We start from the raw sequence: 44775 nt of genomic DNA, 5'->3' as shown, positions 1-44775 counted from the left end.
TCAATTTTGCTAATTACGTTTTGTCCTTAACAGGTGTAATTTGATCTTCCCTTTGTATTTCCTCGATAACCTTTGAATCTTTTCTTCTTAGTCTGAGGAAAGACATTGGGCTTTTAGTAGGCCTTTCGTCGCCAAGCAATACACCCCATTGTTTAAACATTTCTGCACGGTCAAATATGATTTTTAAGACAGCTATCATCGGCAGAGCAAGGAACATTCCTGAAACACCCACCAGACTCCCACCGATAAACACACCGAGGATGGCTGCAAATGCATTGATCCTAACTTTAGAACCGACTATCCTGGGCATCAATATGTTATTGTCGAGAAACTGAACAAACGCTATAACTCCAAGAACAATAAAAATTGGGCTTACTTCCTGGGACGAAGTTAGAGTAAGAAGGACCCCGATTAGGTTTCCAACCAGTGCCCCCACATAAGGAATAAGGTTCAGTACAGCGAAAATCGCACCAATCAAAAGAGCATGCTCGATTCCAAAGAGCATCAATATCCCGCCTAATAGTATCGTAATATAAGATATCTGGATAAACAATCCAATAAGATAACTTTTAATAATTACCTCCGTTTCTTTCATCACCTCCTCAACTTTCTTATGCTGACTTGTTTCAAACCAAATAAAAATAAAACGCAGCAAGAGGTTCTTGTAAAAAAGAAAAAGATAAATATAGATTGGTACTAAACCCATAAATATAAAAACTGAACCTAGTGAACCTGCGGCCCCGCTGACCATAGCACCGGCGTTTGTGAGCATTTTAGAGCTTTGTACTTGTAAAAATTTAACTTGTTCCTGTGTGCTGATGTCAGTTTTTTGATTAATCCAGTCGCTGAGGCTTTTCAAATGAATAGAAACATTCCTTTGAATTGATGGAAAATCGGCCACCAGCCTGCTCACCTGCGAGGAGAAAAACCACACAATAAGGCCAATGAAAATGGCAACCATCAAAATGGGAAGGAGGATGGCCAGAACTTCCGGGAATTTTAACCTGCGTAAATAACGATATATAGGAAGAAGCATTATACTGAGAAAAAATGCCATTAGTACGGGCATTATTATTCCTTTTCCTAACACGAGCAGCGCGCCCAATAGACAAAGACCGAGCAGTTCAATTGATCTTCTTACGGTTAGAGGTAAATCTTTCATAAATTATTTCGCTAATCTTTGAACATGTCAGTTACAATTAAGTTTGAGCAAATATATTGCTTAGGCTCGGGACGTTATTCTCTTGTTTAAAACTTTTTCGTCGATATAAACATAGTATGAAGCGACAAATGAAATCACGCAATATTTGGGTTTGGAAATTGTAAATCTTGTGCTACATTTGCTTCGCTTTAGGTTTCCGATTTCACAATCGGAATTAAAAGGGAACCGGGTTAGAATCCCGGACAGTCCCGCTGCTGTGTTCTCCCCAACGGTTATCCAATCTAATGGTCACTGTCCGCAAGGCGGATGGGAAGGCCGGATAAACCGGGAGTAAGTCAGAAGACCTGCCATTGCATAACAATTCATAGCTTTCGGGGATTGAAGCTTGAGTGGCATTGGTGTACAACAGGGCCATTTCTGTATTTCTTCATAATCTGTTTGCTGTGGGATAAACAAACTCACAACAAAATGAAAAGAACAAACCTATTTATCATGGCAGGCCTTGGGCTTGTACCATCACTATTGCTTTATAGCCATTCATTTGCTCAGGACAGGAGTCCTGAAACTATCGGCGAAATAGTTGTAACCGCGAGTCGTTCTCCCAAAAAAATCTCAGAAATCGGTAAAGTTGTAAGGGTAATTACTTCGGAAACCCTGAGTAAGAGCCAGGGACGTACACTCTCTGAAATCCTTAACAACGTTGCCGGAATTACCATAGGTGGAAACGGAAACAATCCGGGGGACGTCAAGGCGGTTTATATGCGCGGCGCCTCTGCTGCCAACACGCTAATTCTAATTGACGGAATCCCTGTAAACGATGCTTCAGAAATTACCGGCGAATACAATATTTCTGCTATTCCAGTAGATCAGGTTGAACGGGTTGAGATTTTAAAGGGAGGGAATTCTACCTTATATGGCTCTGATGCAGTTGCAGGGGTAATTAATATCATCACAAAAAAAGGACTTGGTAAAATCGCCGCAACCTTGCTGGCCACGGGTGGGAGTTATGATACTTTTAAGCAAGTATTAGGCTTGACCGGTGATATTGGCGCAACTTCAGTATCCATCAACGCCTCAAACCTGGATTCAAAAGCATTTTCGACGGCAGCTCCGGGAAAGGGTGAAACAAATTTCGATCGGGATGGCTTCCATCAAAAATCGATTTCTTTAAATATTGAACAGGATCTGAGTAGTAAATTTAGTTTGAGAGGAAACTTTCAGGGCAATAATAATCAGGCGGATCTGGATAATGGCGCCTTTGCAGATGCTAAAAATTACACTTATAGTAAGACCGCATTTTTGGCAGGATTTGGAGGTCAATATATAATGGATAAAAGCACATTGGGCTTTAATATAAGTCAGAACAATGTGGACAACAGTTACAATAACAAAGGATCCAGGACCAATAATGGCGGAAAAATCACTCATCTGGAAACTAACTTGAATTATGCTTTCAACCGATTTATTGATATGGCTAGCGGTGTTAGCTACCGTTTCTCTAAAACTGACCAATATAATTCATTTAGTCCGCCATTATTTGCTGATAACAACATTAAAAGCTTGTTTACATCTCTATTTATCCGATCGAATACGGGATTACAGGCAGAATTAGGAGGCCGGGTGAATGATCACAGCCAGTATGGAAGCAATTTTACCTACACAATAAATCCATCCTATTTAATTTCGGACAGATACAAGCTTTTTATTAATCTTTCATCGGCTTACAGGGTACCGTCGTTATATCAATTATTCTCCCAATATGGTAATCTTAGTCTGGAGCCTGAAACTTCAGTAACATATGAAGCAGGTTTCGACTTCACTTTTACTGATAAACTTAATCTTGCATTGTCCTATTTCAAACGCGATGTTGATAACGTTATCGACTTTGGACAAGTTCGGCCTGGCATATTCGGTTATATCAATCAAAACAATCAAAAAGATAATGGATTTGAAGTTGAGCTAGGGTTCAAACCCACTTCCCGGGTTAATCTCAATGCTTTCTATGCCCATGTAAATGGTGAAGTTACAACACCCACCAATCAAATCTTTAATCTGTTCAGGCGCCCTAAAGATTCTTTTGGTTTAAATGCCGGTGTTGATGTAAGCCAGAAATTTAGCTTTAATTTGATCTATAAATTTACCGGAGACCGGAAAGACCGCTATTTTGATAGTACTACATTCAAAACGGTGACTGCAGATATGGAATCCTACAACATGGTGGATCTCTATGCGCAATATAAGGCATCTTCAAGGCTTAGCTTTTTCACAGATGTTAAGAATATGCTGGATGAGAAATATATTGACATTAGCGGTTATAATACGAAGGGGCTTAATTTCAATGCTGGATTTAGGTTGGATTTCAGGTAGAATTAACTTGAAGTTTATCTTCGCATAAAACACATCCATATGAAGAAAAGGGCAGTGGTCCTAACCGGCGCCGGCATTTCAGCAGAAAGCGGATTAAATACCTTTCGGGATGCAGGTGGACTTTGGGAAGGACATAGTGTTTATGACGTTGCAACCCCGGAAGCCTGGGAACGCAATCCTGAACTTGTGCAGCAATTTTATAATGAGCGTCGTAAATCTGTCCTTGTGGCGGTGCCGAACGCGGGCCACCAAGCTCTTGTTAAGCTCGAGGAAAAGTACGATGTTACAATAATCACCCAGAATATTGATGACCTGCATGAGCGTGCGGGCTCGTCTGACATTTTACATCTGCATGGTATAATCACCCGGTCGCAGTCAACCAGAAGGCCGGAACTTACTTATGAAATTCCGGGATGGGAGTTACAAATGGGAGAGAGGTGCGAACTTGGAACTCAATTGAGGCCCCATGTGGTGTGGTTTGGAGAAGCTGTGCCAATGATAGAAAAGGCGGCAGAAATCTGTCAGGAAGCTGATATTTTTATTATTATCGGTACTTCCTTACAGGTTTATCCTGCCGCAGGACTAATTGATGTGGTTCCGAAAACCGCTTTAAAATTTATAATTGATCTAAATGAATCATTGGCTTCGCGCGATGTAGAGAGAATAACTGAACCCGCCTCAATTGGAGTGCCCAGGCTTGTCGACCGACTATTAAACTCTGGTGCATAAAAAAGCCCGTCTCCAAATTACTGGGACGGGCTTTTTTAATTTTTGAAGTTATGCTTTCGCAAGTAACGGAAACCGCTTTGCTAAAAGATAAAATCCTCCAAATAGTACTGCGGAGTAAACAAGATTTCCAAATAGCATATTCCTGAAGAAAGGTAACGCTGCAGTGTAGGAAGCCATTATCCCTTCGAAGCTACGCGGGTATAATGTTACCGGGTAAAAGAATGAGAAATTCGTAATGAAGTAAAATACCGAAGCGCTTATGAAAGAAGCAAGGATCACGTTCATCGTATTTACTTTATTTCTGATTAAGAAACCACAGGCAACCATAGCTATAAAACCAGTGTAAACGAGCAAACTAAATCCATTCTTGAGAAATAAAAGGTCTGCAAGTGCCATCGCTGCCAGGGGCATGATAAATGCCAAACGCTTGTCATTGAATTGAGCACCTGCAAAAATTGCCAGGGCACCAACTGCTGTAAAATTCCAAGTGTGATCAAACACTAATGGGAGGGCACGGCTAAAGGCTGCAAGAACAACCATTAGAGTTAAAACGATAAAGCGTGTAGATTCCATTTTCATGCTCAAAAATAATAAAAATATTAACTGTTTCGAAGCCAAATCGATTATATAATTTTGATGTAAATTGCATTAATTTGGCAATATCAGGGTACAAAATAATATTTTGTTTTCAATTATATTAATTTGTATGTCAGTAACTTAATATAATTTATATAATTTAAAAGTTCAGTAAATGTTGTTTTTTATAAGATAAACGGTCTTTGAAACAGAATTATATTTTGTTTACTTGATTTATCTACTATTAATCAGCTACTTACAGCTTTAGAACTTAGCGCAAATTATCAAATATTTAATTTGAGATTCCTCCCCGGCGTAGTCATGATATCTCTATTTGAGAACATATCCTTGCGAGCTAAGCGGGGAATGCTCCAGCTTAATAATAGACTATTTCGTCGTAAACTCTCGCAAGTACGCTTTACTGAATTGTATCATTTTACCCTTTAACCCTCGTGCCTTTTAAATGCCCCGTTAAAATCTGCTCTCATCAGTTCAAAACGCTTAGACACACTGTCCATAAATTCAGTATCCAGAATCTGAAATATACCATTGACGCCATCAGAAATATCAAGCTCCGACAGCTTATAAATCTGCTCGAAAATACCTTTCTCTAATTTGATGATATACTTCTGATTCATCGAAAAGATTGTGATTTTACAGTCGGGATGAGGTAGTTCAGCTATTACTCGCATGGCGGGGTTGTTATTGGTTGTTGGTTGCCTGCCTCCCGGCAGGCTGGTTAGTTGTGGGTTCTTGATTCTTGATTGAAAGAGGGTTTTTGCCATTTAATGAGCCAGAGCTTGAAAGGATCCGGAAGCGGGCAAACATTTCTTCACTGTACCAGTCTTCCTGGCGTGTTTTTCGGATAACTTCACCGTGTTCTTTGGAACTATAGGCAAAAGCTTTCATACTCTCTACGTTTTCCCAAATAGAAAAGGTTGCCTGGCGAAAGAAAGGTGCCTCTCCAATTCCCACAGATGTGATATACCCGGGTGAGGAATCCATAATACTGGCAACAGGTTGAACATTGCTCCAAAAGCCTTTAAGCTTGCTTAGACGAATAGTTGCACGTGTAAGCACACCAATTGGTCCGCTAAAAGTATTGTCCGGTGCGGGCTTGCCGAAGGGCTCCTTTTTATCCCATTTGCCATGGCTGGCTATAGGTACTGCAAAAATCGTCCATTTCTCGTAAGCCAATGAATTCCACCATGCCTGGATAAATGTGCTATTTTCAAAAGCTTCCTTACTATCCCATACGGCAAGTAATGCCCATTGCTGCCAATCGGGGTTAAGGTCAAATGTTCCATTTCTTCCGCAACCCATTAATTTCCAAAAGGAACATTTCTTGTCGAAGCAGAGCGGAATTCTGTGAATTGCCATCGCAAGCAAAGCAAAAGGGATCAAAAATGGCTTATACCTTACAATTGTTAAAGTGACGATCATTTTGATCTATAAAGTTTTCGTTAATTGCACCCAAAGTTAAATTATCATAATCCATTCTTTAGGTATTTGGAGAAAAAACAGAAGAATTTGACCCTGTGATTGCTCGGGATTGCACTCTCATCACTAATTTTGCAGCATGGCGGAAGATTTAAATATAGTAAAAGGCACTAAAGAAGATCAATATCAATCTCTTATTCCTCAGATCACAGCTTTGCTGGAAGGTGAAAATGACCTTATCGCAAATCTTGCAAATATCAGCGCGGCCTTAAAGGAGCAATTCAACTTTTTTTGGATTGGATTTTATCTGGTTAAAAATGAGGAATTGGTATTAGGCCCGTTTCAGGGACCTGTTGCATGTACACGCATCAGGAAAGGAAAAGGAGTATGCGGGGTTTCATGGGAGCAAGGTAAAACCATTATTGTTCCGGATGTAGATGCTTTTCCCGGACATATAGCCTGCAATTCAGCGTCAAAATCAGAAATCGTTATTCCTTTGTTAAGTGCTGGTGAAGTGCTGGGAGTGCTTGACGTTGATAGCGCTCACCTAAATGAATTCGATGAAACTGATAATAAGTATTTGTCTCAGATTGTTAGCCTTATAAGATTTAACTTTGAAAAGTAAGCTACCTGTTGACTTCTACCAACAGCCGGATGTTGTGTCTGTTGCGCGACAGCTACTTGGAAAGCATCTTTACTCAAACATAGGGGGACAACTTACCGGAGGTATAATTGTAGAAACAGAAGCATATCGTGGCCCTGACGATCGGGGTTCTCATGCCTATAATAACAAGCGTACGCCCCGAAACGAAATGATGTACAAAGCCGGCGGGGTGGCATATATGTATATTTGCTATGGCATTCATGATATGTTGAATATCGTTACAGGCATTCAAGGAATGTCGCATGCAGCTTTAATTCGTTCAATAGAACCAATTGAGGGTGTGGAAATTATGTGTGAAAGAAGAGGGGTTTTTGACAATCAAAAAAGACTGTGCCAGGGACCAGGAGCTCTTGCAAAAGCATTGGGACTTTCTAAACTACATAATGGTGCTGATTTACAGAATGACGATATCTGGCTAACTGATGAGGGAATAAGGTATACCGATGAACAGGTTATGGCCTCTGCCCGAATAGGGATGAACTTTGAAGGACCTTATAAAACAATACCCTGGCGTTTCTACGTTAAGGGGAATGTTTTTGTGAGCCGGCCGCATTTATGAATTCTGCCTGAATATATATGAGGTGTTAAGCTAATACTAAAAAGCCTGTATCCTACTCATCATGGGCTCATCGTACGCTCGACCAAGTGATAAGGCAGTATCGGCTTTCGTCTTAAATCAGGCGAGACTATCCGGGGGATGTTTTGTATATTACACAAATTTTACAGTATCATGTTTCACATTAATTAATCTTTTTATTAAAGATATGAAAACAAAATTATTAGCAATTCTGAACACAATTTCGCTCGCCTTGCTAATACTGATTTCTTCTCTTACACAGCAAAATTGGTTTTCAGATCTTAATGTTGGTGAGGTTTCCTCTAAATATGAAACAGTCTTTGCTCCCGCTCCTATAACCTTTGCGATTTGGGGACTTATTTATGCTTCTCTCGCTGCATTCTGCGTTTTTCACATTATCAAGGCTTTTAATAATGATCGAAATGAACAAGCTAATACCGACATCGTAGCAATTGGATGGCTTTTTATAATAAATAACTTAGCAACTGCGGCATGGCTCGTAGCCTGGGTTAACGAATTAATTGGATTGTCGGTAATACTGATCTTAATTCAGTTATTTACCCTGGTACTCATAAGTGTTAGGGCGCACATTGCTAACCCGGATCGGGACTTGACTATTAAAATATTCACACAATTCCCTTTAAGTATATATTTCGCCTGGATATGTGTTGCAACGATTGCTAATATTAGTGCTTTTCTAGTCTCTATCAATTGGGATGGGTTCGGAATATCCGGGAGTTACTGGACCATCATAATGATTGGAGTAACTACTATGCTTTCTCTTTTCATTATTTTAGTACGTCGCAATTTTTTCTTTGGGCTTGTTATCCTCTGGGCACTTTATGGGATCGCTTTAAAACGCGGGCAGGTCGACGAGATCGCTTTTCAGGAAATTACTAATGCGGTATGGGCGGCTTTTATAATAATACTGGTCACGCTGCTGATGCGGTTATTACGAACAAATAAACTCACCACGCAACTTTCAAGACCTTAATCGGGACTTTTTTCTTTAAATTTGAGTTCAACGGAAGAGTCGTTACCTTTTTTCTTTTGAGCAGCTTCATAAATGTCCCGTGCTTTTGGGTATACGCTCTGAGGATCACTATTATACATTCCAAGATCTGTGTCGGACCCGTTTTATATACTAAAAAATAACTAATTTATGTAATAAATTACTGATTTTTAATTAAATTTATTGTAAATTTGCGTTATGGAAAAGCAATTCTTTACACGTTACCGTTTTGTCGACACCCGTACGGGCGATCTTATTAGATACATGAATATTAATGATCGTTTGGAAGACCATGTTGACAGATTAAAAAAGATGCAGTCTCAGATTTATAATGAAATTAAGATCCCTGTAGCATCGATTCTTTACGAACTTGCCGAACCAGCTTCTTAGATAGAGACTGGAATCTCAAAAAGAGTAATCCTGAAGACACTAAAAGTCCCGCAGTTAGTCCATACCATACGCCATTTGCACCCATATTCAACGATATTCCCAAATAGTATCCAATGGGTAAGCCAATGATCCAATAGGCGATAAATGTAATAACTGTGGGGATATTCACATCTCCAATACCCCTTAAAACTCCAAGACCCACTACCTGAGTTCCATCAAATAGTTGGAAAAATCCTGCTATAATAAGTAATTGTGCTGCAATGCTTATTACAGATTGATCTGTTGTATAAATCCACGGTAAGTATTGGTTTAACCCAATGAATAGTATTGCTGTAACAGCCATAAAACCAAGCACTATATGATAGCTTGAAATGGCCGAAAGCCTGAGGTTCATGAAATCTTCTTTACCAAAATTATTACCGGTTTTAATTGTTGCCGCAGATGAGATGCCACTAGCCATCATGTAAGTCATAGAAGCGAGGTTAATAGCAACCTGATGTGCAGCCTGTTCTACTGCACCTATTGTTCCAATAAAAAGTGCAGCTGCGCTGAACGCGCTTACTTCAAAAGTATACTGCATTGCAACCGGCGCACCGATCTTCAGAATCGCTTGAGAACGTATCCAGTCTAGCGCTGTAAGGGTAAAGGATTTAATGTATACTTTGAAATACTTTGATCGCAGCACATATATGGCCATTACAATAGCCATTATAGACCTGTCAGCTAAAGTACTCCATCCCACACCACTAACGCCCATCGGATTGATTCCGAAAAGACCTTTGACGAATATTATACCAAGGCAAATATTAAAAAGATTCCCCCATAGCGAGATCATCATTGCTTGTTTCGTGAAACCTAAACCTTCAGCAAACTGTTTGAAAGTCATGAATATCATTAGGGGAATGATGGAAAGCCCGAGCAGTGCTAAATATGGTTTCGCTTCTCTGACTACCTCAGGCGATTGATCCATGCTGTCAATTAATGCCAGAGACCCGTAATAGACCAAAATATAAAGCAATACGCCTACGATTGCATTAATCAGTAAACTATTTGCAAGTAATTTACCGCATTCGTTAAAATTCTTTCGACCACTTTCCTGAGCTATTAGAGGAGTAAGGCCATAAGAAACACCCATTCCAATGACCACCACTACCATAAAGATGCTATTAACCAATGCAACAGCAGCAAGCGGAATTGTTCCGGCGAAATGGCCCACAATTATACTGTCTGCGGTATGTACCAGAGTATGTCCCAGTTGTGAAATGACTACCGGAACGGCCAGCTTGAGGTTTGTCTGGTAATGAAGTTTATATTTATAAAAAATGCGCTTTACCATGGAAACTAATAAGGAAGGAATTTTTCAGATTTTATCAGGAAGCGGTATAATATTCTTCCTTTTCTGTAGTGTGCATCCTTATCACGCCTGAGAGTACAAGATTGACGAGGATTCGGTGAGTTCGCCGGCGTGAAAGATTCAGCATATGGCTGTATTCTCTGGAGGTAATACGTTCATGTTCATCGAGATATTCCAAGAGGGCCTTTTCTTTAGATGAATATTCCAGAAACACCCCATGTTCGTTGTTCTCCCTTTTTAATACGTCAACAACAATCTTACTGGCAAGAACACTTTTATCGTTCACCCTGATATATACCCACCATTTCTTATCTTCTCCGAGAGCATAATGGGGTTTCATTTCGCTTCGTTTAATGTCGACAATCAGAACAACCTTATCATCAATGTAAACTTCTTCAAATTGGGGATCGAGCGCTGGCTTGCAGAAAAAATGAGCTGCTTTAGTAAGCATATACTTCTCTTCTTCCTCAGATTTTACTCCGCTGATGCTTCCGTCGTCAGAAATTCCTACAAGAAGTCTTCCGCCTTTATTATTTGCAAATGAAACCATGGTTTTAGCGATCTTCTCACAGCTGGTTATTTTTCTTTTGAAATCCTGACTAACACCTTCACCTTCCAATATGAACTTCCTGATTTTCATTTCTGTTATATTTTTGATTCGGCAATGAACCCGTTCTAACAACCTGCCCATCACTAATTCTATACCCGTATATCAATATTCATGTAATAGTCCCACAACCTTGACGCTCAGCCCACTCTCGATTCTCCCTTCTCAATTTTCACCGTTGACCTTTCAACTGCTAATATGCAACCGGCCCTTCCTCACCTTTAAATAAGTTCCGCAGATATACTTCATTTTGCACGGAAGCACAAACTTCGCCTTTCGAATTTAGGATTTCCAAAGGGAATGCCTTTACAAATTTACCAACAGTGTTCAAAGCATTTTCAGCTTCCATTATATTCTCTTCAGTTAATGAGATCTTGAAATACAGATTGGTACGACCCGGCTTTAAATACTGAATATTCGAACTCTTTAACCAGACACGTACTTTAAAACCTTTTCGTGTAAGTATTTGATCGAAAAGTAAGGCGTAAAATGGGTCCGAAGCGCTGAATATAGTTCCTCCAAAAATAGAGTTGTTGTAGTTGGTGTTTAGAAAGCTTTTAGAGATCTTTACGTGCACCCCCGAGAATCCTTTGTCGAACTGCTTTACCCAAATCCTTTGAAAGAATAAAGGGGGATAAAACCTCATGGCCCACTTTAGTGTATTTTCTGAAACTACCATAAATGCAATATCAGTAAAAGGCTGAGATTTCAAAAATTTTCAGATGTATAATGTGATTAGTTTGACAAGGTAGACAGCTTCTAATTGTTAATACATAAAGGCTATTTTGGTTTCTCATTTTTGTTTGTAGATTGACCGCTCAAATAAAATATATGGATCAAACCGCAGCTAATTCAAAAAACGTTAGGCTAATAATTATCGTCGCCGCACTAGGCTATTTTGTTGACATCTATGACCTTATTCTTTTCTCTGTCATCAGAGTAAAAAGCTTGAAAAGCCTTGGTGTACCCGATAGCGACCTCCTTGACGTAGGTACTATGCTAATCAACAGCCAGATGTTCGGAATGCTACTCGGAGGGTTGCTTTGGGGGATTCTCGGTGATAAGCGTGGACGAATAAGCGTACTCTTTGGATCAATTCTTTTATATTCTCTTGCTAATATGGCAAATGGGTTTGTTACCTCAGTTCCGGCTTACGCCGTTATCCGTTTTATTGCAGGTATAGGACTCGCAGGTGAACTGGGTGCTGGCATAACGTTAGTTACCGAGACCATGAGCAAAGAAAACAGGGGTTATGGTACGATGATAGTAGCCGGTGTTGGATTATTAGGTGCGGTAGCTGCGGCCTTGGTGGGCGAGCATTTTGCCTGGGAAACTTCCTACATCATCGGTGGTGTAATGGGTTTGCTGCTGCTGGGCCTTCGCGTCGGGCTTGCGGAATCAGGGATGTTTAAAAATGTAAAAAACGATGGAGTGAGTCGTGGGAACATATTTATGCTTTTCAATGACGGACCAAGATTCAAAAAGTATCTGAGCTGTATACTTATCGGCATTCCGCTTTGGTTTGTCGTAGGAGTGCTCGTTACTTTCTCACCCGAATTCGGAAAAGAGTTGAATGCAACTGAGCCTATTTCGGCTGGCACAGGTATTATGTGGTGTTATATTGGTATTGCACTCGGTGATATTGTTGCCGGTTTTATGGCTCAAATGCTTCGCTCGCGAAAAAAGGTGATGCTTACATTCCTCATCCTTACCGCCGTAAGTGTTGTAGTATATCTGAATGCTGAAGGCATGACCGCTCAGCAATTCATATGGCTTGCTTTATTTCTCGGATTTTCTTCGGGTTACTGGGCTACCTTTGTAACTATTGCCTCTGAGCAATTTGGCACAAATTTGCGGGCAACAGTAACCACCACAGTTCCAAATTTTGTAAGGGGCTCGTTGGTACTCGCAACACTCTCTTTTACAGCCTTAAAAGGCAGTATGGGGATTATAAACAGCGCTATGATTGTAGGATTCGTTTCTATCGCTATTGCTCTCATTGCTTTGTACCAGTTGAAGGAAACATTCGGTAAGGATTTGGATTATGTGGAAATAAGCTAGAATAGGTTTTAATGAGAGATTGTTTTGAATAGGATTCATAGGATGATAGGATTCATAAGATGCTAATCGGAAAGAACAGATAATAATAAGATAAATAGGCGCTATGCTGTCCCCCGCTGGCGTAGGGGGTGGATCACATTTAACCTTTCAACCAATCAAAGTATAATTCTCTTGAAAATAATCCCCATTTTTGGGAAATGATCACAAAGGAACAAATCGCTGACGCATACAAGCAGATTCAGGATGAAATATGTGCGGGACTGGAACTGGCAGATGGTAAAGGAAAGTTCGAAGAAGAGTTATGGACAAGAGAAGGCGGCGGCGGTGGCAGAACGCGGATCATCCAAAATGGTAATTACCTTGAGAAAGCGGGTGTGAATTTTTCTGCTGTCGAAGGTAAACTTCCGGAAATTATAAAGAAAGCGTTCGGCGTAAGCGAAGATGATTTTTTTGCTACCGGCGTATCCATTGTAATACATCCAAATAATCCATGGATACCTATTATTCATATGAATATCAGGTATTTTGAAATGATCTCGGAGTCAGCAAAGGAATTAAGGTGGTTTGGCGGAGGAATAGATCTCACGCCGCATTATGTGATTGATGAGGATACTCGTTTTTTCCATAGAAGCCTGAAAGCTACTTGCGATAAGTTTAAGGTGGATTTCTATAACAACTTTAAGAAGTGGGCAGACGATTACTTCTTTATCAAACACAGAAATGAAACCAGAGGAGTGGGCGGTATTTTCTATGATCGCCTAAACCCTGATTCTACAGCGCTAACCTGGGACGAGATATTTGAATTTTCGAAAGCTGTTGGCAGAACTTTCTTGCCAGTTTATACTGAACTTATTGAAAGAAACAAAGATAAAAGCTATTCCAAAGATCACCAGGATTGGCAATTTCAGCGCAGAAGCAGATATGTCGAGTTCAACCTGGTTTATGATGCTGGAACCAAATTCGGTTTAGAAACCAATGGGAGAATAGAATCCGTTCTGATGAGCTTACCCCCGCAAGCTAACTGGGCTTACGATTTCCAGCCTCAACCGGACTCAGAAGAAGAAAAAACCCTAAATTTATTGAAAAAAGGCATAAACTGGATCTAACACTCATGAAAACATTAATAACGAAATCGTTAGCTGGATTTTATCTGATTCTAATAGTTGGCTGTTCATCCTCCGACGTTGAAGGGAAATGGCAGTATGATGGTGGAGTATATAATGGCAAAGCCCGTAATGCAGCTACAGAATTTTCAATGCAAAGAACTTACAAATCAGATACCTATGAAGCTTTTCTGCTTGAGGGCCAGGCCCAGCCAGAGCTTTATAATTCCGGAACTTATGAAATAAATGGTGACAGCATTTTAATCACCAGTAAATTCAGCAGCCAGCCTTCTCAAAATGATAATGTTACCATTACCTATAAATTTAAAACCGAAGGCAATAAAATGACCACCAGCGGGGTTTTGCCAAATGGGATGGTTGTGGAGGAATATTGGAAGAAAGTTGATTGAGCACTACCCTTTGCATGGTTAAACCCCAGGGTAACAACTAAACACTTATTACGTACAACGTAAGACGTACCACTCTACAACATCTTATTGTAAAATTCTTAAAGCAAATGTCTTGTTTAAATATTTAATTATAAATTTAAACAATGAATTTGTTTTCCATCTCACAGCTCTCGCAGTATTCAGGGATCAAGCCCCACACCATTCGGATTTGGGAGCAGAGATATAATGCATTAAAGCCTGAAAGATCAGAAGGAAATACCAGATATTATAATAATGATCAATTGCGTCGCCTTTTGAACATTGTGAGCCTGATGAATACTGATTATAAAGTTTCCGAACTATGTTCTATGCCTGACGATAAACTTTCTGGGCTTGTATTTGAAAGGAAATATGCTATCACCAGCGAAGCATCCGAGTATTTTATATCCCAGTTGATTTCAGCAGGAATGGCATATAATCAGGAACAATTTGAAGAGCATTTTGAACAGTGTATTACTAAGTATGGCCTTTTACAAACTTATAAAATTATTATACATCCCATGCTGGTGCGGGTTGGCCTAATGTGGTCAGCGAATTCTATTCCAACTGTTCAAGAGCATTTTATTAGCAATATTATTCGTCAGAAACTTCTAAGGTCTATTGATTTGCTCCCTCCAGCACTTCCTCATTCGCCTAAGTGGGTGCTCTTTCTTCCGGAGGATGAATTTCATGAGATAGGTTTGCTTTTCGCTGCCTATATTATTCGTGAATCAGGCAATAAAGTTGTATATCTTGGAAGCAGTGTATCTCTTGAAGCAGTTATTAACGCCGTTAAGGACATAAAACCTCAATACCTGCTGTTATTTCTTGTACATTATAACCTGGTCGAAGACGTTCAACAGAATCTAAATGAGTTAGACGTGGGGTTAGGTGAAGAGAGAATATTTGTTGCTGGAAATTACAAATTATTGAATCAGATAGAGTTTTCTGAGAAGGTTCAATGGCTCCGGGATATTGATTCTTTAGAAAAACAATTACAAATCCATCTGGAAATTGATTATGTCTAAAATAGCCATTATTGGATCTGGATTCTCTGGTTTAAGTGCTGCATGTTATCTTGCTGCAAATGGGCAAGAAGTTCATGTGTATGAGAAAAATGCGGAAGTTGGTGGAAGGGCGCGACAATTTAAAACTCCAGAGGGTTATGTTTTTGACATGGGCCCAAGTTGGTACTGGATGCCAGATGTATTCGAGCGTTTCTTCGGAGATTTCGGCCACAAGGTTTCTGATTTTTATGACCTAAGTTTACTAACGCCTTCTTTTGATGTTGTTTTTCCCGAAAATGAATCATTGAGCGTACCGGAGAAGTATTCAGAACTTTTAGCATTATTTGAATCCATCGAACCGGGCAGTTCAGCACAGCTCGATAAATTTATGAAGGAAGCGAAATTCAAATACGATACAGGAATGGGTAAGCTGGTTTATAAACCAGGGCTATCTATTATGGAGTTTGCCGATTTTGACCTTGTGAAGGGGGCGATGCGACTACAGGTCTTTAGCTCTTTTAGTAGCCATGTACGAAAATACTTCTCCCATCCAAAGCTTATTGCTCTCATGGAATTTCCAGTACTTTTCCTGGGAGCAATGCCGCAAGACACCCCGGCACTATATAGTTTAATGAACTATGCAGGCCTAAAGTTGGGAACCTGGTATCCAAAAGGAGGCTTTGGCAAAGTAACAGAAGGTATTAAGACACTTGCCGAAAGTTACGGGGCTAAGTTCCACTTTGAGAGCCCTGTCACAAAGATTAACATAGAAAAAGATCGGGTAAGAAGTTTAAGTGTAAATAATGAGGAATTAAAATTTGACGCTGTTATTGCATCTGCAGATTATCATCATATTGAAGATAAATTGCTTCCAGAATCCTATCGCAATTATTCTAACGATTATTGGGAGAAGAAAACCTTTGCACCATCATGTCTGATTTTTTATATCGGTCTAAGTAAAAGGGTGGAAAAGCTTAATCATCATACTCTGTTTTTTGAGGAAGATCTCCTTGAGCATTCTAAGGAAATTTATAAGAATCCCAAATGGCCTTCAAACCCTCTCTTTTACGTATGCTGCCCTTCAAAATCGGACAAATCGGTTGCACCTGCCGGTCATGAAAACCTTTTTTTCTTGATGCCTATTGCACCTGGATTGGAAGACAGTGAAGAACTGAGAGAAAAATACTTTAAGATAATGGTTCGCAGACTGGAGAAAAAAATAGGTGCAGAAATTTTGGATCTTATAGACTTTAAGCGTTCATATTGCGTAAGTGACTTTATTAAGGATTATAATTCATATAAAGGAAATGCATATGGCCTTGCAAATACACTCATGCAAACAGCTATTCTAAAGCCGGGTATAAAAAACAAGAAGATCAGCAATCTGTATTATGCAGGCCAACTGACTGTTCCTGGTCCGGGTGTGCCACCCGCTTTAATTTCAGGAAAGATCGTGGCAAAAATGCTACTTGAAAACTTAAAAAAGAAAGTTTATGAAGAATCTATTTGACAATCTCTCTGTTGAGATCAGCAAAATGACAACGCGGACATATAGCACAAGTTTCTCCATGGGCATATACTTTATTGACGCACGCCTTCGGAATGAGATCTATTCAATCTATGGTTTTGTACGCCTTGCTGATGAAATTGTAGATAGCTTTGATGGTTTTGAACAAAGACATTTACTTTCGAAACTCAAAAATGATACCTATGAAGCTATTCAGAGTAAAATATCAATAAATCCTATACTTAACTCATTTCAACATGCTGTAAATAAACATAGTATAGATTTAGAATTGATAGAAACTTTTCTGCGGAGCATGGAAATGGACCTGGAAAAAGTCTCATATAATACCGAAAATTATAACCAATATATTCTTGGTTCGGCTGAGGTAGTCGGCCTGATGTGTCTGCATGTTTTTACAGAAGGTGACAGAGAAAAATTTGATCACTTAAAGCCTTATGCCATGAAATTGGGTGCTGCTTTTCAAAAAGTAAATTTTTTACGAGATATGAAGGATGACTACCAGATTCTCGGTAGGTGTTATTTTCCCGATGTTAATATTCAGGAATTTAACCACTTATCTAAGGAGCAAATAGAGTCTGAAATCGAAGAGGATTTCGCGCTAGCGCTAGAAGGTATCCGGATGTTGCCTCTTTCTTCGAAGAGGGGTGTTTACCTCGCTTACATTTATTACAGAACCTTATTTAATAAAATAAAAAGTCTTCCGGCACATCGCGTTTTAAATGAGCGAATCAGGATCAATAACGGTAGGAAGCTGGGGCTGATGATAAATTGTCTGGTACAGAATAAAATGAAATGGGTTTGAAGTTGATGATGTGTATTTTGATTTTACTTTCTAATTTGCTATATACGGCAAGTGACCCTTCTATCACTTCCATACGACTGAAGTTCCACAATTCAACAACATCCGAAGCGATTTGTAAAGATCTGATTAATCAGTTGGAACCTTATAATGAAAGAAAAAATCCCTTACTGTTCGGTTATCGGGCAGGTGCGACCATGCTTATGGCCAAGCATTCTTTAAATCCTTTTAGTAAACTTTCTTATTTTAAAAAGGGGAAAAACATGCTTGAAAAGGCAATTCTGGCAGAAAACAATAATGTTGAGCTACGCTTTTTGAGATATACCATTCAAACGAATATCCCATCATTTTTAGGATATAGCAGTCAGTTGGAGAAAGACCGATCATTTTTAAAACAATCGGTATCGGGTGTGAAAGATGCTGAGCTAAAAAAGATAATAGTAGCTTATTTAAAGCAGAATAGCTAAAGATGAATGAAAGTACGATAGAAGGAGCTAATGATCTTTTAATTCTGGTCGACGAAGATGATAATGAGTTAGGATTTCTTGATAAAGTTTCCACCCATCAAAATGGGGTGTTGCATCGGGCATTCTCTGTTTTTATTTTTAATTCCATGGGCTTTCTCATGCTGCAGCGCCGTGCGATGGATAAATATCATTCCCCCGGTTTATGGAGTAACACCTGTTGTAGTCACCCCCGACAAGCTGAAACAACTCCCGATGCTTGTTCGAGGAGGTTAGCAGAAGAAATGGGCATTACATGCAGATTAACTTTCGCATTTACTTTTACCTACCGGGCTGAATTTGGAAACGGTCTTATTGAGCATGAATTTGATCACGTATACTTTGGCAAAAGTGATAAGATTCCCAAACTCAATCCGGAGGAGGTAATGGACTGGAAATATATTCCAATAAACGAGTTGCAAAAGGACATTGTAACATATCCGGAAAATTTTACGGAATGGCTTAAGATCTGCCTCCCAAAAGTTGTACAACATATAGATATTATTAAAAATGATATATACATTCAACAGTGAACATTTTCTAAAAACTGACATTGCTACCGCATGGGATTTTTTTTCCTCAGCAAAGAACCTTGCCCGGATTACTCCCCCTGAAATGGCCTTTAAGATCCATACTCAACTTGAAAATATGGAAGTCTATGAGGGAATGATCATAGATTACACCGTGAGTCCTCTTCTTGGAATTGCTTTAAAATGGCAGACCGAAATATGCCAGGTTGACAAACCTAATCTGTTTACCGACAGGCAATTGAAAGGACCTTACTCTCTATGGGAACACACCCATAGATTTACAGAGAAAGATAATGGGGTTCTAATGCAGGATGAAGTAAAGTATAAGCTACCTTTAGGAATTATTGGTGACCTCGCCCATAACCTTTTGGTCCGGGAGAAGATTAAAAAGATCTTTGATTTTCGTGAAGAAGCCTTAAACAAGTTATTTAAGTAATTAGTAGATGAACCAGCCCGATAAATTCATGAATATTCTGGTCACCGGAGCCACTGGGCTAATTGGAAGCAGAATAGTAAGAAATCTTCAGCAAAAAGGGCATACTATAAAAATCCTGACACGCGATCCTTCAAGAGTAAAAAACGCTGAGGCTTTTCACTGGGATATAGAAAGCGGCCAGATTGACCCGAAATGTCTAGTTGGGATCGATACGATCATTCACCTGGCCGGGGCGGGGATAGCTGATAAACGGTGGACTAAAAAACGGAAAAAAGAAATCGTGGATAGCCGGGTAAAATCAACAAGACTGTTGTTTGACACAATTCAAAAAACTGGTGCCCAAATTGACACGATTATTTCCGCCTCCGGGGCCGGATACTATGGCAACCGGGGCGATGAAGTATTAACTGAGGAAAGCAGCAATGGTACAGGTTTTTTAGCGGAGTGTTGTAAGCAATGGGAAGATGCTATTGATGAAGGCCATAGCTTTTGCAAGCGAATTATAAAGCTTAGAATTGGTATTGTATTAACAAGGCATGGCGGAGCATTAGTTGAGCTGGAAAAGCCAATTACCTTTTTTGCAGGCGCAGCGTTAGGAAGCGGCAAACAATGGATTCCATGGATCCACTTGTATGATATGATATCGATTTTTGAAAAAGTTGTGGAAGATCCTTCTTTCAACGGAGTTTATAATACTTCAAGCCCGTTTCCTGTAACCAACTCTGAGTTTACACGTACGCTCGCTAAAAAACTGCACAGACCTGTATGGCCTGTGAATGTACCTAAATTTTTGATGAGAATTCTCCTCGGAGAAATGAGCGAAGTGGTACTAATAAGCGACCGTAATTCAGCACAGAAACTTTTGAATGCAGGCTTCCAGTTCCGATATCCTGCACTTGATAACGCGCTTACAGAAATCTACTCCCAATAATTATTAATGAAACAAGAAATAAGCATATGCTGGTTCAGACGTGATTTGCGTCTGAATGATAATACTGCTTTTTACCATGCCCTCCAATCACCTTATCCGGTCTTACCTATTTTTATCTTTGACCCCGAAATTCTCAACAAGCTTGCAGATAAGAGTGATAAACGTATATATTTTATTTACAACACCCTTCAAGATCTTGACACGCGATGTAAGGAACAGGGCTCATCGTTTTATGTCATATTTGATAAGGTAGAGGATGCTTTTAAGAAACTTCTCCAAGAATTCGAGGTTAAGGAAATTTTTCTGAATCACGACTATGAGCCATATGCTATTTACAGGGATCAAGGCATTAAAAAAATGTTTGAAGCCCAAGGGATCACGTTTCATACTTTTAAAGATCAGGTTATTTTTGAGAGGTCAGAAATTACAAAAGCTGACGGGTCTCCATATACCGTGTTCACGCCATATTCTAACAAGTGGCGGCAACTATTCCTTGGAGGTAAAATAGAGGAATTTCCAAGTGAGAAGTTTCTTTCGAAAATGCTGCAATCAAAAAGGTATGACTTTCCTTCGATTGCAGATATTGGTTTTCGGGAAATTGATCTGGACTTTATGCCCTTAAATATTAATGAGTCAACCATTTCTTCATATCAAGAAACGCGGAACATACCTGCGATACCAGGCACCAGCCAGGCCAGTCCGTATCTACGGTTTGGAACCCTGAGTATCCGCCATTTGGTGATGCTCGCTTACAAATGGAATGCAACATGGCTTAACGAACTGATTTGGAGAGAGTTTTTCATGATGATCCTTTTCCATTTTCCGCATGTGATTGATCGGAGTTTTAAAAGGAAATATGACAATATTCCATGGCGGAATAATGATAAAGAGTTTGAATTATGGTGTAAAGGGGAAACGGGATATCCTATTGTTGATGCCGGAATGCGGCAGTTGAATGAAACAGGCTGGATGCATAATAGAGTGCGAATGATCGTAGCTGGTTTTCTGACAAAACACCTGCTGATAGACTGGCGCTGGGGTGAAGCTTATTTTGCCCAAAAACTTTTGGATTACGAGCTGTCATCCAACAATGGTAACTGGCAGTGGGCTGCCGGCAGTGGCTGTGATTCAGCACCATATTTCAGGATATTTAACCCCACCTCGCAGACAAAAAAATTTGATCCTAAATTGATTTACATAAAAACCTGGATTAAGGATTTTAATAAATATCACCTGCCGCCAATAGTTGATCATGAGTTCGCAAGAAAAAGAGCTCTAGATGTCTATAAAAAAGCTTTAAGTGAGGAATAAAGTTATTTTTTCCATATCCACATTTTTAATTAAGTTCAAAAATTGCTGATAAATTTTATCAGGATTTCCTTTAATTAAACCGAATCTTTGTACCTGAATATTTTTCCATTCGGGACTTAAACACCGTGATTTTTGCTAACTTCGCATGGCTCAAAAAGCGAAGGTTTAACCATGCTTGCAAAGGCATTCAAATAAATCAAAGACAACTAATCAGAATTTTAATAAAACATGGCTGAAGACACAGAAAACGACAGTTTAGCACCTCGGAACGATAGGATAATCCCCATTAATATAGAAGAGGAAATGAAGTCAGCTTACATCGACTATTCGATGTCTGTAATTGTTTCCCGCGCACTTCCCGATGTCCGCGACGGACTAAAGCCTGTACATCGGAGAGTGCTCTACGGAATGCTCGACCTTGGTGTTACAAGCAGTAAGGCCCACAAGAAATCAGCACGTATTGTCGGTGATGTTTTAGGTAAATACCATCCTCACGGAGATTCATCAGTGTACTTCGCCATGGTTCGTATGGCACAGGTATGGAGTCTGCGCTATCCAATGGTAGATGGACAAGGTAACTTTGGATCAGTTGATGGTGACTCTCCTGCAGCAATGCGATATACAGAAGCGCGTTTAAAGAAGATCGCTGAAGAAATGCTGGCTGATATCAATAAAGATACTGTTAACTTCCAGTTGAACTTTGATGATACACTGGAAGAACCAACAGTGCTTCCTTCGCGTGTTCCAAACTTGCTTGTAAATGGTGCTTCAGGTATTGCCGTAGGTATGGCAACCAATATGCCTCCGCATAACCTTACAGAAGTTGTTAATGCAACCATATCATATATCGAAAATAATGAGGTTACTATAGCTGACCTGATGCAGCATGTAAAGGCTCCTGATTTCCCAACAGGAGGTATTATTTATGGTTATTCGGGAGTTCAGGAAGCTTTCGAAACCGGTCGAGGCCGGATTGTTATGCGTGCTAAAGCCGAAATTGAAGTTCATAAAGGCGACCGGGAGAGGATCATTGTAAATGAGATCCCATATCAGGTTAATAAAGCTAATATGATCGAGCAAACAGCTGGTCTTGTTAATGATAAAAAGATTGAAGGAATCAGTGAAATAAGAGATGAATCGGATCGTGATGGAATGCGGATCGTTTACGAAATAAAACGTGACGCTAATGCTTCAATTGTACTGAATAACCTCTTTAAATATACAGCACTTCAGACTTCCTTCAGTGTTAATAATATTGCGCTTGTGAACGGCCGGCCAATGTTGTTAAATCTTAAAGATCTAATCAGGCATTTTGTAGATCACCGTCACGAAGTGGTTGTTCGAAGAACCAAATTCGATCTCGCTGAAGCGGAAAAACGTGCCCATATTCTGGAAGGCTTATTAATAGCCCTTGATCATCTTGATGAAGTAATAAAACTGATCCGGGCGTCAAATAGTCCGGAAGATGCCAGAATAGGTTTGATGGAAAGCTTCAGTCTTTCTGACATACAAGCCAGGGCTATCCTCGATATGACTTTGCGTCGTTTAACAGGACTTGAAAGAGACAAGATCAAAGAAGAGTACGCAGAACTGATGAAGACTATAGAATATCTAAATCAGATATTGGGCGATGAGGCTTTGCGGATGAAGATAATTACAGACGAGCTTATCGAAATCAGAGAAAAATTTGGTGATGAACGCCGGACTTCAATAACCCATTCTGCGGACGATATGCGTATGGAGGACTTTATTGTGGATGAAGAAGTCGTCATAACGATCTCTCATGAAGGTTACATAAAACGTACACCGTTAACAGAGTACCGTAAACAGGGGAGAGGTGGTAAGGGTTCGATGGGTTCTCAATCACGTGATAAGGACTTTATCGAGCACATACTAATTGCAACTAATCACAATTACATGTTATTCTTTACAGAGACCGGGAAATGTTTCTGGCTCAGGGTGTTTGAAATCCCGGAAGGAACAAGAACAAGTAAAGGGCGCGCGATACAAAATGTAATTAATATTCCTAAAGAGGAGAATATCAAAGCTTATATAAAAGTCGTAAATCTTAAAGATCAGGAATACCTGGAGAACAACTTTATAATTATGTGTACCAAGAAAGGAACAATTAAAAAAACCTCTCTTGAAGCGTATTCACGGCCGAGGGCAAATGGCATAAATGCGATCAATATCAACGAAGGGGATCAGTTACTGGAAGCCTGCATGACTACCGGCGAAAGTGAAATTGTAATGGCACTTCGTTCAGGAAGGGCTATCAGATTCAATGAATCTAAGGTGCGTCCGATGGGGAGAACTGCAACCGGGGTGCGTGGTATAACACTGGCTCATGCAAAGGACGAAGTGGTAGGCATGATAAGTATTAATAACCCTGAGGTAACGGTTCTGGTAGTATCTGAAAATGGTTATGGTAAGCGTACTGACATTGAGGATTATCGCGTCACTAATAGGGGAGGTAAGGGTGTCAAAACTATTAATGTCACCGAAAAGACGGGAGAACTCGTTGCCATTAAGGATGTCACTGATAATGATGACTTGATGATCATAAATAAGTCGGGAATAGTAATTAGAATTGGACTAAGTGATCTTCGGGTTATGGGCCGGGCAACCCAGGGTGTACGTTTAATTACTTTTAAAGGTGATGATTCGATTGCATCAATCACGAAAGTTGAGCATGAAGAAGAAATCGAGGATTTAGAAAATGCTGAAGGGGAGACTTCAAAAACAGAAGATGATACAGCAGCTGAATCGGGACCTGAAGAAAAAGAATCAAAAGGCCCTGAAACTCCGGAAACTGAATAAATAATAATGAAGAGAATATTCATATTTCTATTCTCAACTACTCTACTGTTCATTGCACCTTTACGCGCCCAAACGGTGATTACAAAGGATGCAATGAACAGTTTTATTAAATATACTGGTTCAAATGACATTAAAGACCTCGAAGCTGCCCGAAAGCTTATTGACGATGGTTATAAGAATAAATCTGACTCTAACGCGTTTAAGAATAATTTGATTCGCAGCCTGGTTTATTCTGCCCTCGCACATGCAGATTCAAACTTGAGACTGAAATATCCGAAGGATCCTGTAGATATTGCTTTGCATTCACTAAAAAATGTAAGCTCCTCCAAATCTGCGTCAAACGCAGTTGAAGAAATTGGATATATCGATGGTAAACTTAAACAGACCTACTTATACCGGGCGAACTCCTCGTTTAGAGAGCGGCGGTTTAATGAAGCGCTAAGGTATTTTTCCATCCTGGACTCCCTGGAGAAAAATAACTATTCAATAACTCATAATCTTGCCTTTCTAAATCAGGAACTGGGTAATTATGAACGTTCATCGTTTTATTTCATCAAACTTATCTCACAAAAATCCAAACCAGAATATTTACTAATTCTTGCAAGTTTGTATGAATCAATGGGCGACGAAAGTAATGCAATTAAAACACTTAAGAGTGGGAGCGATGCATTTCCAGATAACCGGGATCTGGTTTTCAAACTTATTAACCTCCTGTCGAACCGTAATGATTATCTGGAAATCGCTAAATTTGCAGACAGGGCACTTAAATTAGATGAATTCAATATCGATTTAAACTATCTTGCTGGCTTTTCTAACGAAATGATCGGCGGTATTTTGAAAGCCGAGAAATACTACAAAGCTGTATTAAATATCAATCCCAATAATTATGAAGGGAATTATGCGTTAGGGTTACTATATCTCAATTTGTATTTGAAAGACCCAAGTAAGACCAACATGATCTACATTTCGAAATTTTATTTATCTAAGGCAAACGAAATCGATCCAAATGAGTTAAAGTCTTTAACATCTTTGTTAATATTGTATAAACACACTGGTGATAAGAATGAACTTCAAAAAATTAATAACAGAATTAACCAACTTAAATTAAATTAGAATACCATGAAAATCAAATCTTTCATTTTAGCAGCTGTTTTTTTCTCAGGTTCCTCTGTAATAGCATATGCACAGAAAGGGGAAGTAGCCAATGCTAAGAAAAACTATGATAGTTTCGTCAGTTTAAAAGAAGCTAACTCAATGCAACTTGCGGTTCCAAGTCTTAAAACTGCAAAAGCGTCTGTTGATAAGGCCGTCGCAAATGAAAAAACTTCTACAGATCCTGCTGCATGGACTTATAAGGGGTTAATTTATGCGGAAATGGCCCTAATGGATTCTGTTCCAGCAACTTCCAAGCCAATCATTACCGAATCGCATGCAGCTTACAAAAAAGCACTCGAGTTAGATAAAGATGGTGCTAATAAGGCAAATCTGGAGCATCTTAATGGTGCATTGTTTAGTCAATACGAGTTAAATCAGGGTGTAAAAGCCTATCAGGCTAATAATTTCGCCGATGCGTTTATTTCATTCAATAATGCGCTGAATTATCGTCCAGGTGACACTACCATAACCTATTATGCTGGCCTTTCTGCCATTAATTCAAAAAATTATGATGCAGGTATCAAAAACTACACAGAATTAATAAAAACCAACTTTTCAGCGAACAATCAAATTTATCTGGATCTCTCACGTCTTTACTCAATCAAAGGCGACACTGCCAAAGCTATAAGTATTGCTGGAGAAGGAGCATTGAAATATAAAGATGCTGCATTAGCAACTCAGGAAATTGAATTAAGTTTAATGTCAGGCAAACAAAAAGAGGTAATTACCAAAATTGCAGACCAGGCTCAAAAAGATCCAAAGAATAAATTATATCCATATTACTTAGGGATCGCATATAGCACTGTGGGTGATGTTGCTAAAGCTGAAGAAGCTTATTTAAAAGCAATTGCTATCGACCCTGCATATTCTGATGCAAACATAAACATAGGAGGTGTGATACTCAATAAAGGTATTGCCCTATACAACGAGGCTAATAAACTTCCGCCATCACAACAAAAGGAATACGATGTAGCTATGAAGAAAGCTTCTGCTGAATTTGACAAAGCGTTCCCGTATCTTCAAAAAGGTTCGGAACTCGATCCTAAATCCAGAATAGCCTTGGAAAATCTTAAAACATATTATCTGGTCAAGAAAGATAATGTTAAGGTTGAGGAATTAGTTAAGAAAATAGAAGCTTTATAAAAAGTCCATTTTCATTTGATAAGCCTGGGTATTTTACCCGGGCTTTTTTTATGCTTACTCTCAATCCATAGGGGCAAACCATTATATTCTATTTAACATAATATTAATTATAAACCATATAGTATAGTTTTATTTTCATCCCATGGGTGTCCATTATGGTTTACTTTAAAGAATAATCCTAAATGATACATTCACTAGAAATATTGCACAGGTTGATCGCCAGCATGTTAATGTGTGCATTATTTTAAAGATATTGAAAAAGCCCTAAATAATTATAATTTATAATATTGTCAATTTTCCTTACCTTTGCGCATATTATATTAATAAATAACACAATGCAAAAAGAAGGTACAGTAAAGTTTTTTAATGAAACTAAAGGATTCGGGTTTATCGTACCCGCTGAGTCAGGTGAAGAGGACGTTTTTGTTCATTCATCAGGTTTAATTGATCAAATTCGTGAAAACGACAAGGTTCAATACGAAGTTGAGCGTGGCAAAAAGGGCCTTAACGCGGTTAATGTGAAGGTTGTTTACTAAATCAACATATATCATTTGACAAAAAGGCCCCTGAGAAATCGGGGGCTTTTTTTATGATATCATTTTTTGGATCAAGGAGGCTACAACAAATCATTGGCTAAATTGGCAAGTTCACTTCTCTCACCTTTTTGCAAAGTGATATGTGCATAAAGCGGATGGTTCTTTGCTTTATCTATTAAGTATGACAGTCCGTTACTTTCAGCATCCAGGTATGGAGTATCGATCTGATAGATATCACCTGTAAAGACGATTTTTGTATCTTCACCAGCACGGGAAATAATAGTTTTTATCTCGTGTGGCGTCAAGTTTTGTGCTTCGTCAACAATAAAAAATATTTTAGTTAATGTACGTCCTCTAATAAAAGCTAGCGGAGCAACGTAAATCTTCTCTGAGAGTATAAGTTCATCTATCTTTGCCTGAGCCTTATCATCGTCTGTTAATTGATCCTTTATGAACTTTAAATTGTCCCATATGGGTGCCATATACGGGTCAATTTTAGATTTAATATCTCCAGGTAGAAAACCGATGTCTTTATTACTCAAAGGCACTATGGGCCTGGTTACGAAAATCTGTCTGTAATTCTTTCTTTGCTCTAAAGCACTTGCCAGCGCTAATAAAGTCTTTCCCGTACCTGCATTACCCTGAATAGTTACTAATTTAATTTCCGGATTCATCAATGCATGAATAGCGAAAGCCTGTTCAGGATTTTTAGGCTCGATATTGTAAATCGACTGCCCGTTGATATATTCTAATTCAAATTTCTTAGGATTATAATATGCGGAGGCTGTTTTGTTTTCACTGTTTAACGTAAAAAAATGATTTTCGTGAGGGATAGTAATGCCGGTCTTTTCAATAGGTATAACTTTTTTAGTAATAAGTTCATCCAACACTTTATTCGCAAGGTTTTCTACCACCGTTTTGCCAGTAAAAAGCTCTTCTACATTTTTTACCTTGCCGGTTTCGTAGTCTTCTGCAAAAAGATTGAGCGCTTTTGCTTTAAGTCTTAAACAGATATCCTTTGAAACAAGGATAATCTTTTTCAATGGATATTGTTCCTGAAGGCTCAATGCAGCATTTAATATGCGATGATCAAATTTACCCTCTCCAAAGATCTTTTCTGCATCAGTTTGAGCTGGGATATGGTCCATAACCACTTTGAAGCTGCCTCTCCCCTTCCCTTTCAACGGAATCCAATCGTTTAATAAAGAATTTTTGGAAATATTATCCATTAAACGGATAAAACTCCGTGCCTCATAATTACGGGTATCGTTTCCCGACTTGAAATTATCTAGTTCTTCAAGTACCTGGATTGGAATCGCCACATCGTGTTCCTGGAAATTTTGATAAGCATCATGTTCATACAGAATCACTGAAGTGTCAAGAACAAATATTTTCGCCGATGTGGCTGTAGAATTATCTTTTCCCATTTAATCAAAAATAAGAAAATCAGCAGAAGGTTTGCCGCGGAAATGGAAATTCTATAAAAGAAAAACGGAAACCTTACTCTTTCGATTGGGATTCCCGTTTTAACTTTTTTGCAACCGTGGTTGCTAAAAGTATTAATTCATTCATACTTTGGCTGGTTCGTTCCTGCAAATCTTTTCAAACCATTAGTATCCGTTGACCCTTACTTTATCATCACAACCATTCCATAGAATGTCTGCAATATAGGTAATGCCTGTCCATTGGAGCTTGTCTTGTCAGCCTTTATCTCACGATGCTGGTCTGAATTAAAGCTTAAATTATCCCAAATCTGGCAGCCCGAGAGCTTCGGATTTTTAGGGATATTATTTCAGGCTATCAAAGTACGTCTGTCTTAATAATACTAATATAGGGCCTGATTCACGTTTTGTCAAGGGGAAAATGATTGTTTTTAATAACAAGTTTATTCACACTTTTCAGGGTGTTATGAACATCTTGTATATTTGTATAATATTAATTTACAGACTATTATATCTTATTAAAAAGGATATTAACATTTCTAAACTCCAGAATTTATCAACAATTTGTCTGTATGGCTCTACAATTTGCAGGCGTAAAATTACTCGAAATTGAAAACTGTGTAGCTAAATTGTTTTAGAGACAGAAAATACTGGATACAGGTTGCCTGGAAAATAGTTGAAATCATTGCGTTCCCTAAAGGCTATAAAACGAAAAACGGAAACCGTCCTCTTGCGATTATGGTCTCCGTTTTAACTTTCTTCTCAACCGTAGTTGATCAAAAGCATAAGATTTCTAGTAATTAACTGGTTCGTAGAGTCAATGTTCTTCCGAACAAGATTCCCGTGGCCCTTCATCTCAATATTGCATACATTATTTAAAACACGTGCAATCTTCAATAACGTCTGTCATTTCGATCCTGATCTTTTCGAGCAAATCTTGCGATTTGTTCTGAATCAGGGTTAAATAATCCCGATCTGGTGAAACCCGAAGGTCTCGGATCTTTTGGGATTTTATTTCAGACTGTCAATGTACCTCTTTCTTATTAACACTAAGGTATGCTATAAAGTATCATGTGTCAAGCAAAATTTAATGAATTTTATGAACATGTTTCCCACAATGAATGGGCCTTTATCAACATTGAACAATTATGTATCAATTTGATATGGAGTACTTTGACACAAAAAACTTAATCCTCTTCAACATTAAAGCTTTAGGTTATTTTCAACATATCGCTTAGAAATAGAAAAATACTGCACCTTGATTCGGCCTGTATTCAATTCCTCTCAGGAAAAAACAAATTCAATTTGGTGCGGTAGCATGTAAAATGATAATTATTGTCATTCGCGCTTTACAGGAACAGTTATTGCTTCTAGTCATGAAACAAAATAATGGAAAAATTATATACAGCAGTCGTTACTGCAAAAGGAGGGCGTGATGGTCATGTTAAATCTTCAGATGGAATATTGGAAATGGACTTGCACAAACCGCATGAAATGGGCGGCCAGGGGGGAGCCTCAAATCCGGAGCAATTATTTGCCGCTGCATGGGGAGCCTGCTACCTGGGAGCTCTAGGGTCGCTAGCTGAACGTGAAGGTGCAGATGTTTCTGAGGCAACAGTTGACGTGCGCGTTTCTTTTAATAACGATGGTAATGCATTTGTCCTTTCCGCTGAACTTGACGTTCATATACCCGGAATTACTGCGGAGGAAAGCCAGAAACTTGCAGATAAAGCCCACCGGGTTTGCCCGTATTCAAAAGCAACCAGAGGTAATATTGAAACCAGAGTAACTGCAATATAATTTACTTCTTATGAGTTACCTTTATCTGAATTGTTAATCAATTTAGATAAGGGTAATTTTGTTAGAATGAACCAATCGAGGGAAATTAAATCTTTCATTTTCAGCCAGTACTTTTCTGATGGGTTACGCATAACATTTGGTGTCCTTCTCCCCTCGCTTGTTTTTTATAAGCTTGACCAGCTCTCCATTGGTTTAACAATTTCTCTCGGAGCTCTTTGCGTAAGTATTGCCGATAATCCCGGACCATTGGTACATAAGCGTAATGGAATGCTCTTTTGCAATCTTTTTATCCTTATTACTGCTGTCTTAACGAGCCTTATTAATTGGAGCCCCATACTCATTGGGCTAGAAATATTAATTCTTTGTTTTTTTTTCTCATTCTTTTCCGTCTACGGTAACCGAGCCTCATCAATCGGGACTGCAGCCCTTTTTATCATGATCCTCACAATTGATGAGAACCTGGTAGCAAACAATGGAGTTTGGAATCATGCACTGTATATATTAGTTGGAGGCATTTGGTATACCCTGCTAAGCATGTCTTTAAGTCAGATAAGCCCATACAGACTGCCGCAACAAGCTCTTGGCGAGTGTATCCGTGAAGTTGCTAAATTTGTAAAGATCAAATCAGATTTTTATAATTTAAAAACTGTTCATGAGTCAAATTATAAAAAGCTTGTTGAACAACAGGTTGTTGTTCATCAGCATCAGGACGATGTGAGAGAGCTTCTATTCAAGAGCAGGCTCATGGTTAAGGAGTCCACTAATACCGGAAGACTGTTGATACTTGTTTTCGTGGATATAGTTGATCTGTTTGATCAATCAATGGCTACCCATTATGACTATCAGGCAATCCGAAATACTTTTGGACGGACTAATGTTTTGGATGGCTTTAAAGATATCATTGTGAAATTTAGTGAAGAGCTTGAGAATCTAAGCTACTTTATTATTAGCAATGACAAGCCTGAACGCCTTCACCATTATAAAGAGGCACTTGATGCTTTAAAACTTAATATAGATAAGCTGGAAGAACTGGAAATTAGCAACCTGGTACTCAAAAAGATTCTGATAAATATCCGTAATATGGCCAGCCGGGTCAGGAAGATTTACAGTTATTATGATAATCCACAGCTCGCGGGCAACAGTATCAGACGTATTGAAGATCTAAAGAAATTTGTCTCCCATCAGGACTTTGATCTTAAGATTATGAAGGACAACCTGACGTTTGAATCATCCATATTCCGACATTCTGTGCGGGTTGCACTAATGTGCTTGATTGGTTTTCTTGTTTCCAAATTATTCCCCTTTGGACACCATAGTTACTGGATCCTGCTTACCATTCTCGTTATTCTAAAGCCCGCCTTCAGTCTCACAAAGCAAAGAAACATAGAGCGATTAATAGGAACCCTTTGCGGCGGAGTTGCGGGCGCATTAATCCTGATCGTCGTGAAAGACCAAACGACCCTTTTTGTTTTCCTTCTCATCTTCATGGTAGGTACTTTTAGCTTTCAACGGCTTAATTATGTTGTAAGTGTTTTGTTCATGACACCTTATATTCTGATTCTATTCAGCTTTCTGGGAGAAAACAATTTGTTGATTGCCCAGGAAAGAATAGTTGATACATTTATCGGATCTTTTATTGCACTGGCTGCAAGCTTTATAATCCTGCCAAACTGGGAATATCATCACCTAAGTAATTTTATGAGGGAAGCCCTGATTGCCAATTACCATTACTTACTCAAAGTAACGGACGAATTGGCGGATAAGCCATTTGATCTTACTCTATATAAGCTTGCCCGAAAGGACGTTTATGTAAGTTCTGCAAATCTTGGGAGCGCTTTTCAGCGTATGCAATCTGAACCTAAAAGTAAGCAGCAGAACATCAAAGAGATTCACAGTTTTGTAGTGATGAATCATATGCTGTCATCGTACACTGCAACTTTATTTAACAATCTGCAAACAACAGACAAGCCAGTCATCAATGAAAGTCATATTAAACTGATTCGAAAGTCTTTGTATAGTTTAAGTGAAATTATAAAAAAGTTGGGGACTCAGGATTTTATGGAGAAAGAAATACGATTCCCCGAATTTCCGAGTGATGAAAGTAATTCTAAAGATCAACTTCTTTTATTTGAGCAATTAGACTCGATCAACAAATTGATTCTGGATATACAAAAGGTAATTCCGAATAACTGAGCAAAACATAATAAAAAATCTTACAGTACTTCCTGTGCTATTTTTACCCCGGGTCTTCCGTTTTTAAATGCTTCACGAGGCTTAAGTCCTAACAACTTGAACATTTCCATATCGTCACTGATAGCTGGATTAGGGGTGGTCAGAAGTTTGTCTCCTGCAAAAATTGAATTTGCACCTGCCATAAAGCAAAAAGCCTGATCAGTTAAGCTCATTTCTGTTCTCCCTGCAGATAGTCTTACAACGGTTTTAGGCATGATAACACGCGCTGTAGCGATCATTCTTACCATATCCCATATTGGTACTTTTGGTTGATCGGCAAGTGGAGTACCTTTCACCGGAACCAGGGCGTTAATTGGAACGGATTCAGGATGCTTAACCATGTTAGACAGAGTTTTTAACATCGAAATTCGATCATTTACTGATTCCCCAAGCCCAATAATTCCACCACTGCACACTGTAAGTTTAGCTTTTCTTGCATTGTCGATGGTTTTCAGCCGGTCGTCGTAAGAACGGGTAGTTATTATACGTTTGTAATCGTCTTCGGAAGTATCCAGATTATGGTTGTAAGCATAAAGTCCGGCATCAGCCAATCTTTGAGCCTGAGATTCCGTCAGCATTCCCAAAGTACAGCAAACCTCCATATCCAAAGAGTTTACAGACTTCACCATCTCAATCACCCGGTCAAAATCCCTGTTATCCCTTACTTCCCGCCAAGCAGCGCCCATACATAAGCGCGAAGCACCAGCATCCTTCGCCTTTTGGGCGGCCTGGGTAACTTCATTAACGGACATTAGAGCCTGCACTTCAAGGTCGGTATTATAACGAGCCGCCTGGGGACAATAAGCACAATCTTCCGGACAACCTCCGGTTTTAATTGATAATAAACTGCTTATTTGAACCTCCGAGTAGTCTTTATTTTCTCTGTGAACCGTTGCTGCGCGATAAATTAAGTCGAGTAAAGGGCTATGATAAATGTGGGATATCTCCTCTTTTGTCCAGTTATTTCTGATCTCAGTCATATGGTATGTCACCGCGCTAAACGGAATGAGTAAATTTATAAAAAATCATTGGCCTTGAAATGGTAAAAATCTCATTGTATAACTATAATAGGAGCTTACTAGCCAGTCCAAGCAAGAGCAAAAAGCCAAAAACGTCAGTAAAGGTGGTTATTATAATTGAAGATGCGATTGCTGGATCTATCCCTACCCTTTTTAACATCAAAGGAATAGACGAGCCAGCCATACCTGCAATGACCAGGTTTCCGGTCATTGCTACAAAAATTACCAGACCAAGCATAGGATTGCCGTCATAAAAAACTGCAAAAAGAAAGATCACGAAGCCGATACTGGCTCCATTAATAAGTCCCACCGTAAATTCTTTTAAGACAGTTCTATAAGCTTGATCATCGGTAAGGTCATTGAGGGAAATACGCCGAACAGTCACGGCAAGTGCTTGAGTTGCTGCATTGCCTCCCATGCCCGCAATCATAACCATGTAGCCAGCAAGGATACCCATTCTTGCTATTGAACTGTCGAAATATCTGATAACAGATGCAGCGAGAAATGCCGTGCCTAAATTTAATATGAGCCATGGCAAACGACTTTTAACAGCTTCCTTCCAATTACCAGCAAGTTCTTCATCCTCTGAAACTCCAGATATTTTCAAAATATCCTCGGTATTCTCTTCCTCCATAACATCAATTACGTCATCGAAGGTGATCCTGCCGAGAAGGTGCATATCATCGTCCACAACAGGTATACTTGTCAGGTTATATTGTGAAATTAGTCTGACAACTTCCTCCTGGTCTGTGTCTGCTTTGACGTAAACAAAGTTTGTATTAATAATTTCTTCAATCCTTACATTGTTACGGGCTTTTATAATATCCTTTAAAGACACTATGCCCCGAAGTACGTTGTGATCATCGATCACATTTATAGTATAAAACTCCTCCATTTCTTCGGATTGCCTGATAATATCTTCCAGAGCATCCTTTTTCATCAAGTTCATGCTGATCTTGATGACCTGGTTGTTCATCAGCCCACCGGCAGTATCTTTATCGTACTTTAAAAGGGAACGAATACTAGATGCGTCTACTTCATCAAGCTCTTCTAATATCTCCTGCTGTTGATCTTCGGGAAGCTGACTGATAATATCGGTTGCATCATCATAGTCTAATTCTTCGACAATTTCAGATCGACGCTCAGGGTGTAGATTTTCGAGCAGTCTTTCTGGATGGAATTCAGAGTCCATTTCCGAAATAACTTCCGAAGCGAGCTCTGCGGGTAAAATACTGATGATCCTTTCGCGCGATTCCTGAGGGAGACTTTCGAAAAGAATAGCAATTTCTGAGGGATGATATTCAGCAACCAGAGCTTTCAATACAGAATCGTCCTCTTCGAGGGCTTTTCTGAATTTAAGAATATCTGATTTATCCAGTTCAAAAGATTGCATTGCTAAAAGTAGCAATTACAGACGACAAATAGGCTTTTGGTTGATAGTGTTCACCCTATTTTTTACGATATTCGGCAGCATACGCCGCAAGGCAGCATCATTTATTACTAAGCCATCCTTTTCGCCAAAAGTAGAACATTTGAACAATGCCAATTAAAACCATCACTGCCATAGTATACACATACCCGTTTTCCGAATATAATTCAGGCATATTATGTTGAAGGATCTCTCCTGTTTTGGGATCCTGATAAGCGAAATTCATTCCATATACACCTGCAATAAATGTAAGGGGAATAAAAATTGAGGAAATAATGGTCAGAACCTTCATGATTTCATTCATCCTGTTACTGATGAACGAGAGGTTCATATCGATCAGGCTGGTTGTTATATCTTTATAACTCTCAACGAGGTCAATTACTTGCATACAATGATCGTAGGTGTCTTTTAGGAAAGTCTTTGTTTGTTTGTTAATGAGTTTGCTCTCGCTGCGAATCATGTCATTTATTTTATCGCGTTCTGGCCATACGGCTCTCCTGATCATAATCATTGCTCTCTTAATTGCCTGTGTTTGATGCATTAGAGTTTTATCGGGCTTACGGTATAAAAGCTCTTCAATGGTTTCAAGTTCATCACCAAGCTTGTATATAAGTGTGAAATAATCATCAACTATTACATCCATTAGTGAATAAAGCATATATGAGGAGCCACCTGCACGAATATTGCCTTTGCCGGACTGAAGTCTATGTATTACTGGTTCAAATTTTTGTGTATAATTTTCCTGAAAACTGATAAGTACCTTCGGAAATAGAATAAACGATACCTGCTCATTTTCGATTTCCAGACCAGTATCAACATACAGCATCCGGCTTACAGCATAGAGATAGCCATCATATTCGTCGACCTTTGGACGCTGCTGAATATTGGCAATATCTTCCAAAACTAGTTTATGTATCTTATATTTCTTCTCGATGTAGTCATACAACTCCAGTTCTCCTATCCCACGGATATCAATCCAATGCGTTAGAGCCGGGCGTTTTTTAAAATACTTATCCAGTTCATCAAGGGAATTCAGGTCCTCACACTGATATTCGGTATTGTCATATGCAAAAGCTGTAATCTTAGATGGTAAAGCCCCCTCATAGAGCTGTATAGATCCTGGACTGATACCCGGGAGCGGGATATATTTTTTTGACTTAAGTTGTATGCGTCGGATTTTAGCCATTTTTAAAGGTATTTACTGCTCTGGGGGCCTTGGTTAAAAAGTAAATCTGCAATACTTAAATTAGGTATGAAACCATTTCTCTCATCAAAAACCTGGAAATAAGACTTAAACTGAGGTTTAGATGATCGCTTAGGATGAATCGTGCTGCGGAAATCCAGGTTTTCAGAATATTCTTTTACAAAGTCATTTGAATAACCATAACTAACACTTAACTTCATAAAGCTTAGGAACAAGTTGAAAAATTCTTCATTGTAGTCGAACAAAAAATCCCATTTCTTCTGGTAAAAGGGCATGAGGTCATCTTCGTAATACTCGAAATACGCAGAGCTTCTGTATGAAGTTTGAAGGCTCATAATGTGCAATCGCTGCCAGTCAAAATCATAACTAATTTTAACGTCTTTAACCTTGGTGTGGTTTTTCGAGCCCTTTACAACAGGAATAACCAGATCTAATTTACCGTTAGGCGAATGTATTGATGCCCGATTACGATAGCTTTGTTTCTCAAAATGCTCTGCATTTTCTATCAAAATGTGATCCTTATGTGAAACAATCTCGCTGAAATACTCTATTGGAGGAAGATAAAATAAAGGGAAAATTGCTCCTTTTTGCATTGTTTGACTTAGATTTGTTATCCGGATGTCGAAAATAACAAATTAAATATCCCTATTCGAGGAATCTTCATAAATCAAAGGGAATAATTGCTAGAAAGTTGAAAAAAATAGTCTTTCAAGGATGAACAAAGTTTTGTTCCAGGTGATAGCTTTTTTCCTGAAATTAATTTCATTACTTCCGTTTTGGTTAATTTACCTACTTTCAGATATCCTGTTTTTGTTTATTTATTATGTTTTTAAATACCGGCGAAAGGTGGTACTAAACAATCTCGCAAATGCCTTTCCCGAGAAATCTGCTGAAGAACGTTCAGTTATAGAAAAAAGTTACTTCAAATATTTAGCTGATATTATTGTCGAATCAATTAAAAGCATTTCAATTACTGAAGCCGAATTAAAAGAACGTTACCTGTTTGAAAATTTGGAGATCATTGTCAGACATCTTGAAGAAGGACGGTCTGTCATCGCTGTATCTGGCCATTACGGGAACTGGGAATGGGGGCCGCTTGGGATACCACTCGAATTGAAGCACGATGTGCTGGTAGTTTATAAGCCCTTGTCGGATGAGAGATTTGACAACCTCATAAATAAAATACGCTCACGTTTCGGTACTATAATGATCCCAATGAAGCAAACGTTCAGGAAAGTTGCTGAGTACAGAAACAAGCCACATGTTTTAGTTTTGGTAGGAGATCAAACCCCGACAAGAGATGAATCGCAATACTTCACAAAGTTTTTGAACCAGACTACGGCGGTATATTTAGGGATCGAGAAGATTGCTATGAAAACAAATAATCCGATAATTTATTTCAGTATAAAACGCATAAAACGAGGATATTATAAAAGTACAGTTAAACCGTTGGTTAATTATCCTGACCAATGCTCTGAACACGCGATCACAAATGCACACACACTTGAACTTGAGAACCTGATCATAGAAAAACCAGAATTTTGGCTATGGTCTCACAAACGATGGAAGTTTAAGCCAGAAGACTTTAAAAATGACTAATGTACCAAGCGTAAGTGTAGTAATCCTGAATTGGAATGGTCTAAACCATTTAAAGCAGTTCCTGCCTTCGGTATGCGCGAGCACTCACCCAAATCTTCAGATCATTGTCGGTGATAATGCTTCTACTGATAACTCTGTTCAGTTTATTGAAGCTAACTATCCTCAAATTAGAGTAATAAATAATGATCAGAATTATGGTTATGCCGGAGGCTACAATGAAGTTCTGAGCCAGGTTAAAAGTGATTATTTCATACTATTGAATTCCGATGTAGAGGTTCATCCGGAGTGGATCCAGCCAGTTATTCAGCTAATGGAAACAGATAGTCAAATCGCGGCTGTGCAGCCCAAAATCTTGTCTTATAAGGATAAGCATAAATTCGAATATGCCGGAGCTGCCGGCGGTTTCCTCGATATATTTGGCTACCCATTTTGCAGAGGCCGCATTTTTGATTCCGTAGAAGCGGATCATGGCCAATATGATGATGTGAAAGAAATATTCTGGGCTTCCGGAGCTGCACTGTTTGTTAAAAGGGATAAATGGATTGAAGTGGGAGGACTTGATGAAGATTTTTTTGCCCATATGGAAGAGATAGATCTATGCTGGAGGTTAAAGAATTTGGGCTTAAAAATTATGTTTTGCCCGGATTCAGTAATTTATCATGTAGGCGGAGGTACTCTTAATAGCGAGAATCCATTTAAGACTTATTTAAATTTCAGAAATAACCTTATCCTGATCCAGAAAAATCGTCCATTTCTACACGCAAGCGTGATCATCTTCTGCAGATTATGGCTTGATCTGATATCATTATGTAAATTTCTATATGATGGCAAATCCAGGGATGCATGGGCAATTACCAGGGCTCACATATCATTCTTCAAAAACATTTTTAAGAATGCGGAGAAGGCCAGGAAGATTAGTACTACTAATTTCAACCGTGCGGGACTGATGAACATCAGTATCGTATGGCAATATTTTGTACAACAAAAGAAGACTTTTAACGACTTATAAGAAGCTTTCTAAAGCTAATCGGTATCCCTCCAGGCCAAAGCCGGTTATTACTCCCCTGCAATTTTTTCCGGACAAGGAAACATGTCTGAATTCCTCCCTCGCATAAATGTTAGATATATGAACTTCCACAACTATCGTGTTTATGCCGGCAATAGCATCTGCAATACCAATGGATGTGTGAGTATATGCACCTCCGTTAAGGATTATACCATCGTATGAAAAACCTACTTCATGCAGCTTATTGATTATCTCACCTTCTATATTGCTCTGGAAATATTCAATGTCTATGATCTGATACTTATCCCTGAGTGTTACAAGATAATCTTCAAAACTACTATCGCCATAAATAGATTTTTCACGTAGGCCAAGTAAGTTTAAATTTGGTCCATTAATGATCTGTATCTTCATCAAAATAAATTTTAATCAAACTTAGAAAATAATTTGGACTGGCAATCAAGCCTGCGGGGTTTTAAGGCATATTTAAAACTCGAGCGCTCTTTATCGGTAAACACAATTGAGGCTTATTTGCACGATGTTGATAAGCTTCTGCAATTTTTCATGTCCAGGTTTGAAGTGAAAGAACCAGCGAAGGTTACAAGTACAGACCTAAAGAATTTTCTAGTCTGGGTGAATCAGCTTGGCATGATCCCTTCTACCCAGGCGCGGGTGCTATCAGGGCTCAAGGCATTTTTTAAGTACCTTGTTTTAGAAAACAAAATGGATGTCGATCCATCTGCTTTGCTTGAAAGTCCCAAAATGACGAGGAAGCTCCCTGATACTCTCAACATACTTGAAATAAATAAAATTATCGATGCAATTGATTTATCAAAACCTGAAGGTATGCGCAACAAGGCAATGCTGGAAACACTTTACGGAAGTGGGTTAAGAGTTTCAGAACTGACAGGTCTTAGAATATCCAACCTTCATTTGGATATTGAATTTATAAAGATCCTAGGCAAAGGGAATAAAGAGCGACTGGTTCCAATTGGCTCCGAAGCTATTAAATTTCTGAAAATATTTATTGAGGATATCCGTGTTCACATTCCAGTTAAGCCGGGCAAGGGGGATTTCGTATTCTTAAACAGACGGGGCAGCCCTATATCCCGGGTCATGGTATTTCTTATAATAAAAGGCCTCGCAAAATCAGCTGGTATTTCCAAGAGTATTAGTCCGCATACCTTCAGGCACTCTTTTGCTACCCATTTAATCGAAGGAGGTGCAGACCTTCGGGCAGTGCAGGAAATGCTGGGACATGAAAGCATTACAACAACAGAAATTTATACTCACCTTGATAGAGATTACCTTCGGGAAGTAATTGTGCAATTCCATCCAAGGAGCTAGTAATTATTGTTCCTCGTTGAAATATACTTTATAGAAATTCATTGACTTATTCTCATCAAAGCCTTTTTCTATCAATTCATTATTGCCGTGAATGTAGATATGGAAATTCTTGTCAAGCTTTAATATACTTTTAAATACCCTCGCCTGTTTTTTTACAGCAGCTTCCGATATATCAAATGAACCTCCCAAACCTGCATCGAATTCATTACTATAATCCTGAGTAAAGTTCTTAAAAGATTTAATTGCTTTTTCATTGCCGATTACCTCTTCGGAGAATTCATCAATATCAAAGCTGTCTTTTTCTTTAAAGTATTTCAGCGACTTATTTAACAGATCAATTTTATCTGCTTTGGAGATGTCAAAATCCTCCCCTATTTTATTGCTTATGAAGTCCTTACAGACGTTCAGCGTATTGCTGGTTTTGTTGAAGTTATCGTTTCTTATCTTCAATTTAAGAAACTCATCCTTCCAATAGGCTGCGTCTGTGCGGTTGGTTTGGTCTATCACCATCACTTTATAACCCTCAGCCTCTTCGGTATTAAATATCAGGCAGCCCTTATCAAGTTTATGAATATTAATGCCATTTTCTTCATAGCTCAGGTCAAATCCACCTTTTGCGGGATGAACTTTTAAAAAGGGCTCTTTAGTCTCCGATTTGAATATACCAATTGCATCAACGAGCTCCCCTTCCAGTTGTAAATTAGTAAAGCGAGCGATGTAGAGCTCTCCCGACTTAATTTTAGGATGATTGGATATGTCGAATAGATGCCTGGTAATTTGCCCTGATAATTCGTGAAATTTATCCTTGTCCGCAAAAATATGTGAACTGAAATGAAATAGTTCATTCAGATTGAGGTCCTTGCTGGAATGCATAAACCGATATAGCTCATTCTGTTTTTCAAAAGGTATCAGGAAATATTGCATCAGCAACCTGTTCAGTATCTCGTCGTTGATTTCAAGCGGCTGCTCCGATAAGTTATAGAATTCGTTCTGAATTTTATTTCCAATCCGGTGAACAGAAAGTTCCACTAAGGCGGCTTCGTATGATGTTACCATGTTAAAAATTGTCCTGAGATCTGTAAAATTATCTTAAACGTGCTTTTATCATCCTGTCCCTGTCCCGGAGATCCTGTCGCAATTCAATGTCTTTGAAGCCGCTGTCAATGAGAAGTGAAACCGTTTCCTGTCCATGATTTTCATTTATTTCCAGATACAGCAGGCCTCCCCCTTCGAGATGCCTTTCTGCGAAACGTGTAATTGCTTTGTAAAAGATGAGCGGATCATCGTCGGGTACAAATAAAGCCAAATGAGGTTCATGATCAAGCACATTAATGTGCATTTGTGCCTTTTCAGCAAGTGTTACGTAAGGCGGATTGCTCGATATAACGGAGAATTTACCCAATTCCGTAAACGGATTCAGGATATCGTCTTGTATAAAATTGACATCGGTATTATTTAGCCCGGCATTTTCTTTTGCAAGCTCGAGGGCATCGGAAGATATGTCCAGCGCAGAAACTTCCATGTCCGGGAGATACTTTTTCAGAGTGATCGGGATGCAGCCGCTGCCTGTTCCAATATCCAGCATTCTCAAGCCTGTGTAATAAGTTGGATTTACTTTTGCATCTTTTAGTATCCAGTCCACCAGTTCTTCGGTTTCAGGTCGCGGGATAAGCACAGCCGGACTAACTTTAAAAACAGAGCCATAAAATTCTGTTTCACAAAGTACATATTGGACAGGGATTGCCTGTTTTAATTGACTTAGGATTTCATAAAAGGTCCGCAGCTGATCTTCGCTAAGCTGATCATTTCTGTTGTTGAGATATTGAGAACGATTAATTTTGCAAACAAAACCGATTACCAGCCAGACAATGCTCCCTGCTTCTTCCAAACCATATAAACTGGTCAGGTCTTCAATAAACACCTTTTCAATGCTGGCGATTGTCATTCAGCAAAGTAAAGTATTTGAAATTAGAATTGAGGATGGTACTTAAAATTGGGGTTTTGGGTGTAATACTTTGCGCCAAGGTATGTTATTTGAGATTGTCTGCGGTAGGCAGGCTTCGCTGCGCTCGAAATGACAGGCGGTGTTTTAACTCAGGAGGTTGCGGTTTTAGTTGTAATGAAACAGGGTGTCTTTGCGAGGAGGCACGACGAGGCAATCCAAACGAATTGTCTTCTCCTTCCCTGCTTTGTTATAGTAAGTGCAGGTCATCTTATCCATACGAACAGTTCATTTCTTAAATACCTGATTTAGCACAATCGCTACAAAAGGTTGGATAATTTTCGGCAACAACTTAAAAATTAATCCCTATCGTTAAAAATAGTGCACTTAAAATTAGCAATCCAATTACGAACGGAATAATAAACTTTAACCATGCCTTGTAACTGACGTTTACCATAGTGAGCGCGGGAAATACCGAACCCGTTGGAGTAATTAAATACATGATTCCAATGCCATACAAATACGAATTCACAACTTCTCGACCGGGAATATTCAATAAAATTGCCAGGGAACCAATAATCGGCATCGTAAGCACAGCCATACCAGATGAAGAACTAACAGGAACGGTAAAAAAAAAATAAAATAACATTATCAGTAAAATAAACACCGTTGGATAAAAATGTTGCACTACATTGGATGCATAATATAAAATGGAATCACTCACCATTCCATCATTCAGTACGATGGTAACACCACGAGCCAAACCTACGATGAGAGCAACAGTAAGCATAGATTCCATCCCCTTTGTAAATTCATTCACAAAATGTTTTTCATCCATCTTATCAATGATGGCAATTAATAAGGCGGAACCTAAAAATAAAGCTGACATTTCTGTAGTCCACCAGTTTAAAAAAATGATGCCGACAATCATACTCACGAATGTGAGTAAGAATAAAAGTAGAAAAGCCTTTGCTTTTAATGTCAGAGTTATTTTTTCTGTTTCAGATGTTACGTGCAGATCAAAAGTAGAATTGGCGCTTCCATCCATTTGATAAACCAACGATGCAGTTGGATTTTTCTTGACCTTGTCAGCGTATCTGAGTAAATACCAAACGAAAAGTGCGGTGGAGATGAAAAAAAATAAAAGCCTTTCATAAAATCCTTCTAACCAATTAATGCCCAGTGTATTGCTTGCTATAATAGTAGAAAATGGATTGGAGAAACTGGCAATAAAACCAACCCCTGCCCCGCCAAAAACGATAGCCAAAGGCACAATTAAATCATAACCTGCAGCCAATAATAGGGGTACTAATACAGGATAAAAGACAATGGACTCCACGTCCATTCCATATGAACCACCTAAAAACGAAAAGATAAAAGTTAATATAATAATTAGTAAGCGTTCTCTGCCTTTCATTCTGCTTGCTAAGTATTTCACCCCAGAAAGCATTGCGCCAGTTTTATTAAAAATTTGCATAAACCCGCCAATAACCAAAATAAACAGTACAATATCAATACTATCCACAATCCCTTTTATAGGAGCTTGCAATATGTCTACAAAACCCTGTGGTTTTTTTACATCTTGTTGGTAGGTTTTCGGTATTGATATGGGCTTAACCATATCTCCCTTTGCAAATTTTTCCAACGGTATTTTGATTGAAAGACTGTCAAGGGTTTTTTGGCTAAAAGGCAGGGAGGTTGAACCATGTTTTGAGGTAACAAGAAAAGCCTTATTATCATCGTTCGTCAATTTACTGTATTGTCCTGCTGGTAATATCCATGTACTGATGGCAGCAAGGATAATTACGAACATCATAAGGGTAGTGGCAGTCGGCAGCTTAAAATATTTTCTCATTTAATAGTTTTGCGATTGAATGTTATTAAAACTGCCATTCTATTTCGTTTTCTGTGAACTCATATCGGCGTTGTAATAACCTCATAAGATCCCTTGCTGCGCTGCGGTCCAGCCTGCACTGATTTAAATCGCTTTTCAGTTGTTATGGCTTTTCTCCAACAGCTACAACCATTTCACACGGTCCCGCAAAGCCATTTTCGGTTTCAAACTTCTTTAGCTCTACTTCAATCTCATTCCAAACTGAATCCTTATCATTATCAGATAAAGTACTCATCATCTGATGTAAAGCTCCAAATGATTCTTTTTCAAACCGTACGCATTCTTTTGCCGATGCAAGCAGCAAAGGAGAGTCAACAAGCTCCGATTTTACATTTATAAATCCAGCTTGTGAGAATGCTTTTTCAATAACGCCTTCTGGTAAGAGTAAGGTTTTCCCCATCCATTACCTGGGTTTCAATATTATTCAGGCCTGCCTGCTTAGCCATTTGTTGTGCAAATTCAAGTATATTGGATGAGATGTCAGTAGCAAGTACATAGCCAGTTGCACCAACTTTATTTGCAACGGTGATGGATTGCTCACCTACACCTGCAGCCACATCTACTATCTCCATCAATGCTGTTGCGAATACCATGTGCATCCGTATGACCGCTGTACAAAACATATTCTTTCGAAAGCACCGGATCGGTTCCTTCAATAAGACCCACCAGGTTTACAGATGGATAACTATACCGCT

The 44775-nt window shown here is 38.9% G+C and carries 44 protein-coding genes and 1 riboswitch; of the genes, 26 read left to right on the top strand and 18 right to left on the bottom strand.

All coding sequences use genetic code 11. The annotated features are described in order from the left end of the window. Nucleotides 1–13 precede the first annotated feature (13 nt). The gene (locus ACLL8Z_RS03960; protein ID WP_411273460.1) at nt 14–1162 is read right to left on the bottom strand and encodes an AI-2E family transporter; all 1149 of its coding nucleotides are present in this window, start codon (nt 1160–1162) and stop codon (nt 14–16) included. 173 nt (nt 1163–1335) lie between these two features. After that, a riboswitch (cobalamin riboswitch) is annotated at nt 1336–1529 on the top strand. Nucleotides 1530–1630: 101 nt separating this feature from the next. Here ACLL8Z_RS03960 and ACLL8Z_RS03955 point away from each other — a divergent pair. Then, nucleotides 1631–3529, top strand: coding sequence for a TonB-dependent receptor plug domain-containing protein (locus tag ACLL8Z_RS03955; protein ID WP_411273459.1), 1899 nt, complete (start codon nt 1631–1633; stop codon nt 3527–3529). Nucleotides 3530–3568: 39 nt separating this feature from the next. Further along, entirely contained in the window at nt 3569–4258 is a 690-nt protein-coding gene (locus ACLL8Z_RS03950; RefSeq protein WP_411273458.1) for an SIR2 family NAD-dependent protein deacylase, read from the top strand. Between the two features lie 48 nt (nt 4259–4306). Here the strand turns inward: ACLL8Z_RS03950 and ACLL8Z_RS03945 are convergent, their stop codons facing one another. From ACLL8Z_RS03945 to ACLL8Z_RS03935, 3 genes are all read right to left on the bottom strand, one after another. Then, nucleotides 4307–4837 carry a DUF6580 family putative transport protein gene (locus ACLL8Z_RS03945; protein ID WP_411273457.1) on the bottom strand — a complete coding sequence of 177 codons (531 nt, stop codon included), beginning with the start codon at nt 4835–4837 and terminating at the stop codon, nt 4307–4309. A gap of 440 nt (nt 4838–5277) precedes the next feature. Next, nucleotides 5278–5526, bottom strand: coding sequence for a hypothetical protein (locus tag ACLL8Z_RS03940; RefSeq protein ID WP_411273456.1), 249 nt, complete (start codon nt 5524–5526; stop codon nt 5278–5280). Nucleotides 5527–5536: 10 nt separating this feature from the next. Beyond that, nucleotides 5537–6277 carry a DUF3291 domain-containing protein gene (locus tag ACLL8Z_RS03935; RefSeq protein ID WP_411273455.1) on the bottom strand — a complete coding sequence of 247 codons (741 nt, stop codon included), beginning with the start codon at nt 6275–6277 and terminating at the stop codon, nt 5537–5539. Nucleotides 6278–6413: 136 nt separating this feature from the next. Between ACLL8Z_RS03935 and ACLL8Z_RS03930 the strand changes: the two genes are divergently transcribed. The 4 genes from ACLL8Z_RS03930 to ACLL8Z_RS03915 all read left to right on the top strand — a co-directional run bounded on the left by ACLL8Z_RS03930 (nt 6414) and on the right by ACLL8Z_RS03915 (nt 8917). Then, on the top strand, nt 6414–6899 hold the full coding sequence (locus ACLL8Z_RS03930) for a GAF domain-containing protein (RefSeq protein ID WP_411273454.1): 486 nt from the start codon (nt 6414–6416) through the stop codon (nt 6897–6899). Continuing rightward, on the top strand, nt 6889–7497 hold the full coding sequence (locus tag ACLL8Z_RS03925) for a DNA-3-methyladenine glycosylase (protein ID WP_411273453.1): 609 nt from the start codon (nt 6889–6891) through the stop codon (nt 7495–7497). The genes ACLL8Z_RS03930 and ACLL8Z_RS03925 overlap by 11 nt, the downstream gene beginning before the upstream one ends. A 205-nt stretch (nt 7498–7702) precedes the next feature. Further along, nucleotides 7703–8509, top strand: a complete 807-nt coding sequence (locus ACLL8Z_RS03920; protein WP_411273452.1) for a hypothetical protein — start codon at nt 7703–7705, stop codon at nt 8507–8509. A 216-nt stretch (nt 8510–8725) separates the two neighbouring features. Continuing rightward, on the top strand, nt 8726–8917 hold the full coding sequence (locus ACLL8Z_RS03915) for a hypothetical protein (RefSeq protein WP_411273451.1): 192 nt from the start codon (nt 8726–8728) through the stop codon (nt 8915–8917). Here ACLL8Z_RS03915 and ACLL8Z_RS03910 read toward each other — a convergent pair. The 3 genes from ACLL8Z_RS03910 to ACLL8Z_RS03900 form a co-directional block, all read right to left on the bottom strand. Continuing rightward, nucleotides 8865–10253 carry an MATE family efflux transporter gene (locus ACLL8Z_RS03910; protein ID WP_411273450.1) on the bottom strand — a complete coding sequence of 463 codons (1389 nt, stop codon included), beginning with the start codon at nt 10251–10253 and terminating at the stop codon, nt 8865–8867. The two genes, ACLL8Z_RS03915 and ACLL8Z_RS03910, sit on opposite strands and share 53 nt — an antisense overlap. 34 nt (nt 10254–10287) lie before the next feature. After that, entirely contained in the window at nt 10288–10911 is a 624-nt protein-coding gene (locus ACLL8Z_RS03905) for an RNA-binding domain-containing protein (protein WP_411273449.1), read from the bottom strand. Between the two features lie 160 nt (nt 10912–11071). Then, on the bottom strand, nt 11072–11557 hold the full coding sequence (locus tag ACLL8Z_RS03900; protein WP_411273461.1) for a DUF4442 domain-containing protein: 486 nt from the start codon (nt 11555–11557) through the stop codon (nt 11072–11074). A 152-nt stretch (nt 11558–11709) separates the two neighbouring features. On the opposite strand from ACLL8Z_RS03900, the gene ACLL8Z_RS03895 reads away from it, so the two are divergent. The 15 genes from ACLL8Z_RS03895 (at nt 11710) to ACLL8Z_RS03825 (ending at nt 27169) form a co-directional block, all read left to right on the top strand. Then, complete coding sequence (locus ACLL8Z_RS03895; RefSeq protein WP_411273448.1) at nt 11710–12939, top strand: MFS transporter; 1230 nt, start codon at nt 11710–11712, stop codon at nt 12937–12939. Between the two features lie 197 nt (nt 12940–13136). Then, the gene (gene hemF / locus ACLL8Z_RS03890) at nt 13137–14045 is read left to right on the top strand and encodes an oxygen-dependent coproporphyrinogen oxidase (RefSeq protein WP_411273447.1); all 909 of its coding nucleotides are present in this window, start codon (nt 13137–13139) and stop codon (nt 14043–14045) included. Nucleotides 14046–14050: 5 nt separating this feature from the next. Next, complete coding sequence (locus tag ACLL8Z_RS03885; protein ID WP_411273446.1) at nt 14051–14452, top strand: hypothetical protein; 402 nt, start codon at nt 14051–14053, stop codon at nt 14450–14452. Between the two features lie 143 nt (nt 14453–14595). Then, the gene (locus tag ACLL8Z_RS03880; RefSeq protein WP_411273445.1) at nt 14596–15498 is read left to right on the top strand and encodes a MerR family transcriptional regulator; all 903 of its coding nucleotides are present in this window, start codon (nt 14596–14598) and stop codon (nt 15496–15498) included. Further along, nucleotides 15491–16987, top strand: a complete 1497-nt coding sequence (locus tag ACLL8Z_RS03875; protein ID WP_411273444.1) for a phytoene desaturase family protein — start codon at nt 15491–15493, stop codon at nt 16985–16987. Before ACLL8Z_RS03880 ends, ACLL8Z_RS03875 begins: the two co-directional genes overlap by 8 nt. Next, nucleotides 16971–17807: a phytoene/squalene synthase family protein gene (locus ACLL8Z_RS03870; RefSeq protein ID WP_411273443.1), complete on the top strand. Its 837-nt coding sequence runs from the start codon at nt 16971–16973 to the stop codon at nt 17805–17807. Before ACLL8Z_RS03875 ends, ACLL8Z_RS03870 begins: the two co-directional genes overlap by 17 nt. Continuing rightward, nucleotides 17798–18271 (top strand): hypothetical protein, encoded by a 474-nt coding sequence (locus ACLL8Z_RS03865; protein WP_411273442.1) that lies wholly within the window; start codon nt 17798–17800, stop codon nt 18269–18271. Before ACLL8Z_RS03870 ends, ACLL8Z_RS03865 begins: the two co-directional genes overlap by 10 nt. 2 nt (nt 18272–18273) lie before the next feature. Continuing rightward, nucleotides 18274–18840 (top strand): isopentenyl-diphosphate Delta-isomerase, encoded by a 567-nt coding sequence (idi, locus tag ACLL8Z_RS03860; RefSeq protein WP_411273441.1) that lies wholly within the window; start codon nt 18274–18276, stop codon nt 18838–18840. After that, nucleotides 18818–19273: an SRPBCC family protein gene (locus ACLL8Z_RS03855; protein WP_411273440.1), complete on the top strand. Its 456-nt coding sequence runs from the start codon at nt 18818–18820 to the stop codon at nt 19271–19273. The genes idi and ACLL8Z_RS03855 overlap by 23 nt, the downstream gene beginning before the upstream one ends. A 7-nt stretch (nt 19274–19280) precedes the next feature. Continuing rightward, the gene (locus ACLL8Z_RS03850; protein ID WP_411273439.1) at nt 19281–20204 is read left to right on the top strand and encodes a TIGR01777 family oxidoreductase; all 924 of its coding nucleotides are present in this window, start codon (nt 19281–19283) and stop codon (nt 20202–20204) included. 6 nt (nt 20205–20210) lie between these two features. Then, the gene (locus ACLL8Z_RS03845; protein ID WP_411273438.1) at nt 20211–21515 is read left to right on the top strand and encodes a cryptochrome/photolyase family protein; all 1305 of its coding nucleotides are present in this window, start codon (nt 20211–20213) and stop codon (nt 21513–21515) included. 228 nt (nt 21516–21743) lie between these two features. Further along, nucleotides 21744–24335: a DNA gyrase subunit A gene (gyrA, locus tag ACLL8Z_RS03840; protein WP_411273437.1), complete on the top strand. Its 2592-nt coding sequence runs from the start codon at nt 21744–21746 to the stop codon at nt 24333–24335. 6 nt (nt 24336–24341) lie between these two features. Beyond that, nucleotides 24342–25448, top strand: a complete 1107-nt coding sequence (locus ACLL8Z_RS03835; RefSeq protein ID WP_411273436.1) for a tetratricopeptide repeat protein — start codon at nt 24342–24344, stop codon at nt 25446–25448. 6 nt (nt 25449–25454) lie between these two features. Further along, the gene (locus tag ACLL8Z_RS03830; protein WP_411273435.1) at nt 25455–26633 is read left to right on the top strand and encodes a tetratricopeptide repeat protein; all 1179 of its coding nucleotides are present in this window, start codon (nt 25455–25457) and stop codon (nt 26631–26633) included. 335 nt (nt 26634–26968) lie between these two features. Beyond that, nucleotides 26969–27169, top strand: coding sequence for a cold-shock protein (locus tag ACLL8Z_RS03825; RefSeq protein WP_079701265.1), 201 nt, complete (start codon nt 26969–26971; stop codon nt 27167–27169). 80 nt (nt 27170–27249) lie between these two features. On the opposite strand, the gene ACLL8Z_RS03820 is transcribed toward ACLL8Z_RS03825, so the two are convergent. Next, nucleotides 27250–28596 (bottom strand): PhoH family protein, encoded by a 1347-nt coding sequence (locus ACLL8Z_RS03820; RefSeq protein WP_411273434.1) that lies wholly within the window; start codon nt 28594–28596, stop codon nt 27250–27252. Between the two features lie 1404 nt (nt 28597–30000). Here ACLL8Z_RS03820 and ACLL8Z_RS03815 point away from each other — a divergent pair. Beyond that, nucleotides 30001–30411, top strand: a complete 411-nt coding sequence (locus ACLL8Z_RS03815; RefSeq protein ID WP_411273433.1) for an organic hydroperoxide resistance protein — start codon at nt 30001–30003, stop codon at nt 30409–30411. A 66-nt stretch (nt 30412–30477) separates the two neighbouring features. After that, the gene (locus tag ACLL8Z_RS03810) at nt 30478–32604 is read left to right on the top strand and encodes an FUSC family membrane protein (RefSeq protein ID WP_411273432.1); all 2127 of its coding nucleotides are present in this window, start codon (nt 30478–30480) and stop codon (nt 32602–32604) included. A 20-nt stretch (nt 32605–32624) separates the two neighbouring features. On the opposite strand, the gene bioB is transcribed toward ACLL8Z_RS03810, so the two are convergent. The 4 genes from bioB to ACLL8Z_RS03790 all read right to left on the bottom strand — a co-directional run bounded on the left by bioB (nt 32625) and on the right by ACLL8Z_RS03790 (nt 36888). Next, on the bottom strand, nt 32625–33623 hold the full coding sequence (gene bioB / locus ACLL8Z_RS03805) for a biotin synthase BioB (protein ID WP_411273431.1): 999 nt from the start codon (nt 33621–33623) through the stop codon (nt 32625–32627). 82 nt (nt 33624–33705) lie between these two features. Next, nucleotides 33706–35055, bottom strand: coding sequence for a magnesium transporter (gene mgtE, locus ACLL8Z_RS03800; protein ID WP_411273430.1), 1350 nt, complete (start codon nt 35053–35055; stop codon nt 33706–33708). A gap of 97 nt (nt 35056–35152) precedes the next feature. Continuing rightward, the gene (gene corA / locus ACLL8Z_RS03795) at nt 35153–36277 is read right to left on the bottom strand and encodes a magnesium/cobalt transporter CorA (protein WP_411273429.1); all 1125 of its coding nucleotides are present in this window, start codon (nt 36275–36277) and stop codon (nt 35153–35155) included. A 2-nt stretch (nt 36278–36279) separates the two neighbouring features. Further along, nucleotides 36280–36888, bottom strand: a complete 609-nt coding sequence (locus ACLL8Z_RS03790) for a WbqC family protein (RefSeq protein ID WP_411273428.1) — start codon at nt 36886–36888, stop codon at nt 36280–36282. 121 nt (nt 36889–37009) lie between these two features. Here ACLL8Z_RS03790 and ACLL8Z_RS03785 point away from each other — a divergent pair, with 121 nt between their 5' ends. Continuing rightward, the gene (locus ACLL8Z_RS03785; protein WP_411273427.1) at nt 37010–37894 is read left to right on the top strand and encodes a lysophospholipid acyltransferase family protein; all 885 of its coding nucleotides are present in this window, start codon (nt 37010–37012) and stop codon (nt 37892–37894) included. Continuing rightward, nucleotides 37887–38903 carry a glycosyltransferase family 2 protein gene (locus ACLL8Z_RS03780; protein ID WP_411273426.1) on the top strand — a complete coding sequence of 339 codons (1017 nt, stop codon included), beginning with the start codon at nt 37887–37889 and terminating at the stop codon, nt 38901–38903. The genes ACLL8Z_RS03785 and ACLL8Z_RS03780 overlap by 8 nt, the downstream gene beginning before the upstream one ends. On the opposite strand, the gene ACLL8Z_RS03775 is transcribed toward ACLL8Z_RS03780, so the two are convergent. After that, complete coding sequence (locus tag ACLL8Z_RS03775; protein ID WP_411273425.1) at nt 38898–39311, bottom strand: type II 3-dehydroquinate dehydratase; 414 nt, start codon at nt 39309–39311, stop codon at nt 38898–38900. The genes ACLL8Z_RS03780 and ACLL8Z_RS03775 overlap by 6 nt on opposite strands. 33 nt (nt 39312–39344) lie before the next feature. Between ACLL8Z_RS03775 and xerD the strand changes: the two genes are divergently transcribed. Next, a complete protein-coding gene (gene xerD / locus ACLL8Z_RS03770) occupies nt 39345–40244 on the top strand; it encodes a site-specific tyrosine recombinase XerD (RefSeq protein ID WP_411273424.1) in 900 nt (299 codons plus the stop codon). 3 nt (nt 40245–40247) lie between these two features. Here xerD and ACLL8Z_RS03765 read toward each other — a convergent pair whose 3' ends face one another. From ACLL8Z_RS03765 to ACLL8Z_RS03745, 5 genes are all read right to left on the bottom strand, one after another. Further along, nucleotides 40248–41300: a nucleoid-associated protein gene (locus ACLL8Z_RS03765; protein WP_411273423.1), complete on the bottom strand. Its 1053-nt coding sequence runs from the start codon at nt 41298–41300 to the stop codon at nt 40248–40250. A gap of 28 nt (nt 41301–41328) precedes the next feature. Then, nucleotides 41329–42189, bottom strand: coding sequence for a peptide chain release factor N(5)-glutamine methyltransferase (prmC, locus tag ACLL8Z_RS03760; protein ID WP_411273422.1), 861 nt, complete (start codon nt 42187–42189; stop codon nt 41329–41331). Nucleotides 42190–42538: 349 nt separating this feature from the next. Beyond that, nucleotides 42539–44041: a YfcC family protein gene (locus tag ACLL8Z_RS03755; protein WP_411273421.1), complete on the bottom strand. Its 1503-nt coding sequence runs from the start codon at nt 44039–44041 to the stop codon at nt 42539–42541. A gap of 142 nt (nt 44042–44183) precedes the next feature. Then, nucleotides 44184–44480: a hypothetical protein gene (locus ACLL8Z_RS03750; RefSeq protein ID WP_411273420.1), complete on the bottom strand. Its 297-nt coding sequence runs from the start codon at nt 44478–44480 to the stop codon at nt 44184–44186. Then, nucleotides 44443–44673, bottom strand: coding sequence for a class I SAM-dependent methyltransferase (locus ACLL8Z_RS03745; RefSeq protein ID WP_411273419.1), 231 nt, complete (start codon nt 44671–44673; stop codon nt 44443–44445). Before ACLL8Z_RS03745 ends, ACLL8Z_RS03750 begins: the two co-directional genes overlap by 38 nt. Between the last annotated feature and the right edge of the window lie 102 nt (nt 44674–44775).

The sequence above is a fragment of the Daejeonella sp. genome, assembly GCF_046590655.1.
Lineage (GTDB): Bacteria > Bacteroidota > Bacteroidia > Sphingobacteriales > Sphingobacteriaceae > Daejeonella.
The sequence above is the reverse complement of the archived record's forward strand: the minus strand, read 5'-3'. Positions and strand labels throughout refer to the sequence as shown.

What these genes read in the sequence shown, in the direction of transcription:
- ACLL8Z_RS03960 (WP_411273460.1), bottom strand. Translation starts at nt 1,162, where the DNA reads ATGAAAGATTTACCTCTAACCGTAAGAAGATCAATTGAACTGCTCGGT.
- ACLL8Z_RS03955 (WP_411273459.1), top strand. Translation starts at nt 1,631, where the DNA reads ATGAAAAGAACAAACCTATTTATCATGGCAGGCCTTGGGCTTGTACCA.
- ACLL8Z_RS03950 (WP_411273458.1), top strand. Translation starts at nt 3,569, where the DNA reads ATGAAGAAAAGGGCAGTGGTCCTAACCGGCGCCGGCATTTCAGCAGAA.
- ACLL8Z_RS03945 (WP_411273457.1), bottom strand. Translation starts at nt 4,837, where the DNA reads ATGAAAATGGAATCTACACGCTTTATCGTTTTAACTCTAATGGTTGTT.
- ACLL8Z_RS03940 (WP_411273456.1), bottom strand. Translation starts at nt 5,526, where the DNA reads ATGCGAGTAATAGCTGAACTACCTCATCCCGACTGTAAAATCACAATC.
- ACLL8Z_RS03935 (WP_411273455.1), bottom strand. Translation starts at nt 6,277, where the DNA reads ATGATCGTCACTTTAACAATTGTAAGGTATAAGCCATTTTTGATCCCT.
- ACLL8Z_RS03930 (WP_411273454.1), top strand. Translation starts at nt 6,414, where the DNA reads ATGGCGGAAGATTTAAATATAGTAAAAGGCACTAAAGAAGATCAATAT.
- ACLL8Z_RS03920 (WP_411273452.1), top strand. Translation starts at nt 7,703, where the DNA reads ATGAAAACAAAATTATTAGCAATTCTGAACACAATTTCGCTCGCCTTG.
- ACLL8Z_RS03915 (WP_411273451.1), top strand. Translation starts at nt 8,726, where the DNA reads ATGGAAAAGCAATTCTTTACACGTTACCGTTTTGTCGACACCCGTACG.
- ACLL8Z_RS03910 (WP_411273450.1), bottom strand. Translation starts at nt 10,253, where the DNA reads ATGGTAAAGCGCATTTTTTATAAATATAAACTTCATTACCAGACAAAC.
- ACLL8Z_RS03905 (WP_411273449.1), bottom strand. Translation starts at nt 10,911, where the DNA reads ATGAAAATCAGGAAGTTCATATTGGAAGGTGAAGGTGTTAGTCAGGAT.
- ACLL8Z_RS03900 (WP_411273461.1), bottom strand. Translation starts at nt 11,557, where the DNA reads ATGGTAGTTTCAGAAAATACACTAAAGTGGGCCATGAGGTTTTATCCC.
- ACLL8Z_RS03895 (WP_411273448.1), top strand. Translation starts at nt 11,710, where the DNA reads ATGGATCAAACCGCAGCTAATTCAAAAAACGTTAGGCTAATAATTATC.
- hemF (WP_411273447.1), top strand. Translation starts at nt 13,137, where the DNA reads ATGATCACAAAGGAACAAATCGCTGACGCATACAAGCAGATTCAGGAT.
- ACLL8Z_RS03885 (WP_411273446.1), top strand. Translation starts at nt 14,051, where the DNA reads ATGAAAACATTAATAACGAAATCGTTAGCTGGATTTTATCTGATTCTA.
- ACLL8Z_RS03880 (WP_411273445.1), top strand. Translation starts at nt 14,596, where the DNA reads ATGAATTTGTTTTCCATCTCACAGCTCTCGCAGTATTCAGGGATCAAG.
- ACLL8Z_RS03875 (WP_411273444.1), top strand. Translation starts at nt 15,491, where the DNA reads ATGTCTAAAATAGCCATTATTGGATCTGGATTCTCTGGTTTAAGTGCT.
- ACLL8Z_RS03870 (WP_411273443.1), top strand. Translation starts at nt 16,971, where the DNA reads ATGAAGAATCTATTTGACAATCTCTCTGTTGAGATCAGCAAAATGACA.
- ACLL8Z_RS03865 (WP_411273442.1), top strand. Translation starts at nt 17,798, where the DNA reads ATGGGTTTGAAGTTGATGATGTGTATTTTGATTTTACTTTCTAATTTG.
- idi (WP_411273441.1), top strand. Translation starts at nt 18,274, where the DNA reads ATGAATGAAAGTACGATAGAAGGAGCTAATGATCTTTTAATTCTGGTC.
- ACLL8Z_RS03855 (WP_411273440.1), top strand. Translation starts at nt 18,818, where the DNA reads ATGATATATACATTCAACAGTGAACATTTTCTAAAAACTGACATTGCT.
- ACLL8Z_RS03850 (WP_411273439.1), top strand. Translation starts at nt 19,281, where the DNA reads ATGAACCAGCCCGATAAATTCATGAATATTCTGGTCACCGGAGCCACT.
- ACLL8Z_RS03845 (WP_411273438.1), top strand. Translation starts at nt 20,211, where the DNA reads ATGAAACAAGAAATAAGCATATGCTGGTTCAGACGTGATTTGCGTCTG.
- gyrA (WP_411273437.1), top strand. Translation starts at nt 21,744, where the DNA reads ATGGCTGAAGACACAGAAAACGACAGTTTAGCACCTCGGAACGATAGG.
- ACLL8Z_RS03835 (WP_411273436.1), top strand. Translation starts at nt 24,342, where the DNA reads ATGAAGAGAATATTCATATTTCTATTCTCAACTACTCTACTGTTCATT.
- ACLL8Z_RS03830 (WP_411273435.1), top strand. Translation starts at nt 25,455, where the DNA reads ATGAAAATCAAATCTTTCATTTTAGCAGCTGTTTTTTTCTCAGGTTCC.
- ACLL8Z_RS03825 (WP_079701265.1), top strand. Translation starts at nt 26,969, where the DNA reads ATGCAAAAAGAAGGTACAGTAAAGTTTTTTAATGAAACTAAAGGATTC.
- ACLL8Z_RS03820 (WP_411273434.1), bottom strand. Translation starts at nt 28,596, where the DNA reads ATGGGAAAAGATAATTCTACAGCCACATCGGCGAAAATATTTGTTCTT.
- ACLL8Z_RS03815 (WP_411273433.1), top strand. Translation starts at nt 30,001, where the DNA reads ATGGAAAAATTATATACAGCAGTCGTTACTGCAAAAGGAGGGCGTGAT.
- ACLL8Z_RS03810 (WP_411273432.1), top strand. Translation starts at nt 30,478, where the DNA reads ATGAACCAATCGAGGGAAATTAAATCTTTCATTTTCAGCCAGTACTTT.
- bioB (WP_411273431.1), bottom strand. Translation starts at nt 33,623, where the DNA reads ATGACTGAGATCAGAAATAACTGGACAAAAGAGGAGATATCCCACATT.
- mgtE (WP_411273430.1), bottom strand. Translation starts at nt 35,055, where the DNA reads ATGCAATCTTTTGAACTGGATAAATCAGATATTCTTAAATTCAGAAAA.
- corA (WP_411273429.1), bottom strand. Translation starts at nt 36,277, where the DNA reads ATGGCTAAAATCCGACGCATACAACTTAAGTCAAAAAAATATATCCCG.
- ACLL8Z_RS03790 (WP_411273428.1), bottom strand. Translation starts at nt 36,888, where the DNA reads ATGCAAAAAGGAGCAATTTTCCCTTTATTTTATCTTCCTCCAATAGAG.
- ACLL8Z_RS03785 (WP_411273427.1), top strand. Translation starts at nt 37,010, where the DNA reads ATGAACAAAGTTTTGTTCCAGGTGATAGCTTTTTTCCTGAAATTAATT.
- ACLL8Z_RS03780 (WP_411273426.1), top strand. Translation starts at nt 37,887, where the DNA reads ATGACTAATGTACCAAGCGTAAGTGTAGTAATCCTGAATTGGAATGGT.
- ACLL8Z_RS03775 (WP_411273425.1), bottom strand. Translation starts at nt 39,311, where the DNA reads ATGAAGATACAGATCATTAATGGACCAAATTTAAACTTACTTGGCCTA.
- ACLL8Z_RS03765 (WP_411273423.1), bottom strand. Translation starts at nt 41,300, where the DNA reads ATGGTAACATCATACGAAGCCGCCTTAGTGGAACTTTCTGTTCACCGG.
- prmC (WP_411273422.1), bottom strand. Translation starts at nt 42,189, where the DNA reads ATGACAATCGCCAGCATTGAAAAGGTGTTTATTGAAGACCTGACCAGT.
- ACLL8Z_RS03755 (WP_411273421.1), bottom strand. Translation starts at nt 44,041, where the DNA reads ATGAGAAAATATTTTAAGCTGCCGACTGCCACTACCCTTATGATGTTC.
- ACLL8Z_RS03750 (WP_411273420.1), bottom strand. Translation starts at nt 44,480, where the DNA reads ATGGGGAAAACCTTACTCTTACCAGAAGGCGTTATTGAAAAAGCATTC.
- ACLL8Z_RS03745 (WP_411273419.1), bottom strand. Translation starts at nt 44,673, where the DNA reads ATGGTATTCGCAACAGCATTGATGGAGATAGTAGATGTGGCTGCAGGT.